The following is a 43,573-nucleotide window of genomic DNA, read 5'->3' as shown; positions in this document are numbered from 1 at the left end:
GTTCGTCATGCAGCTTTCGTGATCCTCATTTAACGTCTCTGCCGCCCTTCCGTTGGCAGAGGTTTTTCAGACCATCCCTAAACATTGAAGTAGTGACCGGCAGCGGTATAGCCGGCGGTGTGGTGACGGGTCAGATCACGTAGCCGCCGTTGGGGCTGATGACCTGGCCTACGAGGTAGTGCTCGTCGGAGGCGAGATAGACCGCCAGCGAGGCGTACTCGGAGGGCTGGCCCAGGCGTCCCAGCGGAACCATCTGGAAAAGGTTCCTTTTTTCCGCCTCGCTGGCATTGGCGAGATAGGCCTCGAACGGCGGTGTCATGACGCCGCCGCAGGCAATGGCGTTGACGAAGATGTTGGCACCCGCGGCATCGAAGGCGGTGGTCTGCGTGAGGCTGATGACCCCGGCCTTGGTCGCCGCATAGCCCGGGCTGTGCATGCTGGCTGCGCCCCAACCCGCGACGGAGGCGATGTTGATGATCTTGCCGCTGCGGCGCGGCTCCATCAGGCGCAGGGCAGCGCGGGTGCAGTAGAACACACCGTGCATATTCACGCCCCACCACTTGAGCCAGTCCTGGTCCGTCAAGGACGAGACAATGCCCAGAGACTGCCTCGGCATCGGCGTGGTGACGTAGGCGTAGTGCCGGCTGCGGCGCTCGGTCTCCTGCGCGGACGATGGCACGATCGCGGCGTTGTTGACCAGGATGTCAACAGTACCGAAGCGCTCGGCCGCCTGTTCAAACATGGCATCGACCGCCGCGCTGTCCGAGACATCGCAGCGCACGGCCAGGCACTGCGCGCCTTCGGCTTCCAGCGTGCTGCGAGTGTGCTCCAGCGCCTGCGTGTCGATATCGCACAGGACCAACTGCGCGCCCTCGCGAGCCATGGCCTGCGCGATGACGCCGCCCAGCCCCCGGCCGGCGCCCGTGACAAGGGCGATTTTTTCTTTCAGTTTCAGCATGCGCTCAGTCCGGCTTGTAGTTCACCGCGCGCAGCAGCGCGCCAACCGACTCGAAGTCTTCCGCCAGGCGCTTGGACAACTGCTCGGGCGTGCGCGGGTTTTTGGTGTCCACACTCAATCCCAGGGACGACAGCCGGGCGCGAACCACCGGATCCGCCAGCGCCTTCAGCGCCTCGTCACGGATACGCGCCTGGATTGCCGCGGGGGCGCTGGGCACGGTCCAAAGCCCCATCCAGGAGGTACGCGTCAGATCCTTGAAGCCCAGTTCCGCGAAAGTCGGAACGTCCGGAAGCGCGTCGGAGCGCTGCGGCGAGGTGATCGCAAAGGGCCTGAGCTTGCCGGCCTTGATCAACGGAATGGATGTGGCCTGCCCGTCGAACATGAACTGGACTGATCCGCCCATGATGTCCTGAAGGGCCGGCGTAGAGCCCTTGTAGCCGATGTGATTCATGTCCAGGCCGGCCAGCTTGTTCAGCTGAAGCCCGAACACATGCGAAAGCGTGCCCGGCGAATACGATGCGAAGTTGGTTTTTCCTGGATGCGCCTTCACATAGGCGATCATTTCCTCGAGCGTTCGGGGCGGCAACCGGGCATCGCCGACGAGGACCAGGCCACCACCGCCCAGTTCCGCCAGCGGCTTGATCGCTTTGAAGAGGTCGTACTTCGGCTTGATGCTGTGCGGAATCTCCGTTACCAGGCTGTTCACGGCTACCAGGTAGGTGTGGCCGTCGTTCGGCGCCGTCATCAGGCTGTCGAGTGCAAAGGCGCCGCCCCCGCCCGGCTTGTTTTCAACGATGACTGGCTGGCGCAGGCTTTTGGCCATGGCATCGCCGAGGAGGCGGGCGACGAGATCTGCCGTCGCGCCAGGCGTTCCGAGGGCAATGATGCGGATGGGCCGATCCGAGAGCGGCTGCGCTCGACCCGGTGCGGCAGTCATCGCCAGACCGGTGGCCAGCATCGCCGCGAGCACCCGGCGGCGGGTGGGGGAGTGAAGGAAGGAAGCCATGCTTGTCTCGCTATGCTATGTAGTGATGCGGGAAGCTCGACCCCGACGCAGGGCTGCCGGGATCGGCAGGCCTGCGTCAGAAATCAGGCCGCCATCCGGGAAGGCACGCCGCGCTGCGCCGGCTTGCGGTTGGGCACCATGCCCAGCTGCTGCAGCGTCTCGTCGGCGTTGCCCCACTGGGTGCCAATCTGGTAGATGCGTCGGGCATCGTCCCCGCTGGCCACTTCGCGGTTGAGTTCACGGGCTATGCGGACCATCTTCTCGATCTGCTGCACCGAGGTGGCGCGCTGGCCGTCGGGGCCGAACAATGTGTCCTCGATACCCACGCGCACGTGCAGACCCAGGGCGATCGCCATGGTGGTCATGGGCACGACGTTGCGATTGAGCGTTTCGATGGTCAGGACCGCACCGTCGGGCGTGCGGCGCACGAATTCGAGCATGTCGGCCGGATGCAGTCCCGACGCGCCGCCGCCGATCGCCACATAGTTGAGGATCAGCGGCCCGCTGTAGTCACCGCGCCGGATCAGGCGCTCGACGCTCTCGAGACCGGTAAGGCTGGCCAGCATGAAGTGCGGCTGGATACCGGCGGCGACCAGGCGCCGGATGTGCTCCGTGTGCCAGGAGGGATTCGAGGGGACCACCATGTCCCGATAGGCCGCTTGAACAGCCGGGTTGGCCAGTGACGTCCCTTCGATGTCGGCAGGCGTCATCAACTCCATCACGTTCATTTGGCCGGTGTTGATCGCTACCGTGACCTGATCCGGGCGCGGATCAAGATCGGCCAGCATGTGTCGCGTGTCGTCGCTCAGCCACTTCGCGGCCTGCCCCTCGTTCTCCGGCGCGAAGGAGATGGAGCCGCCGACCTGCAGGATCATCTTGGGCACCGCATCGCGCAAGCGCGCCAGCAGCTCATTGAACATGGACAGCCGCTTGCTGCCCTTGCCATCCGCCTCGCGCACGTGCACGTGCAGCACCGTGGCACCGGCGTTGTAGCAATCGACAGCCTTCTGGACCTGTTCGTCCATGGTGACCGGAATGTCATCGGAATCGCCAGGCATCCATTGCGGCCCGTAGGGGGCAACCTGGATCACCAGCTTTTCCTGGTTCTCGGGCAAGAGGGAATCGTCTAGGAAATGCATGTCTGTCCGTCCTTTTTCTCAGTAAGTGCGCGAGTGGTGTTCAGGCGGCGGCGCGCTCGCCCTTAGCGTGTTCCCGCTGCAACGCGGCAAGCTCTTCCAGCAAGATTGGTGCGCCAAGGCTGCTCGTGTGGATGCCAAGTACGCTGACGGCCTGCAGCACCGCGGCAATCTCTTCCTTGGTAGCGCCGAGTTCGAGGGCCTTGCGGATGTGACGGCGCGTGCCAGGCGCGTACATATGGGTACAGGACGCATCCACTGCGATGGCGAGAAACTCGAGCACCTTAGGTTCGAGCACACCCGACATCACGGGGTGCATACCCATCACCATGAATTTCTCGGCCCACACCGGGTCGAGTTCGGCAAAGGCATCCCAGGCCGGATTCCAGTTTCCGGTTGCCCGCAACTGATCGCAGAGGGGGGTGGGGCTGAGCTGGAGCTCGCTGTTCGTTTCACTGCTCAAGATTGTCTCCTTCTGATCTGTGCGTTCCCCAAGCACCGCGCGAGGCATACGCGACAAGCGCAGTATCGGCGATTGGCCAACGATCATTTGATCGTTTGGGAGTTTTGTTTTACATTTTGGGAATCTTAGGGAAAACGCCATGTCCTATTTCGTACGCAGCGCGAGCCTCAGCAACTACGTCGAAGTAGCGCGCTCGTTAGGCCTGGAGCCTTACGAGCAGTTGAGTGCGGCCAGCATCAGCGCCTACGCGCTGTTGGACCCGGATACCAGGATTCCGGTCGAGGCCGTGGGTCGTTTGCTGGAAACGTCAGCGCAAGCCGCCGGCGTCCAGGACTTTGGCTTGCGCATGGCCGAGACGCGCCAGCTCGCGAACCTGGGAGCCTTGGCCTTCGCGATGAGCGAAGAGCCAACCCTGCGTGGAGCGCTCGACTCGATGGCCCGCTATATGCGCTTGCACAACGAAGGACTGGCCACCCGAATCGAAGAAGCGGAGGGCCTCGTCATCATCCGGGAAGAAATGCTGGGCTTGCGTGTGCCAGGCTCTGCAAGGCAATCCGCGGAGTTGGTGGTCGGCGTCCTTTATCGAACGTTGCTTCTCTTCCTGGGCACCTCATGGAGACCGCGCAGCATCTGCTTTACGCACGCGGCGCCCACCAGCACGGCCACGCATATGCGTGTCTTTGGCATGCCCGTTCTGTTCAATCAGGATTTTGATGGCATCGTCTGCCGCGCTGCCGACCTGCAGGCACCCTTGCCGACCTACGACCCCATCATGGCGCAACAGGTCAGGCAGTACCTCGATGCCATGCTTGCCCAGAGCAACACGAACATGGTTGACAAGGTCCGGCAACTGGTCTTCGCTATGCTGCCCTCGGGCGACTGCTCCGTTGAGCGCATCGCGCAACAGCTAGGCGTAGACCGCCGCACCATTCACCAGCATTTGAGCGCCCATGGCGAAAACTATTCGACCGTACTCAATGCGGTGCGGGTCGAACTGGTGACGCGCTATGCGGAGAACCGCGAGCGACCACTCTCGGAAGTCGCGACGCTGCTGGGCTTCTCTTCGCTGAGTGCCTTTTCGCGGTGGTTCAGCAACTGTTTCGGCTGCAGCGTCACGAAATGGCGCGCCACCAAAAATGCCGCCCCGCTGTCCAGCATGCAGGCCAAGAGCTGATGCCGGGGCGAGATCCTTCTGCCGGCAAGGCTTAGCCGATGACGAAGCGCTGTCCGTCATCGACCACAAGCGTCGAGCCGGTCACGAATGCGCCGGCCCGCGACGCGAGCATCAACAGCGCCCCGTCGAGGTCGTCGGGTGTGCCGAGACGCCGGCGAGGCGTTTCGTTTTGGGGAGCAACGTTCTGTCGGGGGCGGGCTCAAATCCAAGCGAACGCAGCTTCTCGCGAATGGCCGCTGTGTCCCAGGCAACCTTGACTTCATCATGGATCAGCCTGGTGGTTGCCTCGGCGGTGCGGCGAGGCAACCACACGCCGATCCAGGCGTGGGAGTTCAGCTCGGCATGGCCACGTTCCGCAAATGTCGGCACGTTGGGCAGCAGCGGCGACCGCTTGTCGCCCACTATCGCGACGGCCTTCAGTTTTCCGGCCCGAATGTGCCCCAGCACATTCGGGAATTGGCGGGCTCGAAGTATCTGCTTCATGCATTGCGCACGCCATCCGACACGCGAGCTGCGAGACGCGTGTTCTCGCAGCCAGTCCAGTATGGGGCAGACTTCAATGGCATCGTTTGCATGGCCAGGGAACTGACGCTGACGACCTACTCGCGGCTGGACAAGTACGCGCAGCAGTACGTGGAGTCGGTTGCCGCCAACGCCGGCCAATCGTCGACGGAGAAGGTGCGCCAACTAGTCCTGACGCTACTGCCCTCGGGGAAATGCACGCTTGCCGATATTGCCGGCCATCTCGGTGTGGAGGAGCGTACGGTGCGGCGCCATCTGCTACGAGAGGGCCATTCCTACAACGCATTGCTCAGCGAGGTCCGCCGCGAGCTCGCAATAGGCGCGCCTCGCCTTGCATGATTGGCCTATAGGGTTGCTCCTGACTGGCCTACTGGAACACCAGCGTGCCCAGCGATTGCCCATTGATATGGAACACCGTGGATTTGGACGAAACAAAGCTGATGTTGCCGCTGGTGTCGATGCGAAATGTGGTCTCATCCTCGGCGATGCGGGCATTGCTGTTGTCGAATACCTTGTCGAGCAAGGTCAACAGCAGGCTGTTCCCGGTATCGGTGGCAACGCTATAGGACTCGGTAAGTGTACCCACCTTCGTTGCCCGTGTGCTGTCCGAGTAAATTGTGGCGCTTGTCAGAGGTCCCGAGTCGCCAGCCTTCACTGTCGGCGGAATCGTATGGTCGGCGAACACCACGAAGGCATCGCCCTCGTCGATCACCATCACAGCATAGGTAACTGTATTGCGGAAGATGGTCCTGGTGTTCGAGAACGGCGCCGAATTTCCATTTGTGACAACCGTGCCGCTGACGGTTTCAGTGGTCCTCAATACCGAAGTGTTATTCAGAGAGGTCGCAACGAAAGGGGTGGCGGTTAGTGTTCCGGAGCCTGATACCGGCACATTCTCTACCGTGCCGGAAATCGAGAAATTTGCGGTCAGTCCATTCGCCGCCAGACCTGCCATGGCTGTGCTGAGTGGCACCGTCAGAGGCTGCGCCGGCGTGCTTGCTGCCTCGTTGCTGGCGTTGTCGTCGCCCCCGCCGCCGCAACCGCCGAGAAAGAATGAAATTGCAAGCACAAGAAGGAATCTCTTGGACATCGCAGTCTCCTCGCCGAAGTGTCCCGGATTCGAAACTTGTCTTGGCATGCGACCCGGCGGAACGGGTAGGACATGGCGCAAACCGCAATCTTTCCATACCCGCAACCCATGCAAAATGCCCTGCTGTCGGCAGGCTTGGCGCGCGAGGTCGTCACCTCAATTAAGCTGCAACAAAGATACCAACACTGCCGGATGTGTTGTTTTTATTATGTTCTGGCAGACCTATAGATTCGACGCGCTGGTGAAATCGGTGCAACCTGTTTCGTTCAGGATACAGTCCGGAAGCTGTTGTCGACCCAAAGAGGCATTCGAGGCAACGCGGTAAACGGCGAAAGTCCGGTGCGGATTCAACTGGCGCGCGCGATTCCATCAATACGTTGCAAGCACCGGTTGAATCCGCAGCCGAACTCCTGCCACTCTTCAAGGTAACAAGACAGCCCGTCCCTTGATGCGTCCTTCCCGCAGTCGCTGATATACGTCGACGGCGCTCTCGAGGGGGAAGGTCTCCACATCGGCGTGGATTCTGCCGGTTTCGGCGAGCGCAATCACTTCCATCAGCTCGCTTCGTGATCCCCAATACGGAATGCTCACCTGACAGCCATAAGGCGGGCGGTTGGGAGAATAGTGAAGCGTCCCGCCGGCGAGTCCTACCACGGTGATTCGGCTCGCGCGGCCGACGACGCGGCAGCAAAGATCGATGGTCGACTGTGCGCCGACGAAATCGAGGGCCACGGCTACGCCACGCCCGCCGACCAGGTCGAGAATCTCTTCGGCAGCGCGGTGCCCATCCCGGGTGTTGATCGTGTGTGTGGCTCCCAGCGCGCGCGCATGAGCCAGCCTGGCGTCGTCGATGTCACCGGCAATGATCTTCACTGCTGCCATGGCCCGCAGGATCTGCAATGCCATGTGGCCGAGTCCACCAATGCCGAGGACCAGGATGCTCGCATCTGGTGTCAACAGGGGCAGTGCCGCCTTGATCGCATGATAGGGAGTGAGCGCCGCATCGCTGAGCGGCGCAGCTTCTGCCGGATCGAGCGTGCCCAGCGGCACCAGCAGGCGCGCGGACGGAACGATCATGTATTCGGCCATGCCGCCATCGAGGCCCAGGCCTCCACCTACTGCCGGGCTCCTCGCATGGCCTTCGCAATAGTTTTCGGCCGAGGTCTGGCAGGTGCGGCAAACGCCGCAGCCCCAGGGGCCATAGACAGCGACCGGATCACCTTCCTTCCATCCTGTCACGCCATCGCCCAAGGCTTCCACCCATCCCGCATTCTCGTGGCCCAGTGTGAATGGACCGGTCCTGCCGATGCCGTGGTCCAGGACGTGAAGATCGGAATGGCAGAGGCCCGCGCCGCCGATCTTTACCAACACCTGCCCTGGACCGGGTATAGGCTTGGGCAGATCAACGATTTCCGGGGGACGGCCAGCCTCGATATATCTGACTGCTTTCATGGAAATGACAATTTCATCTGGCGCTGAGGCGCTTGGTGAGCCGAAACGGCATGAATATCAGTCCGCCTTGATATCAAACGATTTGACGATCTTTGCATTGCGGTCGTACTCGAGGCGCAGCTCACTTGCCAGTTGAGCTGTGGGCTGATCCGGCATGGGTTCAAAGCCCACGGAAATCAACCGGTCACGAACCTTTGGCGTTGCTGCGGCCTTGCTCACCGCCGCATGGATCTTCTCTGTCAGTTCAGAAGAAACCTTTGCAGAGACTACAACCCCGGTCCAGTTCCTGAACTCGATATCCGGGTAGCCTTGCTCTGCAAGCGTCGGCACATTCGGCAACTGAGGCCAACGCGTCTTCGACGCCACGCCGAACACCTTGATCTTGCCCGCGGCAATGAGAGGTCCGGATGTCACGACGCCATCGAACATGAGCGGAACCTGTCCTCCCATGACCTGGGTCAGTGCCGGCACGGACCCGGGGAACGGCACATGTGTGAGATCCAGGCCGGCCTCCTTGCTGAACATGGCACCTGCGTACTGGGAAGCGGTGCCGGAGCTATACGAGGCGTAGCTCAGTTTCCCCGGATTCGCCTTTACCCAGGCGACTACGCCCTTCACGTCTTTGGCTGGTACGCCCGGCGATCCCACGAACACCATGACGCCGCGCCCCAGGGCAACCACCGGCTTCACATCCTTCAGCGGATCGAAGCCGACGTTAAGCACCTGTGGCACCTCCGTCAATACGTTGCTGGCCGTCAGAAGGATCGTCCTCCCGTCCGGCGGCGACGAAAGCATCGACTTGACGCCAATGGCGCCGCCCGCACCCGGCTTGTTATCCACCACCACGGGTTGGCCGATCTGGGCAGACAGTTCGTCCGCCACGATTCTGGCCAGCGTATCGATGGTGCCGCCGGGCGGGGCGGGAACGATCATGCGCACCGGCTTGTCGGTCCAGGCCAAGGCGCCATTCGCCCCGAACGCCATGAACGCCATGAAGAGCGTGCAAGTCAAGTACTTGCAGGTTCTGGTGATGATTCTGCGATTCATTTGTTTGTCTCCACCGTGAATCATTAACACATACGTGGCTTTGCAAGAGGATTGCTGAATCCCTCTATCGAATGAGCCAGAGGCTACTCAAGACTCAGGATGGGCAACGGCACCGCCAATGCCTGCATTTCCGGGCACGGCCGATAGGCTCGCAGGCTCAGATGGAAAGGACCGGTCGGAGCCGGTAGCCAGTTGGCCCTGCGTGTCGGCTCCGCGGGCATCTTGTGCTGGATGTAGATGTGGAGTGAATGGTCCGCCTCGTAGTGAAGTTGCGCGGTCCGGTCTCCGATGGAGTAACGGTCTATGGCGTTCTCCACGAAGAACCTTCGGCCATCCGGAGTCGGTTCATAGAGCGCTAGCGACCAGAACGCCTCCACCGGAATGCCCTGGCGAGGTATGGTCAGGCAATAGTTGTTGGAGCCGTTCAGCACCTGTCCGTCGTCACCGGTCGTCCGGCCGATGTAAACAGCCTCGTCCGGCGGCAACGCCCCAAGTCCTGCGAGAGCGAGCGCGGCCCGCCACTCATAGCGTGCCTCGGCGTCTTCCAGCTTATCGAGTACCCACCAGCCCTGGATCTTGCGGCGCCGGCTCATGAAGGCGCTCCGCAGGCGGCCGTGAGCGGCCGCAATGCCCGCTTGCCACGCATTGCTGGTGGCGTCCGGCAAGCTGGCCCACGGATCGCAGGCGCCCGGCACCATCCCGACTGCCGCGATCCTCGACAGCATCGGCGCATCCTCGGCGGGTGGCGGATTGCGTCCCAACTGCTCGGCAACGACAGCAAGAAAGTTGGCCGGATCCATCGAATCCGTCGGCTTGACGGCTGGGCTGCGAACAGGCTTGCAGGGGGTCACAGACAGGCATTCCTGCATCGCATGCGCCGCCGCGAGATCGTCTTCCCCATTGACGATCCACCTCGCAAGCAGCCAGACATCATTGCCGGGCGCTCGAATCACGCGCCCGGCGATCGGCTGGTCGTGATCGTCGGGACCGGCAAGCGTGATCACGACGGGCCCGGTTGCGTCCTGGTGCTGGCCGAGCAGCGCAAAGTTGTTCGTGAACGCATCCATGAACGCAATCGACCAATACCGGTCGGGTGGCAGCGCATCCACGGCGACCCGGACGGGGCCGCCCGACAAGTCAAGCCACGCCCGCGAATACAGCGTGTCGTTGTTCGGCGTCGTGATCCAGCGGCACTGATTGTCGGCCAGCCTGCGGTCATGGCAAATGGTGTTTGGCGCAAGCCCGGCTTGGTCCGTCCAACCCGTCATGTCCTGATAGCGTGTCCTGGCTACCTCATAAAGGGGGAAGCCATAGGCAAACGCATCGTAAATCGCAGCATCAAGATCTTGGCTCATCGCATCTCCTTGCCGGGTGCGGCGTCATGACGTTCCGCGACCAGGAGATCGCGCCGCCGTTCCTGGCTCGATCGGGCGGCATGATTGAAGATGCCCTTTGTCATGGTCGCGGCCTCATTGGCCGAACGTGCCGCGTAGACCCTTGCCCGGGCCCGATGGGCAGCCTCGGATCCGGGCTCGGCCAGAATGCTCAACTCGATCAGATGACACGCCATCCGGAGATCGCCCTCGGCTTCGAGTTCGGCGGCACGCTCGAGAACCCTGGTCACGCCGCCAGACAACGCAATCCATTCACAGGCTTGCTGGAGCCGGGGCGCGGGAAGCAGGTTATCGGGCTCGCCATCCCACCATCCGCCATAGCGACGCCAGACATTGCGCACCAGGAACTGCGGGTGGTCGTAGATCGGCTTCAGATAGGGCTTGTCCGCCAGGTGCGCCGGCGGCGCGACGCGATGGATGACGTCATCCAATGGCAGACCTTGATTCATCAGGGCGAGCGTCTGCCGTTCAATCGACTCCAGGTACTCAGCCGTGTCGAGCAACGCCTCCCTGATGCGCGTCGCGCCGAAGACCGGCATGCCATGGCCGCAAATCATCGTCTCCGGTTGGCATCCCGCCATCTCGCGCAAGGCAGTCGCCCACTCGTCGCAATAACGCTGGACTTTCTGGGGGTTGCCCGCATTGGGAACAGCCCAGATGAACAGGTCCCCAGGAAACAGCCAACGGCGTTCTGGCACCCACACCCAGACATGATCGTCCGTTTCGCCACGGGCGTGCCGCAACTCGAACGTCAGATCGCCGATCTTCAAGGTGAGAGCCCGATCGAACGTCACGTCCGGATAGCGAAAGTCCGTGGGTCCCTTGGCCGGGCCGAGTTGACGGCTGAACTGTCGTGCCTTGACGGCATCGATCCAGCCTGCCGTTTTCCGGTATCGATCCAGGTGCTGGGGCAGCAGCGTGTGTGCATACACGACGGGTGCGGCCCAGCCGCGCAGCGCCGCTTCTTCATCGAAGCGGCGCGTTGACCAGATGTGGTCGAGATGGTGCTGGGAGAAGACAGCCGCAACCAGCGGGGTATCCGGGCGCCACTTCCGGACTGTTTCGTAAACACGATCCATATCGCTGCGGGTACCGGCGTCCAGCATGATGAGTCCCGCCCCGGTGTCGATCACGCTGATCGCCGCCACCCCCTTGAAGTAGAGCAGGCCGGGTGCAAGTTCCTGGGCACCGGGGTATGTCCCGGTAACGGGGTGGTCTGTATCGAGCAGGTCAACCTGACCGTGCCAGTATTGTTCTGCGAGGGAGAGGAAATCTGTCTCAGTCATCGGACTATCCAAGGAATTCCGGTTGATCGGGCCGATCGATTCGCAAGGCTTGCGTTGGCGCGCCTTCGGCGAAGGGATGTGGCCAATCTAGCCGAGGTATCATGCGAGGAATGCCACCTACGTGGCATAGCCACCTGGTACCTTCCCTTAGACTGAGTCGGACATGAAAGTCTCTGCTGGACCACTTTCGGGGCGCCCCTCGCCAAATATCAGCAGCCTTGAGGGTTTGCCTGAGCATTCTCTTCGCGCCTTGCGCGAAGTCGGCGTGCTGCGGCGGTGGAGGCGAGGCCAAGTCTTGCACTGGGCGGGCGATCACGCTGAGTCGATCCTCGCAGTGCAGAAGGGACTATTGCGCGTTTGCAGTCATGACTCCTCCGGTAACGAGAACATCCTTGCCTGGATCGAACCGGGCATGATCGGCGCACTGGCTCCGGTGATCGCCAACCAGCCTTTCAATTTCAACATCGTCGCCGACTGTCAAAGCGAAGTTCTGCACATTCAGCGCGAGCGACTCCTCGAGCATCTCGGGCGCGATCCGACGACGGCATTGGCCATCACCATGATGCTCAGCAGCAGGCTGAATAACGTGCTGGAAATGTTCGGCACGCAGGCCTTCGAATCACTGGCGGACAAGGTATGGGGCCGCCTGGTTCAACTGGCAATGCAGTCCCGGCAAGCCAATACCCCCACAGTCTGCATCGAGGTAACGCAGGCGGACCTGGCAAGATCCGTCGGTGGTTCACGCTACCGCGTGGGTCTTGAATTGAACCGACTAGAGGCAATGGGAGTCATTGCTCTGTCGCGCGGACGAATCAAGATCCAGCGCGCGCATATTGAGCGCCGCTCCAGGGGGCGTTCGTAGTGCCTCGCCCGCTGATAGGGTTGAATATTGAGGGTTCGCTGACGTTCGAGCGTTGTCACCGTGCCCGATTCGCGCAGAAGCCGCCTTATTGCTGAATGGCCGAAGGCCTTATTCCTTCCTAAGCAAATCATCGGAATTCGGCGATGAACCAAAAAAATGCCCGCCGTGATTAACGGCGGGCATTCCTGGCAACGAAAGCGGTGGCGACGCGCCGGGGCTATTCCAGCTTCGCCCCCGAGCGCTCGACGATATCCTTCCACTTCCTGTAGTCAGACTGCACCAGTTCGGAGAACTCCCTGGTCGTCATCAGCTTGGCTTCGGCGCCTTGCTCCTGGATCGCCTGGATCATCGCCGGCGTGGCGAGGACCTTGTTCACTTCGGCATGGATGCGGTTGACCACTTCGGGCGGTGTCCTGGCCGGGGCGAACAGGCCGTACCAGGTGCTGACGTCCACCTGCTTGTAGCCGCTTTCCGCCACGGTGGGCACGTCGGGCAGCGATGTGCTGCGCGTGGCCGAGGTCACGGCCAGCGCGCGCAGCTTGCCCGCCTTGACCTGTGCCAGCGCCGACGGCACCGAGGCCACCATCAGGTCCACGTTGCCGGCCAGCGCGTCCATCATCGCCGCGTTGGAGCCCTTGTAGGGCACGTGCAGCAGCTTGATCCCCGCCGCATGGCTGAAGATCTCGGCGGCCAGGTGGATGGTGGTGCCGTTGCCCGGCGAGCCATACTTGACCGCGCCCGGCGCGCTGCGCGCGGCGGTGACCACGTCGGCCAGCGTCTTGAAGCGCGAATTGGCCGACGTGACGATCACAATCGGCGTGTAGGCGACATGGCTGATCGCGACCAGGTCGCGGTTCGGCACATAGTTGACCGACTTGTACAGCCACGGCGCGACCACCAGGTTGTCCTTCTGGCCCATCACCAGCTCGTAGCCGGTCGGTGCTGCCCGGACCGCCTCGGCGATGCCGAGCGTGCCGCCCGCGCCGGGCTTGTTGTCCGGCACGAAATTCCACTTGGTGGCCTGGCCGACCTGCGTCGCCACCAGGCGGGACAGGATGTCCGTGCCACCGCCGGGCGGGAACGGAATCACCAGCCGGATCGGCTTGGTCGGAAAGGTGGCCGGGGTTTGCGCGTGGGCGCTCGTCAGTCCGCATGCCACCAGCAGGGCGGCAAAGAGGGCCTTCAACATCTTGTTTCTCCTCGATCGAAATCTTGCAGGGCGGACCCTGGCTTGCTGCCTGTGAACCTGTCGGATTGCGGCGGTGTTGGGCACTGGAACGGCCCGGAGCGGATGGCGGGGAACGTCTGGATCGTGCGGTGGCGAGGCAAGCGCAGGGTGTCGGCCCTGGTCGCGAAGGCACATTTTCGCATATTAGGTATGCGTTGGCCCGATATCGCCTGCCGGGAGCAGGGCTGTCGCGTCGGCGCGCTCAGCCGGCCAGCGCGCGGCAGAGCGATTGCAGGTCGCTGAGGATCAGGTGAGGGCGTGCGCCGCCGCGTTGCCATTGCGCGGTGTGGGGGCTGTCCGGGCGTACCAGCCAGGCGGCCTGCAGTCCCGCATCGAGTGCGCCAACGACGTCGAGATCGGGATCGTCGCCCACATGCAGCATTTCTTCCGGCGGTGTATCGACCGCCGCGGCCGCCGCATGGAAGATCGCCGCCGCGGGCTTGGCCGTGCCGAACGTCCCGGCGCTGAGCGCCGCGCGGAAGAAGTGATGGCCGCCGGTGACCTTCAGGTCGGCGTTGCCATTTGACACAGCCACCAGCGGGAAGCGTGCGCTGAGCCATTCCAGCGCGGGCAGCGCATCCTCGAAAAATTCGACCTGCTGCCGCGCGGCAAAGAAGGCGTCGTACGCGTCTTCGGCCAGGCTGGCATCTTCTCCGGCCATCTCCAGTGCCAGCAGGATCGAGCCGATGCGCAGCGCGCGGTAGTCATGCGCAAGATGCGGGTTCCCGCCTTCATAGCTCGCGCGCAGGTCGCGCAGCACCGCGGGCGAGGTCAGCACCCCGGCCGTCTTCGGCGCGTGCTGCAGCAGCCAGGCCAGCAGCGTCGCCTCGGCGCGGGCCACGGCGGGGCCGAACGGCCACAGGGTGTCGTCGAGATCGAAGGAGATGGCGGAGACCTTGGACAGGTGCATGGGGCGGAACGCTGCGGATTGGCGCGGGGGACGGGTCTGGTAGCTTACCACCGCGCAGGCCCGGTTTCGGATCCGCCAGCGGTCCATGTGCCGGCCGGCGCGCGCCCGCCATGGCCGTGCGCGCATGCGTGGCTGCCTTCCAGGCAAGCGCTGGCTACTTGCCCTGCCGCTGATCCGGCTTGCGGCTTGCATCGCCCTGGTGTTGCCTGCGCGGGTCCTGGTTCTTGAAGCCGCCGTAGCTGCTCTGGCCCGGATCGTCGCTGCGGCTATTGATGTCGCTCGCATCGCGGTCGGTCCTGACGCCCGGGTTGGGCTGGGCCCCAGGCGCATTCCGCTGTTCCTTTTGCGTTGCCATATCGATCTCCAGTGGGTTGGCCGGAACCGTAGGAGCTGCAACATCCATGCCGTGACGGGCAGGGCGCGCCGCGGACTCTGGCGGCGCTGTGCCGGAGGGCGTTGCGCCCAGCGTTTCGTGCTTTCATCTGAACATCTTGCCGCCCGTTGTAGAAATGGACGATCAGGTAAAAGGCGTGTTCTAACATCTCTTTTCCCCGCGCTCCCACGGAGTGGCGCGAGGCGAACTTCCGCACGGACAGGGTGTCGTTAGCTACATAGCTGCAACCCGCAACGAACAGGACGACGCATGAATCTTGACCTCCTCCTCGAACATCCCTGGTTCGGCACGTGGACCGCCGCGCTGGTCGCCGTTATTGTCGCGCTGATCGCGCATCGCCTTGGCGGCCTGCTGCTGTTGCGCATTGCCCGCGCCACGCCGGTGCTGCATGCCATCGTGATCAAGGCGCGCGCGCCGGCCAAGGCGGTGCTGCCGCTGCTGGCATTGCAGACGGTGTGGCAGGCGGCGCCGGACGACCTGCGCTGGATCGACAACGTGCGGCATCTCAACGGACTGCTGATGATCATTGCCACGACCTGGCTGGCGGCGCGCATCATCGCGGGCTTTGCGCAAGGCGTGCTGGAACGGCACCCGGTCGACGTGGAGGACAACATGGGTGCGCGGCGCATCCACACGCAAACGCGGGTGCTGTCGCGCATCGCCATGTCGCTGGTGATCGTGATTGGCGCGTCGATGGTGCTGATGACCTTCCCGGGTGCGCGGCAGGTCGGCGCCAGCCTGCTGGCCTCGGCGGGCGTGGTCGGCCTGATCGCGGGCTTTGCCGCCAAGCCGGTGTTCAGCAACATGATTGCCGGCTTGCAGCTGGCGCTGACCCAGCCGATCCGGCTGGACGATGTGCTGATCGTCGAGGGCGAGTGGGGCCGCGTGGAGGAGATCACCGGCACTTACGTGGTTCTGCGGATCTGGGATGAGCGCCGCCTCATCATCCCGCTGCAGTATTTCATTGAGAAGCCGTTCCAGAACTGGACCCGCAGCAGCGCGCAGCTGATGGGCTCGGTGTTCTTCCACGTGGACTACGGCATGCCGCTGGCACCGCTGCGCAAGGAGCTGGAGCGCATCGTCCATGCGGCGCCCGAATGGGACCGGCGCTTCTTCAACCTGGTGGTGACCGACGCCACCGAACGCACCATGCAGCTGCGCGTGCTGTGCACCGCGGCGTCGTCCGGACTGGCGTGGGACCTGCGCTGTGTGGTGCGCGAGGGACTGATCGACTTCATGCAGCGCGAGTATCCGCAGTTCTTGCCTCGCCTTCGCATTGAAGGGGAGGGTGAGGGCAAGGGCGATGCCGCGGTTCGCGGCGCCGCCGTGCACATGGCGTGAAGCGGTGTGCCCGGCATCGCCCCTTGCCGCGCGGATCAGAAGTCCACCTTCTCTCCCGGCTGCGGCACGATCACGCGCGTGGCCGCGCCCGCGCCCAGCGCGGTGGTGAATTCTTCCGGCGTGCCGCGCAGCTGCGGTGAAGTCAGGTAGTGGATGGGGATCGCAAAGCGCGGCCTGACCATGTCGCGCATCGCGATCGCCGCGTCCTGCGGCCCCATGGTGAAGTGGCCGCCGATCGGGATCAGCACCAGGTCGGGCTTGTAGCGGTCACCGATCAGCCGCATGTCGCCGAACAGGCCGGTATCGCCCATGTGCCAGACGCGGAAGCCGTTCTCCATCTCGACGATGTAGCCGACCGGTTCTCCGCCATAGTGTGTCTCGTCCTTGCCGGTGGCCGGGTTCTTCATCACCAGTTCCGACGAGTGCTCGGCATGTACCGCGGTGATCCTGGGTCCGGTCGGGCCGAATGGCATCACGGTGCCGCTCTTGCCAAAGCGCTGCACCAGCGTGGCCGGGACCATGCCGAGGCTGATCAGTGCCTGGCCCATGCCGCCTGCGTTGTAGATCGGCGCGTTATTGAGCTGCGCCAGTGCCGGGGCGTCGCCGAGGTGGTCGCTATGTGCGTGGGTCACCAGGATCAGGTCGACCTTGCCCAGCGAGGACAGCTGCTTGAAGCCTGCAGGCGTCTTCGGGTTGGTGGTCAGCCACGGATCGATGACGATGACCTTGCCACCCGGCGAGGTGATGCGGATCGCGGCCTGGCCGAGCCACAGGACTTCGGTCTTGCCGGCGGCGGCAGGGGTGGTGGCGGTGGGCGCCTGCGTGACCGCGGTGGGTGTCGGCGTGGACGTGCCGCAGGCAGCGAGCGTGGCGACGGCGGCGGTGAGTGCGACTGCGCGGAATCTGATCATGGTCATTCCTTCCGTGGCTGAGTCATGGGTCGAACCGTTCCACCCTGAGGTGTGCAGTGCGGCAGCGTCGGTGCCGCAAGCGCGGCGCGTGACAGGCGAGGGCGGGGTGCCTGTCGCAGTATCGGCACGAGGGTGGTGAGTGTCAATGCGGCACGGCCCAGCCTCTGCCGCTGCGGCGCGGCTTAGCGGGCGAAGACGCCAAGCCCTTCATGATCGTAGTACTCCAGCCATACCCGGTCGCTGGCAAATGCCGCCCGGGAGATCGTGCCGGGGGTGGCGTTCTCGTTATGGAGCGTGAATGTAAAGACATCTCCATCCCAGTGCGTCAGCGGCAAGACCAGCGGCTTCGCGCCGAGCGTCATCACCAGCGCGCCACCCTGTTCGGCGACCAGAAGCGGGCCGTAGTAGTCGTTGTTGTAGGTGCCGGCATAGGTGGACAACGCCCGCGCTGGCAAGGCGTTTGCCGGCGGCGACTGGCCGACCAGCCTGCCTTCGGGCAGCAGCAAGGGCGCGAGGGCATCGGCAAAGATCGCGCCCCAGTCGCGGCGGAAGGCGCCGTACTGGACCAGGTCGAAGAACTGCGCATTCATCGTTTCCGGGATGCCGATGGGATAGCCGTTGGTCAGGGTGACGATGGCCAGGTTCAGCGACGGCACCGCTGTAAAGCTGGTGGCCGCGCCGACCGCGAACGCGCCGGAATGGTTGTAGTTGGTCAGCCCCAGCTCGGTCGTGCCGACATTGAAGCCGTAGCCGTAGTAGCTCGCCGGGCGGCCCTGGACAGGCGGGCTGCTTTGCATCTGCTGGGACAGCGCGGGCGCGAGCGCCGCGGCGTCGACGATGCGCTGGCCGGCAAACTCGCCTTTGGCCAGCACCATGATCAGCCATTTCGCCAGGTCGTTGGCCGAGGCGCTGACCCCGCCGGCGGGCGACTGCGCATCGGGCATGGTGCCCATGCCTTGCACCCAGCTGCCATTGACCTTGACATGGCCGAGTGCGCGGTTGTCGCGCGCGGCAAAGTCGGCGTAGCGCGAGCTGGTGCGGGTCATGCCCAGCGGCTGGTAGATGGCCTGCTCGGACAGCGTGGCCCAGTCGATGCCGGCGGCGTTCGCCACCGCCTCGGCGGCGGCGGTCATGCCGAAGTTGGTGTACTCATAGACCGCGCGCAACGGATGCAACGGCAGGAAGCGCAGTCGCGTCAGCACCTCGCGGCGATCGTAGCCCATGTCTTCGAGCCGGTCGCCGGCGTGGTCGGGCAGGCCGGACCGATGCGCGTAGAGGTCGCCGATGGTGACGGCTTCGGTCGCTTCCGCATCGGACAGCGCGAACCATGGCAGGTGCTGGATCACCGGGGTGTCCCAGCCGATGCTGCCGCGCCCCACCTGCCGCGCTACCACCGTGGCGCCGATGGACTTTGAAACCGAGGCAAGCTGGAACACGGTATCGGCGTCGACCGGTGCGGGATCAGTCACCAGCCGGCGGCCGAAGCCCCTGGCGTAAGCGGTTTGATTGCCACGCACCACGGCGATGGCCATGCCGGGCACTCCGGAGCTTGCCATCAGGTTGGTGGCCAGCGTGTCAACCTGGGCGATGGCGGCGGTGATCTGCGCTTCGGACACCGGGTTCGGCGGCGGCTCCGGATCGTCATCGCCGCCGCAGGCGGGCAGGGTCGGAACGAGGAGGCCGCTCAGCGCGGCTCCAAGGAAACGGCGACGCTCTTGCAGTTTGCCCACGACAGGTCTCCCGACGGCGGCGCTACGGCGCCTTTGGGATTTACTGTAGGCGATGGGCACGGGCAATGAATGCGAAGCGTCTCATGTACGCCCTGGCATCGGGGCGGGAGACTTGAGGCCTCACCGAGGGGTTCGGTGAGCGGGCGTGACAACCCGAACGAATTGATGGAGTTTGGTATGAATCGCGCGAGCAAGCCTTCTCCACGGCGGGCCGGGCGGGGCAGCCACATGGCTGGCCGGTTTTTCCATCGATTCACCGGTTGTCACCCCCGCTGTCAGGCCCGCCACCTTCATTGCAGACCTCAGGGTTGGCGGGCAGTCTCTAGTCGGAGAAAAGCAAAATGCAAATGCGCACCTATCACGCGGAAGTGCTGAACATCGTCCCGCCTGGCGCGGTGGAAACGCTTGAGCGAATCAGCGCCGGGCGGAGCGCGATCCTTTCGTTGCTTGAAATCGAAAGCGAGCGCTCCGAGTCCTGTCATGCCATGCATTCCCTGCTTGCGATGGTCAAGCAGCAGCTGGATGAAACAACGGGAGAGTTCTGTCCGGCGGATTGATTGGCCGGTTTGGAAACAAAAAGCCCGCACTGTCGTGCGGGCTTCTCGCTTGAAACTTTGGTGCCCAGGAGAGGACTCGGTCACGCCGGCGCGACCCCGGCTGCGCTGGCAAGCGCAGCCCTTCTCGTCCTCACGAAAAGCGCTCAAGCGCTTTTCTTCCTGGGCGGAAAATGAAGAAGGCCTGCTCGCGCAGGCCTTCTTTGAATGCTGGTGCCCAGGAGAGGACTCGAACCTCCACAGTGTTGCCACCGCTAGGACCTGAACCTAGTGCGTCTACCAATTCCGCCACCTGGGCAAGGTAAGCGCCGCATTCTACATAAGGCGGCGGAATTTGCAAGCACGAATTGGCAGGAAAGCGGGTCCGATCAGAACGACGGCACCATCGCGCCCTTGAACTGCGCCTTCATGAACTGGCGCACGTCTTCCGACTGGTACGCGGCGACCAGCTTCTTGACCCATGGCTTGTCCTTGTCCTGCGTGCGCACCACGATGATGTTGGCGTACGGGCTGTGGATGTCTTCCAGTGCGATCGCATCCCTGGTCGGCTGCAGGCCGGCGGCCAGCGCGTAGTTGGTGTTGATCACGGCGGCGCCGACATCGGGCAGGGCGCGCGCCAGTTGCGCGGCGTCCAGTTCCACGATCTTCAGCTTCCTGGGGTTCTCGGCCACGTCCAGCGGCGTGGCGTTGTTGCCATTGGTGCCGGCCCCGGCCTTGAGCTTGATCACGCCCTGCGACTGCAGCAAGAGCAGCGCGCGGTTCTCATTGGACGGGTCGTTGGGCACGGCCACCTTGGCGCCCTGCGGCAGGTCCTTGGGCGACTTCAGGTTTTTCGAGTAGATGCCCAGCGGCGAGATATAGGTGTAGCCGACGCTCTGCATCTTGTAGCCACGCTGCTTGACCTGGCTGTCCAGGTAGGGCTGGTGCTGGAAGCTGTTGGCATCCAGGTCGCCGGCATCCAGCGCGGCGTTGGGCTGCACGTAGTCGTTGAATTCCACGACCTTGACGTTCAGGCCGTTGCGCTTGGCAACCTTCTGGACGACTTGCCAGACTTCGGCGTCCGGACCGCTGACGGTGCCGACGCGGATGGTCTGTTCCTGGGCCGAGGCGCTGCCGGCGGCGATAAAGCCGATTGCGGAGACGGCTACCGCCAGGCGTTTGATAAGGGACATGCTGCGCATGGGAGTTCTGTAGTGTTTTTTGGTTATGTGGCGAGTGAGACAGTTGCGCCCTGGCAGGGATCGCCTGCGGTGCGAGGTCACAGATTAACGCAATTGCGTCCAAACTGCGCAATATGGGCAGATCTGGCGTCTACTTCTTTTTCATATGCTTATGAATCCGAGCCTAAGAGAAATATCGGCATTAAATGTCGTGAGTCGAGGGTGAGGTCCAGCTGCATTAGGGCCGGCGCGCGGCCCAGTGTTGCTGGCGCTCATCGGGGTGCCGTTGGCAAACTCCCCCTGTCTACAACAAAGATCCGCTCCGGCATCTTCAAGTCACGCAGCGCAAGCATCTCCAGCGGCCCCTGGCCCACCTCCGTACGAAGCTGGTAGCGGATCGGATAGCTCATGTCAGCGGGTGCCGGCACGCTTGCCTCGCGCGCCGTCAGGCTGTCGGGGTTGCCGGAACGCGAGGGCTGTCTGGCTTCGGGCTCGTTCTCGGTCAAGCCTGCCCTAGGCGCCGCAGTGTCGGGGGCGCCCTGCCACGTAAGCTGGAAGGTCGCGCTGTCGAGCGGCACGACGTGGGCACGCTCCAGCATGCGAACCCAGCCCCAGCGTCCATCAAATTCATAGTTTTTGCTGGTGCCCGCTTTTTCTGTCTGCCATTGCAGCAGGGTGCGCGGTTCCTGCAGGTTGTTCGCGGGCCAGGTCATGGACTGCCAGGACTCGCGCTGGTTGAAGTAGTGCAGCTTCTGGTTGTCCACGGTCAGCAGCGTGTCGGTCAGCCCGGGTGTGGGAATGGGCTTGAGCTGGAAGCGGTACATCGGATCGCCTTGCGCCAGCAGGTGGACGCCAATGCGCTGCAAGGTATTGATGACCTTGAGGAAACCTGCGTCCAACGATAGCGCTTGCGCGCTGCTCGCCACCGGCACCCATTGATCTCCCTTTCGTTCGAGGACGCCGGCAAGCTGGGAGCCGAGGAAGGCATTGATCAACCCTCCCTGCGGATGCAGGAATCGCGCCAGTTCCGCCAACGAGGCGTCATTGGCGGTATCGGCAAACGGATAGCGCCCCGCGAACGACCGGTTCCATTCCATCGCAATGCCTTGCTGCCAGTCGTCGTTCAGGCTGGCCTGGGCGGGTGCCATCACAGTCTGCATGGCCAGCGCTATCGGGCGCACGAACAAGGTTTCTCCCATGCCGGCCCATTCGGCGCCGAGGCTGGCGGCCATCAATTGTGCGTAGCTCTGGGTGTCCGCCAGTTCCGAGCCCTTGCCCTGGAACAGGGCTTGGGCCATTTGGCGGGCCTGCGCATCGGCATCGGCACTGTTGCCGATCTGCTGCAAGCGCAGCCGCAGGGCCGTGGCCCGGTCCAGATAGCGCTGCAGGCTCAATTCGCCGCCCCCTTGCGTGCCTTGTCCGGCCTGATGACCCACCAGTCGCAGCACCGGCCCGAACGCCGCGCCGAGCGGGCCGGCCGGGTCGGCCTTGGCGACTTCGGGTGCGTCGCTCTTCTTGCCGAGCAAGTCCTTGGCCTTGTTCACCAGCCTGTCCGACAGCGAGTCCTTGCGCGCACCGGCGCCGCCCTGGTATTCCAGCGACTTCATCAGCGCGATCACTGGCGACTGGCGTGCGTCGGCCAACAGCTTGAGCTGGTCGATGACGGCAGGCAGCGTCGAGGCCGGCTCCCATTGCATACCGTTCATGAACTGCTGCCAGTGCTCGGCGTACTCGGCGAAATACTGCTCGGTCAAGGCGAACTGGAGATCCCTGCCGGAACCTTCGTCAGGCGCGGGCTGCTGCGGCCTGCCGCCCGTGAGCACCCAGTCGTTGTCCACCTGCTTGCGCCTGGCCGCTTCCTCGATGGCGGCCGCCACATAGCCCTCATAGGCCTGGTGCGTAAAGACGCCGGGCACGATGGCCGAAGCGCGCAGCAGACCGCGAGGGTCGGTCCCGGCGGTCAGCGATGCCAGGGTCTGGTCAGGGTACTTGCTGCCCGCACCGTCGAGGATGCCCTGGAAAACCGTGTCCTGCGCATTGCGCTCCCCGATCACCGCCAGCAGGGTCTGCCGCGCGCCCGCGACCAGTTCCGGGCGCGGCTCGATGCGCCAGTCTGGCCTGGCCTTCAGGTGCGTGGCGTAGAACCGGAACAGGCGCTCGGCCAGGTCCTGTTTCTCTCCGGGGGAGACGCGGGCCTCGGTCGTCCAGTACTGCGCCAGTTGCGGGGCGAGGAAGGTGGCATCTGCCTTCTCCGGATTGGCCAGCATCAGGTAGGCCTTGAGCGCGCCATGCCCGGCCAACGCCCAGCGCGCGGTCTGTTCATTCAGGTCCGCAGTGCGCATCTGCGCAAGATCAACCAGCGAGGCCTCCAGGTCCTGCTGCACCGGCGTGACGAGGAGATCGCGGCTGGCTTGGGCGTAGGGCTTCCACAGCGCGGCGAGCACCTCCGCGTCACGGTTCAGTCCGAAGCGGGTCAGCAGCGGCGCGTGATGCTGGGTGCGGTACTCATAGCGCTCGATCTGCTGCTGCAGGGCCAGCAGCGCTTTCAGCCTTGCCGCCGCGTTGGGCGCTGCCCGGAAGTCGTGCGCCGCTTGTCGCGCGGCGTGGATGTCGCGTTGATTCAGCACACCGGACACCAGCATGCCGGCGGACCATAGCGCGACGCTGGTCAGGACGAGAGCCGCAAGGATAGTAATCGGATGCCACACTGTCCGGCGCCCGGGCACGCGTTTCACTGCCTCTGCTACGTAATGCCATAGCGGCAGGTCTGCGGCAGAAGCGGCATTCGATTGGCCGTGCCAGGGAGCAAAAAGAATGCCTCGAATCGCGGCGCGTCTGCGTTGACCGGCAATGAGCCTGGCAAGCCAAGCCGCCAGTGCCTCGCTACGAGTCTCGAGTTGTCGGGACAGTTGCCCCAGATACTGTTCGCGGCCTTGTTGCGGCAGCCGCGCCAGGCTGTGTTGCGCGAGGTGGTTACGCAAGGTTAACAACTGCGCCCCAATCCCTGCCGTGTCTGCCTGTCGGGCGACTTCACAGGCGATCACCGGCGTATCGCTACCGGAAACCTGGTCCGATTGCGCAACGTCAAGCGCATAAACGGGGGCGGACCACCGCAAGATATCCGAAATGCGCGTGAGCTGGCTACCCTCATGGAAGCCACTACGGTCTGCCGTCAGGCCCGTGGCGCCGTCGATGACAAGAAGCGCCGCATCCACCGGGCGGCGGCGCCGTAGCTGGTAGATTTGCCTGAGCCATCCCGCATCGAGCTGGCCGCCGGCACTGGACTTGCCCCATAGCAGGACGGCATCGGGCGTTATCTGCCAGCCGGATTCGGCAATCTCGGGCAGCAGCCGGCCGATCACATTGTCATTCCCCGTCAGCAGCAGCCAGGGTTGCCGATCGCGCCAGCGCCAGCCATGCAGTGTGCGCAGGGCATCGCGCAAAGCCTGCCCCCGGACACGGGCATGCTCCCGGGATTCTGCGCTTTGCGTTGCACCACCTTGCGCCGCCTTGTTCTTGTCGTAAAACAACGTCCACCGGTCGGCTTTCATCGAGGCGATCTTAAGCAAAACGGCCTCGAAGAACCGCACGAAGAGAAGCAGTAGCAGGCAGGTAGACAACAGGCCTAACTCGATGGCCAACAACTGATAGCCTGTCCATCCTAATTCCGGCCCCTTGGCGAAAGCGGCCATCATCAGACCGATGAAAATAGTGCTGATGCCTACGCCGAACCAGAGTGCGACGGGCCGGGACTTGTATTCGTTCATGTTGATGTCTTGCACATAAGGGCGATCAGCTCATTGCCTTGCTCGGCGAGGACAAGCTGGGGGCTGCCGGTATGCCGCGCATGTTCCAAGGCGAGTGCGGTGGCGAGCCAGGCGCCCGCACCATCGCAATTGCCGACGGATGTGCCGACATCCACCCAGCGCACGTCCTGGCTGAACTGGGACGAGGATTTGACCGAGTGCGTCAGTTCCTCGGACAGGGCATGGATCACGATCGTGCGGACCTGCGATGCATCGGCCCCGCACCAGCGCACGGCCAACTCGAAAGCCTCGTGCTTGCCGTCTGCCTTACCCTTCGCCGGACGATGGAGGTGCAATGCTGGCGCATTGCGCAGGCTGCCAGGCTGCGCGACCAGCAGGGCCACGCCGGTTTCGGCAACGCCATCCTGCAGCAGCTCGCTGATGGCCTTGCGTAGCTGAATTGCGAGCAGCAGGTGGGCCTCTCGAGGCTTGGTCTGGTCATGCCAATCATCCGCTCGGAACAGCAAGAAGTGATTTCTGCTCGCGTTGATCCGAACCTGAAGGGTGGGGGCCTTCGCCATAAGGACTTCCTGCAGGCGGGCCTGCATCTCGGCAGATTCCGCCAGGGAATGGACACACACATCCACGTGCAGGACCGTATGTGCGGGCAGTGCCGCCAGACCGCCGCCGACGCGCTCGACCAAACGGGTCAGGAGCCAGTTGCCTATGGCGCGATGCCGCTTGTGCTCAATCAGCTCATTGCCAGGATAGAACGGCATGCCGGGAATCTCGAGCCAGCGTGCACTGACATCGGTACCGGGTTCTGCGGCGCTTGGGCGGGCGTCCAACTGCAGACTGCCATTAACAACGCCTTCGGCATCGTTCTCGGTGTCCTGGGAAGAAAAGCACCATGCATGCCCGAGCACAGCAAGCGGTTCACTGGCGAGCGCATGACATTCTTGCTCAATCTTGTCGCTGACGTGATTGATGGTCATGGCCTCGCTGCATCTCGCATACGCAATACCGCGTGAGCAGCACAGTAGAAATGCCCAGGCGAGGATCGGGTAGACAATGGCGCAGCACCAGAACCAGAGCGTGTTCGATGGCTGGCCGGTCGGCCACAGCAGGACGGTCAGCCCGGCGCCGGTTCCCATCATCACGGCGAGCAGGGTGGCCCATAGCACGACCAACGGGCGCGGCGGTGCTGGCACTGGCACCCGTGGCGGTACCCGTTCAAAGTCGATGGGCATTTAGCGAACCGTCGCGCCGGGCGAAGTGGCAATCAGGACGCTGCCGCATTCGGTCTCGTGGCCACCGCATGCCAGCGGCACGCTGCCGTCCGTCAGCCTGGTGCTGCCGCCGATGATGCGGTTTTCGCCGTGGATCGGACACGACACGAGGTCGCCCTGTCGGGCAGCGCGGCGGCCGTTGACCTTGATGCGGTCGGAACCTGTCAGGATCGTGCCACCGTGACTGGTTTTGTCGCCTTCGTAGGCTAAATTTGGCATTTTATTAAGGTTGTGAGCTAATTTTTAGATTCTGCAATACGGCTCTTTACCCGGGGCGGTATCTTTGATTTGAGGCCACCGCACCGCTGTTGCATTATTTTGCAAGAGGTGGATTGAGGCTGTTGTCGCAATCCAATGGCGCGAAGGTATTTCATGGTTAAATTATTTTTAATAAACTATTTCTTTCTTAAATATCTTATGATTGCAGTTGCGGTTTTGTAATTGAATGTAGCCTCTTTTCCATCTTCATACCCATCCATTCCCGTCATCATGCCGTCCTCTGTAATTGACTTGTTTTCAACAAGCAAATCAAATTCTGTCCCTTTCTTGTATGCGTACACTTGATATAGATTGCCGAAAGTGCCTGCGCCACGATGATTAATTTCCCAATGAACGATGGTGAACAGGTTGATTTGGCCGTCTGTTTTTTCAAAAAACACAGCATCCACAATCGGATGGGATCCATTATGCGGATATTTTGCAACAATGGTTTTCTTGCAATTTTCGCGATCTGGTCGATACAGCACAAGATTAATTGGGTAAGCATCATCACCTTTCTCGATGGCAATAATCGATTTTTTGTAAATTTTCTCAGCAGAGAAGATTTCATTATTAGGTGACAGGCCCGGGCATGCGACAGTATTCTCAGTGTCTGCGTAAGCCGATGTAACTAGTAACATCAGTAAATAGCATGGCAGCTTGACGAAAAGCCAATCAAACGGTCTCTGTTGAAATTCCCAAGAGGGTGGCAACTCTGTTATATGCAGCCCGCCTTTCACGAAGACCATGCGTTCCTCCATTAACTTTTAGCGTTACAGACAAAACATCACCATTATCTGCTGTGCTGTTTACATTTCTGGTTACAGTCCAGTACACAAACGCAGACTCTACTCCATATTCGAGATTGCTTAGTAAGAGCTCTGGCTCGGCAACAAAATCACGTTGATCCTGCGGGAATCTTGAGTTGTGCTCCTTCTTGAATGTTTCGTAATTATCCCTAAATGTTGTCTGAATGAGTCCTCTCCCCCTGTATTTATAACCATCACCAGTAGCCTCTGGACCATTTCCATACCTTCCTTCGTAGACGTAACTGCCAAGGTGCTCTGCATTGTTTGCATAGTAATCGGTGTCGGTCCACAACTTCGAGCGAAGCTGGCAGAAATTGCACACAATCTCATTGCCAACCACGCCAAATTTTGGCGTGTGACTTCCATGAGGCGCAGGCTTGCAGCCGAATATCTCTTTCATTCTTTTGGGTGAGTACTTGAGATCTTCCTCTATGTTCTTGAAGCCACTTTCAACGGCGATCTGCGATAGAAAATGAGCAATTCTTTTGGGGGTTATTACAGCGTAGCCTTTGGCATATTTATTTAAGGATGGGAGAATTTCTTCGTGATAAGCCTTCGTGCCGTGTGGATCAACTGCCGCAAGCATTTCAAGGGTTATTGATTGCGGCTCACCACAGAAATTCCCCAGCAACCCAATTGGATGAACATGAAAAACATCCGACCCCGGCAGATCGCTCACGCCAGCCTTCACGTCATCCCACCACACGAGCTTCTCGATCCGCTTCTGCTCTTCCTCATGCTGGGGTTTCGGCCCTGTCTCCCTTTCAATTGCCTCGATGAGCTGCTTCCACTTCGCCGGGTTAGCCCATTCGCTGTCATGCTTGATGATCAGCCGGGACAGCCGCAGCGCCCGCCACGGGTCGTCGTCCGCGACACGCATTTGGTCGGCTGCCTGGCTGCCATCCCCTCTTGGATAGATCGCGCGGTAGACCTTTCCCATCAACGGGCTGAGTTTGGCAAGGGCTTCGTGTTCAGGGACATCTGCCCCAATGTGGTAGTCGACGTATGCCTTCGTGGTGGCGAACATCGAATGCGCCGGGTCGTGCGCGTCCTCGAACGATGCGTCGAAGTCGATCCAGGACTGCGCGAACTCGCGCGTTACCCGGCCTCCGGCAAAGTTTTCCTGCCGCACCCAGCCGCTGATGTCGTGGCCGTGTACGTCCGCGCTGTCGATACGCCACCAGGGCAGCTTCTCGCCGTCGCCGCTACCAGGAGTGGTTTCAATACGCTTGTTTTCGGGATGCTTTGCCAGCTCGGCAAACGAAAGGACTTGTATTACGTCGGTGACTGGCGCATCCCGCCCTTCGTGGAATGCTTCCTTGTACAGCCTGGTGTTCTTGCCGATGCGCAAGATCGTGGGTTCGCTTGGTAGCCCCAGTTGCTCCCACGATTTCTGCTTGTGGCCGTTCCCCCTGACCCACGACCGGCCAGTCTCGATGAATGCCTTGATGCCGTCGCTGCAGAACATCTCGATATGCACCATCCGGTTCTCGGCTGCCGTGCTCAAGGAGTCGTAGCGGCCGAGATGGCCAATCAGATCGCCTGCCTTGATCGGGAAGGGCCTGGCTGGCACAACCACCCGGTCGAGCAAAGCATCCGGCATGATTTCCTCGACAACGGCATGGCCGCTCTCCTTGCCGAGGAAGACCCAGCCATTGATCGCGGCGGTTGCCTCAACGAAGCCGCCCGTCCTTGCGGGAATCAATTGCGCGCCGTGCGTGTCCGCGATCTGACCCCAGTTGCCTTCGCGCTTGCTGATGGTGACCTGTGCGCCGTGCGGCAGGATGCACAGTGGGGTGCCATGCGGATGGGTGGCGCGTACCCGCAGTCCGACCTGACCCGGTAATGAAGGGCCTGGGCCAGCGGTGGGCTTGTCCTGCGGAAACTGGGTGACCTTGAAGTCCGGCGACCAGTAGGGCGGCCTGGGCAGCGTTAAGTCGCGCTCGTAACTTGCGAGGTCCTGCAGGTGCATGTACAGGCTGAAGAACGTCAGCTTGTTGTCCTTGGGGAATTCCATCGAATGGCGCACCAGGGCAAAGCCGGTGCTGTATGACGCCTGGATGGCGGGCCTGTCGCCGTGCGCGGGCAGTTCGCTGACCAGGTACTTGCGATTTACGCGCCAGGCCACCACTTCGCCATCGGCCATGCACCGCACGCCGTGCTTCAGGTCGAGCGCGGAACCCGCGCCGGCTGCGGATATATGAAAGCCGCCGTGCCACAGGCCATTGCCGCTGGCAGCGTAGGAGCCCGACGGTTCCTTCTTCAGCAGCTTGTGGAATTCGTGCTCGTCGGTAAAGTTGGCGGGCGCTCCATTGCCTTGCGCCTTCTTGCAAAAGGGATACGCGTAGCCCAGTTGCTTCACAGGGGTCTTGGGCGGATTCGTCGGTGTCGAAGTGGCCATGATTGCGCTTAATCAGAGAACCCAAAGTTCAGGTCGCCCTTGATGTCCTTGACGGGCAGATTGGACCAGTCGGGAAATGTGAAACTGCCACCAGCCGGACCTTCCACATTCAGGTTGCCCTTGACGTCGATCTTGCCGCTCGGGCTTGCCAACCCGATCGTGCCGTTGGCGATCTTGATGTAGGCGCCTGATCCGTCGCCGAGGGTGATGCCCTTCGAAGCGGTGATGAGGGTTTCACCCGAGGATGAGCTGATCACGATGTTTTTCAGCGCCAGGAGTTCCAGCCCGCCGCCCTGGGCCTGGACTTCGACCTTGCCTTTCGCGGCGAAGATGCGGATGCCGAGCTTCGCGGCAAAGAGCGATATCGCTTCGCCGGCCGCTGCGGTCAAGCGCTTGAACACCCCGATGTCCAGGCCGCCGCCTGCGGTCACGAACATCTGCTGGCGCGCGGCCAGCTGCATATCCTTGCCGCTTGCAATGCCTACGCCATCCGGCGCAGTGGCGAGAACGGCTGGCTTCTTCAGCCCCACGAGACACTGCTCGACCAGCGCACGTTGCTGGTTGATTTCCGCCAGCCAGGCCTTTGCCGCATTGGCCGAAGCATTGAGCGAATGCAGCAGATCCACTGCTTGCCGCAGCGTGGCTTCTGCATCCTGCATGTCGAGTTGCTGGCCGCTGGCATTCGGCTGGTCTTGCGCCGAAATGAGCATGCCCTTGCCGCCACGCATCGCGCCATGGCCGGACGTCCGCAACTCGAACCCCTCACCACGCTTCTGCCTTTTGCTATCGACGAGGTAACCCAGGTTGAGCTGGGTCTTGCCGCCATAGTCGGTGGACAGCTTGATACCTTCCTGTCCCTCCCAGTCCTCCATGCGCAGCTTGTTGTTCGCCTGCGTGCGGATCACGTTGCGCGAGATCCAGCGGTCCTGGCTGGTGATATGGTCGGCTTGCTGGCTGTTGTGGTGGGCGTGCGCGATATACGGCTTGTTCGGATTGCCGTCGGTGAAGGCAATCGCCACCTCGGTGCCATCGAGCAGCGGGAAGTGGAAGCCGGTCTGCAGGCCGCCCGCGAACGGCTTGGCCAGGCGTAGCGGCACGCTCTCGCCGCCAGCTGGCCATTCATCGAAATCCAGGTCGAAGCGGACCGTGTAATGCCCGTCCTGCGTCAGGTAGGCATACTTGTAGCGGCTCGGCGAGGAGACCCGGGCACTGAGCGTGCCGGCGATGCGCGGCCAGTTTGCCTCGTCCAGTGGCAGGCGGAAGCGACGGTCCGCCGGAATCGCCTTGTAGCGGTTGCGATAGGCCTGGTCGCGCGCGCCGCTGTGCGTGACTTCGGTGATGACCTGGCCGTTGGGCGCATCGGGCAGCGCCAGGTCCATGCGCAGGATGCGCGCCGGGCGCAGCTCCAGGACGTTGCTCTCGCCCTCGTAGACCACCTGCGCGGCGATGGCCGCCTCGTGGCGCAGTTGCGCCTCCCACCTGGCGCCGTCCTGGTCCGGATGGTGCGTGCCGTAGACGTAGGACTGGCCGTAGGTCGTCCGGTCCTTGCGCGCGATATTGGCCTCGGCGCGGAAGCGCTCGTAGGCCTGCTCCGGGTTGCGCTCGGCGGCCAGGAACGATGCCGCCACCGTCTTCGCAACGGTCCTGATGGCGAAGACCGTCTCGATGCCCGATTCCAGGCCCGCCGTCTCGCGGTACGGCACCAACCGCTGCGGCAGGTATAGGTAGTGGTCGATATCGTCGCAGAAGGTCAGGAGGTCATGGCCGAACTTCCCCGGGCCGAAGTAGCAGTACAGGCCTTCCTGCTGCATCAGCAGCCGGATGTAGTCCCAGTCGGACATCTGGTACTGGAAGCGGAATTTGTGCTGGGGGTATTGCCGGCGCGTCTTGAAGGCGAAATGGTGGCCCGTCATGCCGTGCCGGCGCAGGATGGCCTCGATGATTTGCGGGACGGTCTTGTGCTGGTAGATGCGGCTGGCATGCGTGAGCCGCAGGCGTGCGACATGCGGTTCAACCACCATCTCGTAGGCATGGAAGTCGTGGGTTTGCCCGGTCTTGGTGAAGCGGGTGATACAGCCGGCGAACCGGCGCGGCTCGCTGCCATCGGGGGGATCGATCACGAACACCGCGTCGCGGCCAAGGTAGCGGGTCCGATCCAGTTCCAGCGGATGCGTGAGCTGAACCGTCACTTCATAGGGTTCGCCCAGGCGCTCCGCGGCTTCGAACGACACCACCGAAAGCGCGGCGGCAGTGGCCGCGCCAGGTACCTCCAGGAAGCACGACTGCCTTCCCGTTGCCGCCTTCGCGGCGACATCCCATCCTTCCGCCATCGTGGATCTTCCTCGTTGCTGGCGCGCCGCATGAACGGCGCGCCGGTATCAATGAGCCCCAGGCGGATGGCATCGCGGCGCATGGCGTAACCGCCAATCGGCCCCCGAGAACCCATCCGTCTAGCTTTGAAGAAGCATCGCAAACGTGGCTACGGAAAACATAGGACAAATCGGAATCAAATTTCGATTTATCGAAAATACGATCTAGAAAATGTTTAATACAAGGGGGTGCCGGGCGAGGTTGCCCGGCATGCCGTCAATGCAAACGGCACTCCGAGAGGCGGCTCAGGACATCCCCAATAGTCCAAGCTTGCGCGGGGGCCGTGAGCATGCCAATGCCAGCGATGGCACGCCACCGTCAGCACTCACTGCCGGGAATTGGACTTGGGCGAAATCGCGCGCATGCCTGGCCGTTGGACCGCCGGCCCAGATGGCCCCAGCAGGTTATCGCCAACCCGTCACCAACGCATACCCCTGACCCTTCCACTCAATAAAACAAAGCCCATGCCCGAACGGATCCGACAACGTGGCCTGCCTGCCCCAGTCGAAATCCTGCGGCCAGTCCTCGATCTCGGCCCCGGCTTCCAGCGCCCGTTCAATCGCGGCCTCGAGGTCGGCGACGACAAAATCGAGGTGTACCGGCGTCCAGTGCCGACGGTAATCGCGCCGGGTATCGGAACGGCTGGTGGGGCGGGTGCCAGCGGGCTTGGCGAGCAGATAGATCGGTGTATTGCCGCCCAGCATTTCGGCGACGGTGCCGTCGAACAGGCGGCGCTGCAGCTTCAGCCCCAGGCCTTGCTCGTAGAAGGCGATGCCGCGCGCGAGGTCGTCGACATCGATATTGATCAGCAACTCCATGACAGCCTCCTTGCGGCGTTCTGTGTGAGAGCGACCGCATTGTGCGCCGGCCCTCCTGACAACTGCTGTCAGGAGTGATGTTTCAGCCAGCGGCCGGAGGCGTGCCGATACGCGTGTGTCAGCGTGGCAGCAGTTCGCGAACCACCGGGCGCAACGCATCGCCAAGCGTCACATGGGCGTCCGCGTCAAGATGCACGCCGTCGACGGCGCTGCTCTGGATGACTGCGCCGGCGTCGAACATCGGGCAGTCCAGCTGCGCGCAGACCTCGGCAACGGCCTGCGGCAGGCCGGTCCATTTATGTTCGCCACCGGCAAACTTGGGCGCCAGCGGCCCCCGCGGCGTGCGAATCGGCGGCGGCGTCACCACCAGCACCGGCGGCACCGGCATGCCCGGTTCGATCGGCGCAATGCGGATCGCCTGCACCAGGGTGCCGATGCCCTGGGCGGCGTGCCAGGCATTGTGAAGATGCATCGACTGGAAATCGTTGTTGCCGAGCATCAAGACCACCAGTGCCAGCGGCGAGTGGATCTCGATACGCTGCGCCAGGCCCTGCAGCCCGTTGCGCCCCGGCTTGAAGGGATCGTCCCAGACCGTTCGGCGGCCGTTCAGGCAGTCTTCGATGAGGCGCACCGGCGTGCCGCCGTCGGCATTCAGTGCCAGTTCCAGGCGGCCCGGCCAGCGCACCGGGAACGGCAGCCGTTGACGCGTGCCGGGGACGATCCCCCAGGACAGTGAATCGGAGTAGACAAGAACTTGCAGCGGATCGGCTTCGGCCAGCAGCGCGGCGGGCATGCGCGGAACTCCAGTCAACGTAATGGTTGGTCGATATCCGACGGGAGGCTGTCACAGCAATGTTGCACCGCGCAGACAAAAACGTCTTCCGAACACGCGGAGACTTCATAATATCGACTTATTGAAGATAGGGAGAAAGAAGTTGCGTTTCGAGCACTTGGTGGAGATCAATGATCCCGGCAATCCCCAGCTGGATCCGCTGACACCCGACCAGCTTTGGCAAGGCCTGGTGTTGCGCGCCGAGTCGCCAGAGTTGTTCGTGCTGGGCCTGGACAGCGCCGAAGTGGTCGCGCGAGGCGACAACTGGATCGACCGCGTGCTGCATTTCGGCGAGGCGTCCATCCATGACCGCGTGGTGTTCGCGCCGCGCCGCCAGGTGCGCTATGAAACCGCCGCCACCGCCGAGCACGCCGGCGGTACGCTGACCATGGTGATCGAGACGCCCGGCCCGGATGCGCTGCTGCTGCGCTTCACCTACGACACTACCATGCCAGCCGTCGATGCCAGCGGCGACGACCGCTACGCCGAGATCGTCAAGTCCGCGTACCACGAGGCCGACATCGACACCGTCCGCAAGATCCGCGAGATCGCCGACACCGGGCGGCTGGGGTGAGCGAGGGCCCCGTCGCGCCGGAGACTTCCGGCAAGCTGCCGGGCGGGCCGACCCGGGCAACGCTGCGTGCCCGCTACGGCGACCGCCTGCGCTGGATGGTGCTGATGACGCTGATGCTGGGCACGGTCTCGTCGATCGTCTCGTCCACCATCATCAACGTTGCCATCCCCGACCTGAGCCGGCATTTCCTGCTGGGGCAGGAGCGCGCGCAATGGGTCGCGGCCAGCTTCATGATCGCGATGACGCTGTCGATGCTGCTGACGCCGTGGCTGCTCAACCGCTACGGGCTGCGCCGTACTTTCCTGGGGTCGCTGCTGCTGCTGGGCGCCGGCGGGCTGTTCGGCGGGTTCTCGCCGACTTATGGCGTGATGATCGCCATGCGCGTGGCCGAAGGCGCCGCCGCCGGCATCATGCAGCCGCTGCCCAATATCCTGATCCTGCGCGTGTTCGAGGAGCGCGAGCAGGGCAAGGCCATCAGCATGTTCGGCTTCGGCGTGGTGCTCGCACCGGCGCTGGGGCCCAGCCTTGGCGGCTTCCTGGTCGAGGCGTTCGGCTGGCGCTCGATCTTCTTCGTGGTGGTGCCGCTGACGCTGCTAGGCGCGTTCATGGCGCGGCGTTTCATGGCGGTGGATTCGATCATGATGGGCGAGCGCGAGCCGCTGGACTGGCGCGGCCTGGCACTCGCCGGCGTGGCCACCGTGAGCCTGCTCAATGGCGTGGTCGAAATGCGCGAAAGCGTTGGCGCGGGCATGGCGCTGGCCGGCTTCGGCGTGCTGATGCTGGCGGCGTTCGTGCTGTGGCAGCTGCGCGCGCCGCATCCGCTGATGAACATGCGGCTGTACAGCTACCGGCAGTTCTCCGCGGGCGCGGTGGTGGCATTTATCTACGGTGCGGGCCTGTTCGGCTCGACCTACCTGCTGCCGGTCTACATGCAGATGGCGCTGGAGTACACGCCCTCGCGCGCGGGCCTGGTGCTGCTGCCGGCGGGCGTGATGCTGGGACTGACGATCGCCGTGGCGGGCCGCTTCACACACCGGATCGCGCCACATGTCCAGGTGTCGTTCGGGCTGGCGCTGCTGGCGCTGTCGTTCGTGCTGATGGCGTTGGGGTCGCCCTCCACGCCGTACCTGCTGCTGGTCGCGCTGGCGGTGCTGGGACGGATCGGGCTCGGCTGCATTCTGCCGTCGCTGACGCTGGGGTCGATGCGGGGCGTGGATTTTTCGCTGATCGCGCAGGGATCGAGCTGCATCAACTTTATCCGCCAGCTGGGTGGCGCGATCGGCGTGAGCCTGGCCGGGGTGGGGCTGCAGTGGCGGCTGACGCAGCACGGCGCGGTGCTGGGCCAGGCGGGCGACGCCGCGCTGCAGGCGGCGCGCATCCGCGCCTTCGATGAGACCTTCCTGGCGGTCGGGGTGTTGATCGCCAGTGCCATCTTCGCGGCCTGGCGCATCCGGCCAAGGCCGCTGCCGGCGGGCTGATGCCGCCGGCTGGCGTGGCGGCGGGGTTTAGCTGGCCGCGCCGCTGCGCAGTTCTGCCACCAGCGCGATGTACTGCTCCATCGCCTGCTCGCGCGCGGTGCCGCGCAGCGCTTCCCAGGCTTCGAACTTGTAGCGGCCGACAAAGTCGGTCATGCCCGGCTTGTCGCCGTGGGCGTCGCCTTCGCTGCCTTGCTTGAACAGCGCGTACAGGCGCAGCAGGGTCATATTGCTGGGACGCTCGCTCAGTTGCTTGACGTCGATCTGGGCCTGGTCGAAGCGTGCCTGCAGGTCGCTCATGGGTTCCTCCGTGGGAATTTGTGAAAGTGCAGCCGATGATAGCCGCGCCAGTGCGCCAGACCGCGCGTCTAAAACCGAAGAAGCCCTCGGTTCCGGGCGCCAGCGGCTACAATCGCGCCATGTCCTGGATTCTTGCTGTTGAAACTTCTACGGAGTGGTGCTCGGTCGCGCTCGGACGTGCGGCGGCCGGCGCCGGCATCGAGTGCCTGGTGCGCCATGAGCACACCGGTGCGCGCTCCTCTGCGCGCGTGCTGCCCGCCGCCGGCGAGTTGCTGGCCGAGGCCGGCATCGCACTGGCCGATTGCGCCGCGATCGCCTTCGGCGCCGGTCCCGGTTCGTTTACCGGCCTGCGTACCGCCTGTGGCGTGGCCCAGGGGCTGGCCTTCGGTGCCGGACTGCCGGTGGTGCCGGTCAATACCCTGGCAGCTTGCGCCGAGCGCGTACGCGCCGCCAAGCCAGAGCTGCCCGCGGACACCGCGGTGCTGGTCGCGCTCGACGCGCGCATGGACGAAGCCTATGCGGGAGCCTTCGGCTGGGATACCGCCGCGCAGGAATGGGTGGAGCGCACGCCGATGCACGTCGGCGCGCCGGAAACCGTGCAGCTTCCCGGCGGCGAATTCTGGCTGGCGGGCAATGCCGCTACGGTCTTCGGTGAACGCCTCGCCGGCCTGGCGCGCGCGCAACGCGTGCTGCCGGAGGCGATGCCCCATGCGCAGCCGATGGTCGCCATCGCACTGCGCGCGCTGGCGCGTGGCGAGGCCATCGACGCCGACCGCGCCATGCCGATCTACCTGCGCGACAAGGTGGCGCAAACCATCGCCGAACGCGAAGCCGCCGCCGCCGCGCGCGCCGCGGCCACGGCCGGGAGCGCATCGTGAGCGCAGCCTATCCGCTGGAAGAGCGCGCCGACTGGCCGGCCGTGCCCGCCATGCCGCCGCTGCCCCCGGGCTTTGCGCTGGGCAGGATGAGCGCGCTCGACCTGGAAGCGGTAGCCGGCATCGAGGCACGCGCATACAGCCATCCGTGGACGCGCGGCAATTTCGAGAACTCTGTCAAGGCAGGGCATCTCGGCCTGACCCTGCGTGATTCCGCCGGCACGCTGGTGGCCTATGCCGTGCTGATGCCGGTGGTCGACGAGATGCACCTGCTCAATATCACCGTCGACCCGCCGCGCCAGCGCCAGGGACTGGGGCGGCTGATGCTGTCGATCGTGCTGGCGACCTCGCACGCGCATCGCATCCATACCATGCTGCTGGAGGTGCGTCCGTCCAATACCGGCGCGATCGCGCTGTACCAGGCCGCCGGGTTTGCCGAGATCGGCCGCCGCAAGGGCTATTATCCGGCGGCGGGCCGACTCCGCGAAGACGCGCTGGTGTTGCGCCGGAGCTGGCCTGACGATGTCGCCCGGGAAAGAATGGAAAGCAGGGAAGGCGGGGAGGGCCGGGCATGAGCCGCCGCGCGCGATTCCTCGAGGCGCTGGGCATCACGGCCGAATGGGTGCCGCGGGCACGCGATGACGCGCCGCAGGCGGAGGTGGTGTCCGAAGCCGTTGCTGTTGCCGCGCCCGTTGCTACGCCCGTTGCCGGGCCCGTCACGGTGGCCGCGCAGGCCGCTGCGCCAGTCGTGGAAGCCGCGCCGGCGATCGAAACGGCGATCCCGCTGGTGCCTGTCGCCCCGGTGGCGGCGCCTGTCTCGCGTGCGCCAGCCGAGCCCTCGCTGGTACCGGCCGGCCCCGAACCCGACTCGGCGCAGGCCGGGCGCGAGGCTGCCATCGCCGCCATGGCATGGCCCGCGCTGGATGCCGCCGTGGCCGGATGCACCGCTTGCGGACTGTGCCAGACACGCACCAATGCCGTCTTCGGCGTCGGCGACCGGCAGGCGGAATGGATGCTGGTCGGCGAGGCCCCGGGCGAGAACGAAGACCTGCAGGGCGAGCCCTTCGTCGGCCAGGCCGGCAAGCTGCTCGACAACATGCTGGGCGCGCTCGGCCTGGCGCGCGGGCGCAACGTCTTTATCGCCAACGTGCTCAAGTGCCGCCCGCCGGGCAACCGCAATCCCGAGCCGGCCGAGGTGGCGCAGTGCGAGCCGTTCCTGCGCCGCCAGATCGCGCTGGTGCGCCCCAGGGTGATCGTGGTGCTGGGCCGCTTCGCCGCGCAGTCGCTGCTGCGCACCACCACGCCGATCGGCAAGCTGCGCGGCACCGTGCATGCTTATGAAGGCATCCCCGTGGTGGTGACCTACCACCCGGCCTACCTGCTGCGCACGCTGACCGACAAGGCGCGCGCATGGGAAGACCTGTGCCTGGCCCGCGAGGTACATGACCGTGCGGGAGCTGGGGCCTGACCTCTCGCTGCATCGCGGCGGCGACGGCAACCTGCCGCCGGAGCCGCCGCTGTGGCGCCGCGCCTTGTCGCCGCGCACGCGCGACCTGGCCTGGGCCACGCTGTCGCCGCCGCTGCTGTCCGCGGTAGCGGGTGCCGCGCCGGCGCACTGGCCCGCCGGTACGCTGGCGGCGTGGCGGCACTGGCTGGAAGCCGCCGACCCGGCGGCATTGCCAGCCACCATCGACGAGCTGGCCGGTGGCCATGTCGCCTTTCCCCCCGATCCCGTTCCCGGCCCGGGCGCGCCGCATGCGCAGGATCCCGCCAGCCGCAGCCTGCGGCTGGGACGCCATGCCGAACGGCTGCTGCATTTCGCTCTGCGCCATATGGAGGGGCTGACGCTGCTGGCGGCCAACGTCCCGGTGCGGCGCGCCGGCGCGCATGGCATCCGCACGCTGGGCGAGCTGGACTTCGTCTGGCGCGAGCAGGCCTCCGGCGACGTGGTCCACTGGGAAATGGCCGCCAAGTTCTACCTGATGCCCGGCGCCGTTGCGGCGCCGACCCTGCATGATTTCGTCGGGCCAAACATGGTCGACCGGCTGGGTGACAAGCTCGGGCATGTGGTTGGGCGCCAGCTGCCGCTGGGGCGCACGCCGGAAGCGCGCACGCTGCTCGGCCATGTCGTCGACCGCAGCGAGGTTTACCTGCTGGGTTGGCTGTTCTACCGGGACGGGCAAGTGCCGGCGGGACTCGACGGGCTGGGCATCGCCCCGGACCACCTGCAAGGCTGGTGGTCGACGCTGGACGGCTGGCGCGCGCGCGCGGCGGCGCGGCCGGGCCTGCGCTGGTGCCGGCTGCCGCGTTCGGGATGGTTGTCGGGGGCGCTGGTGCCTGCCAGCGGCACGGAGGAGGTCGATGCCCTGTACGCCGCGCTGGCGCTGCGCTTTGCCGATCCGCGCCACGACCACGGCTGGCGCCGCGAAGCGCCGGTGATGCTGTGCGAGCTGGAGCCGGCCGGCCACGGCTGGTGGCGCGAATGCTCGCGCGGTTTCGTGGTGCCGCCGGGATGGGAGGCGCGGGCCATGGCGCGGGCGGCGGAGCCGGCGCGGCAGGGTGTGCAGACGCTGGCCGACGGCCCCTGAGCGGGGCGCCGGCCAGGGGGAGGTCAGTGGTGCTTGTCCTCGCCGATCATCGCCAGCGAGTTGAAGGTGTTCATGTTGTACTTGTGCAGCTTGATCACCAGCATCATGGTCAGGCAGATGAACAGGCCCAGCGCGATGATGACGATGCCGATCGGCACGTTGAGCTTGATCAGCAGCGCGTACAGGCACAACATCAGCAGCACCGATACGTTTTCATTGAAATTCTGTACCGCGATCGAGTGGCCAGCCGACAGCAGCACGTGCCCGCGGTGCTGCAGCAGTGCGTTCATCGGCACCACGAAGTAGCCCGACATCGCGCCCACCAGCATCAGGAACACGTAGGCGATGGCCATGTACAGCGGCATGTGCAGCCCCAGGATGTGCAGCGTCACCTGGGGCATGGCGTCCTTGGTATAGAAGGCCATGATCATCACGGTCGCGCCCATCGCCACGCCGAAGGGCAGCACCGACAGCGACTTGCGCAGCGGAATGCGCGCGGCGGCGGCGATTGCGCCCACGGCCACGCCCACGGCCACTACCGCCTGCAGCAGCGCACCCTGCGACAGGTTCAGGCCGAGGGACTTCTCCGCCCACTTCAGCACGATGAACTGCAGCGTCGCGCCCACGCCCCAGAACAGCGTCGTCACCGCCAGCGAGATCTGGCCCAGCTTGTCGCGCCACAGCGCCAGGAAGCAGTCGCCGAACTCGGCGATCAGCTTGATCGGGTTCTTTTCCTGCTGCGGGTAGCGGGCGCCGGTATCGGGAATGAACAGGTTGAACACCGACGCGATCACGTAGAACAGCATGATCACGACCATCGCGGCCTCGGCCGGCGTGTCGATGCCGGTGTTGATCCAGGGCAGGTCGAGCCGCATCAGGATGTCCGACACGTGCACCGAAATCAGCGCGCCCCCCACCACGGTGCCCAGGATGATCGAGCCCACCGTCAGCCCCTCGATCCAGCCGTTGGCCAGCACCAGCTTCTCCGGCGGCAGCAGCTCGGTCAGGATGCCGTACTTGGCCGGCGAGTACGCCGCCGCGCCGAAGCCCACCACGCCATAGGCCAGCAGCGGGTGCAAGCCGAACATCATGATCGCGCAGCCGACCACCTTGATGGCATTGGTGATGAGCATCACCCGCCCCTTGGGCATCGAGTCGGCAAAGGCACCGACGAAGGCGGCGAGGATGACGTAGGAGAGAACGAAGAACAGCTTGAGCAGCGGGGTCATCCACTGCGGGGAATGCAATTCGGTGAGAAGGGCGATGGCGGCGATCAGTAACGCATTGTCGGCCAGCGACGAAAAAAATTGCGCGGCCATGATGGTGTAAAAACCCTTCTTCATGCTTTCGACTTTGTCTCCATCGCGGACTTCCGTCACGTCGGTCAGGGCGGCACCGGCTGGGGAGGCTATGGTTTGCAGGGAACCTTGCGCGGCGGCCGTGTCGAATTGTCTCGGTTGCACTGCGCTGCGGCGTCGTGAGGCTTGCCTGACAGTCATTGACATAATGCTTCGCTTTTAGAACATGGCCGGAGCGTCCGGCTTTATATCACGAAAACATGGCATTTCCGAACCCCGGCAAGGTGCCTTTTTGACTGCAAATTGCCGCGCCGATTCCCCGATGACCCCCGGCAGCGGCTTCCGGATGTGTTCAAATAACGGCTGCGATCCCGGCCAGACGACCGGATCTACCCTGACTGGCCTGACTGGTGCAGTGGCAAGACGATATCGCAGCCGGACGCCCCAAGTGACCAGGCAAACGCAAATTTCCCATGGCCGCTCACCTTAGCGCGACATGCCCGCAATATGAAGCACTTCGCATGCATCCACACACCGTCGCCCGCTGACAGGTGACGCTCGCGCCATTGAAACTGAGACAGAGCCGTCCTTCCAGTTCCCGCAGTGACGTGCGCGATGCGCCACGGCGCTGCCTGATTTCCGAGATGTGACTCCATGCCAAGACCCATTCACGCCGTCATCCACCAACCCGCCCTGGCCAACAACCTCGACGTGGTCCGCCGCAGCGCCCCTGCTTCGCGCATCTGGGCCGTCGTCAAGGCCAATGCCTACGGCCACGGCATCCGCCGCGTCTTTGCCGCGCTGCGCGGCACCGACGGCTTTGGCCTGCTGGACCTGAATGAAGCCGTGCTGCTGCGCGACCTGGGCTGGCAGGGCCCGATCCTGCTGCTGGAGGGTTTTTTCCAGCCGCAGGACGTTGCCCTGATCGAACAGTATCGGCTCACCACCGCAATCCACTGCGACGAACAGTTGCGCATGCTGGAAAGCGCGCGTCCCAAGGGGCCGCTGGCGATCCAGCTCAAGCTGAACACCGGCATGAACCGGCTGGGCTTCCACCCCGCCCAGTACCGCGCCGCCTGGGAGCGCGCCCGCGCCATGCCCTGTGTGGGGAGTATCGTCCATATGACGCATTTTTCCGATGCGGATAGTCCCCGAGGCATTGCCCACCAGATCAAGGCCTTCGACGCCGCCACCGCCAACCTGCCGGGCGAGGCCAGCCTGTCGAACTCGGCCGCGGTGCTGTGGCATCCGCAGGCGCACCGCGCGTGGGTGCGTCCCGGCATCATCCTGTACGGCGCCTCGCCGACCGGGCGCGATGCCGATATCGCGGGCAGCGGCCTGCAGCCGGCCATGTCGCTGCACAGCGAGCTGATCTCGGTGCAGGACCTGCGGCCGGGCGAGACGGTGGGTTATGGCTCCTTGTTTACCGCCGAGCGCCCGATGCGCATCGGCGTGGTTGCCTGCGGCTATGCCGACGGCTACCCGCGCCATGCCGCCGGCTGGGGCGAGCAGCGCGCGCCGGTGCTGGTCGACGGCGTGCGTACCGAGCTGGTCGGCCGTGTCTCGATGGACATGCTGTGCGTGGACCTGACGCCGTGCCCGAAGGCGCGGGTCGGCAGCCCGGTGACGCTGTGGGGCCAGGGCCTGCCGATCGACGAGGTGGCACAGGCCAGCGGCACGGTCGGCTACGAGCTGATGTGCGCGCTGGCGCCGCGCGTGCCGACCACGGTGGCGACCATCACGGCGTCGGACAGCGCCGCGCCGGCCGTGGTGTAAAAGGTTGCAAGCGAGACGTGGCGGCAGCGAATGCCGCCGGTTAGCGTGATGTAGTGTGATGGCCGGGCCGCATTTGCGCCCGGCTCGTTCTTTCCCGCAAGGATTTTCCGTTGGCCAAGACCAAGACCGTCTACACCTGTACCGAATGCGGCGGCACCGCGCCGCGCTGGGCCGGCCAGTGCCCGCATTGCCAGCAATGGAACACGCTGGTGGAAACGGTGGCCGAGACGGCCGCGTCCAAGCGCTTCCAGCCGCTGGCGGCATCGGCCATGGTGCGCAAGCTGTCCGAGATCGAGGCCGCCGACGTGCCGCGCTTTTCCAGCGGCATCGACGAGTTCGACCGCGTGCTGGGCGGCGGGCTGGTGTCGGGCGGCGTGGTGCTGATCGGCGGCGATCCCGGCATCGGCAAATCCACGCTGCTGCTGCAGGCGCTGGCCAACCTGGCCGGGCAGCGCCGCGTGCTCTATGTCAGCGGCGAAGAATCGGGCGCGCAGATCGCCCTGCGCGCGCAGCGGCTGGGCGTGGAAAGCCCGGCGCTGGGCCTGCTGGCCGAAATCCAGCTCGAAAAGATCCAGGCCACGCTCGAGGCCGAGAAGCCGGAAGTGGCGGTGATCGACTCGATCCAGACGCTGTACTCGGAGGCGCTGACCTCGGCGCCGGGCTCGGTCGCGCAGGTGCGCGAGTGCGCGGCGCAGCTGACGCGCATCGCCAAGAGCAGCGGCATCACCATCATCCTGGTCGGCCACGTGACCAAGGAAGGCAGCCTGGCCGGGCCGCGCGTGCTGGAGCATATTGTCGACACGGTGCTGTACTTCGAGGGCGATACGCATTCTTCGCACCGGCTGATCCGCGCCTTCAAGAACCGCTTCGGCGCGGTCAACGAGCTGGGCGTGTTCGCCATGACCGAGCGCGGGCTGCGCGGCATCAGCAACCCGTCGGCGCTGTTCCTGTCGCAGCATGAAGAGACCGTGCCAGGCTCGTGCGTGCTGGTGACGCAGGAGGGCACGCGCCCGCTGCTGGTGGAGATCCAGGCGCTGGTCGACACCGCGCACGTGCCCAACCCGCGCCGGCTGGCGGTGGGCCTGGAGCAGAACCGGCTGGCGCTGCTGCTGGCGGTGCTGCACCGGCACGCGGGCATTGCCTGCTTCGACCAGGATGTGTTCCTGAACGCGGTGGGCGGGGTCAAGATCACCGAGCCGGCCGCCGACCTGGCGGTGCTGCTGTCGATCCATTCGTCGATGCGCAACAAGCCGCTGCCGCGCGGGCTGGTCGTGTTTGGCGAAGTCGGCCTGGCCGGCGAGATCCGGCCCAGCCCGCGGGGCCAGGAGCGCCTGAAGGAAGCCGCCAAGCTGGGTTTCACGCTGGCCGTGATCCCCAAGGCCAATGCGCCCAAGCAGAAGATCGACGGCCTTGAAGTGATCGCGGTGGAGCGCATCGAGCAGGCGATCGATCGCGTGCGCCACCTGGACTGAGGCATGGACGACGGCAGCTTGCGCATCGAAACCCCGCGGCTGCGGCTGCGCCAGTGGCGCGATGCCGACTATGC

At 64.1% G+C, this 43,573-nt stretch carries 41 protein-coding genes and 1 tRNA gene (1 of these 42 running past the window's edge); 14 read left to right on the top strand and 28 right to left on the bottom strand.

What is annotated here, in order from left to right; all coding sequences use genetic code 11:
• Positions 1-130: 130 nt before the first annotated feature.
• The 4 genes from J8I34_RS02415 to J8I34_RS02400 all read right to left on the bottom strand — a co-directional run bounded on the left by J8I34_RS02415 (position 131) and on the right by J8I34_RS02400 (position 3,563).
• Complete coding sequence (locus J8I34_RS02415) at positions 131-958, bottom strand: SDR family NAD(P)-dependent oxidoreductase (protein WP_209775182.1); 828 nt, start codon at positions 956-958, stop codon at positions 131-133.
• Positions 959-962: 4 nt separating this feature from the next.
• Positions 963-1,964: a Bug family tripartite tricarboxylate transporter substrate binding protein gene (locus J8I34_RS02410; protein WP_029049956.1), complete on the bottom strand. Its 1,002-nt coding sequence runs from the start codon at positions 1,962-1,964 to the stop codon at positions 963-965.
• An 83-nt stretch (positions 1,965-2,047) separates the two neighbouring features.
• On the bottom strand, positions 2,048-3,103 hold the full coding sequence (locus J8I34_RS02405) for a beta-keto acid cleavage family enzyme (protein WP_209805248.1): 1,056 nt from the start codon (positions 3,101-3,103) through the stop codon (positions 2,048-2,050).
• 40 nt (positions 3,104-3,143) lie between these two features.
• Positions 3,144-3,563 carry a carboxymuconolactone decarboxylase family protein gene (locus tag J8I34_RS02400; protein WP_209805247.1) on the bottom strand — a complete coding sequence of 140 codons (420 nt, stop codon included), beginning with the start codon at positions 3,561-3,563 and terminating at the stop codon, positions 3,144-3,146.
• Between the two features lie 139 nt (positions 3,564-3,702).
• Here J8I34_RS02400 and J8I34_RS02395 point away from each other — a divergent pair, with 139 nt between their 5' ends.
• Entirely contained in the window at positions 3,703-4,737 is a 1,035-nt protein-coding gene (locus J8I34_RS02395; protein ID WP_209805246.1) for an AraC family transcriptional regulator, read from the top strand.
• Between the two features lie 31 nt (positions 4,738-4,768).
• Here the strand turns inward: J8I34_RS02395 and J8I34_RS02390 are convergent, their stop codons facing one another.
• Together J8I34_RS02390 and J8I34_RS02385 are read right to left on the bottom strand one after the other, a co-directional pair.
• Positions 4,769-4,852 (bottom strand): hypothetical protein, encoded by an 84-nt coding sequence (locus tag J8I34_RS02390; protein WP_371748032.1) that lies wholly within the window; start codon positions 4,850-4,852, stop codon positions 4,769-4,771.
• On the bottom strand, positions 4,849-5,220 hold the full coding sequence (locus tag J8I34_RS02385) for a tripartite tricarboxylate transporter substrate-binding protein (protein WP_209805245.1): 372 nt from the start codon (positions 5,218-5,220) through the stop codon (positions 4,849-4,851). The genes J8I34_RS02390 and J8I34_RS02385 overlap by 4 nt, the downstream gene beginning before the upstream one ends.
• Before the next feature lie 90 nt (positions 5,221-5,310).
• Between J8I34_RS02385 and J8I34_RS02380 the strand changes: the two genes are divergently transcribed.
• Positions 5,311-5,598 carry a helix-turn-helix transcriptional regulator gene (locus J8I34_RS02380; protein WP_209805244.1) on the top strand — a complete coding sequence of 96 codons (288 nt, stop codon included), beginning with the start codon at positions 5,311-5,313 and terminating at the stop codon, positions 5,596-5,598.
• 28 nt (positions 5,599-5,626) lie between these two features.
• Here J8I34_RS02380 and J8I34_RS02375 read toward each other — a convergent pair whose 3' ends face one another.
• The 5 genes from J8I34_RS02375 to J8I34_RS02355 form a co-directional block, all read right to left on the bottom strand.
• Positions 5,627-6,349 (bottom strand): hypothetical protein, encoded by a 723-nt coding sequence (locus tag J8I34_RS02375; RefSeq protein WP_209805243.1) that lies wholly within the window; start codon positions 6,347-6,349, stop codon positions 5,627-5,629.
• 420 nt (positions 6,350-6,769) lie between these two features.
• Positions 6,770-7,801 (bottom strand): NAD(P)-dependent alcohol dehydrogenase, encoded by a 1,032-nt coding sequence (locus tag J8I34_RS02370; protein ID WP_209805242.1) that lies wholly within the window; start codon positions 7,799-7,801, stop codon positions 6,770-6,772.
• A 57-nt stretch (positions 7,802-7,858) separates the two neighbouring features.
• On the bottom strand, positions 7,859-8,848 hold the full coding sequence (locus J8I34_RS02365; RefSeq protein WP_209805241.1) for a Bug family tripartite tricarboxylate transporter substrate binding protein: 990 nt from the start codon (positions 8,846-8,848) through the stop codon (positions 7,859-7,861).
• 83 nt (positions 8,849-8,931) lie between these two features.
• Positions 8,932-10,203: a DUF1254 domain-containing protein gene (locus tag J8I34_RS02360; protein WP_209805240.1), complete on the bottom strand. Its 1,272-nt coding sequence runs from the start codon at positions 10,201-10,203 to the stop codon at positions 8,932-8,934.
• The gene (locus J8I34_RS02355; RefSeq protein WP_209805239.1) at positions 10,200-11,528 is read right to left on the bottom strand and encodes an alkyl sulfatase dimerization domain-containing protein; all 1,329 of its coding nucleotides are present in this window, start codon (positions 11,526-11,528) and stop codon (positions 10,200-10,202) included. The genes J8I34_RS02360 and J8I34_RS02355 overlap by 4 nt, the downstream gene beginning before the upstream one ends.
• Positions 11,529-11,691: 163 nt before the next feature.
• Here J8I34_RS02355 and J8I34_RS02350 point away from each other — a divergent pair, with 163 nt between their 5' ends.
• On the top strand, positions 11,692-12,390 hold the full coding sequence (locus J8I34_RS02350; protein WP_209775204.1) for a Crp/Fnr family transcriptional regulator: 699 nt from the start codon (positions 11,692-11,694) through the stop codon (positions 12,388-12,390).
• Between the two features lie 217 nt (positions 12,391-12,607).
• On the opposite strand, the gene J8I34_RS02345 is transcribed toward J8I34_RS02350, so the two are convergent.
• The 3 genes from J8I34_RS02345 to J8I34_RS02335 all read right to left on the bottom strand — a co-directional run bounded on the left by J8I34_RS02345 (position 12,608) and on the right by J8I34_RS02335 (position 14,883).
• Positions 12,608-13,579: a Bug family tripartite tricarboxylate transporter substrate binding protein gene (locus J8I34_RS02345; protein WP_209805238.1), complete on the bottom strand. Its 972-nt coding sequence runs from the start codon at positions 13,577-13,579 to the stop codon at positions 12,608-12,610.
• A 241-nt stretch (positions 13,580-13,820) separates the two neighbouring features.
• A complete protein-coding gene (locus tag J8I34_RS02340) occupies positions 13,821-14,528 on the bottom strand; it encodes an HAD-IA family hydrolase (protein ID WP_029045788.1) in 708 nt (235 codons plus the stop codon).
• Between the two features lie 154 nt (positions 14,529-14,682).
• Positions 14,683-14,883: a hypothetical protein gene (locus tag J8I34_RS02335; protein WP_209805237.1), complete on the bottom strand. Its 201-nt coding sequence runs from the start codon at positions 14,881-14,883 to the stop codon at positions 14,683-14,685.
• A 288-nt stretch (positions 14,884-15,171) separates the two neighbouring features.
• Between J8I34_RS02335 and J8I34_RS02330 the strand changes: the two genes are divergently transcribed.
• Positions 15,172-16,263 carry a mechanosensitive ion channel family protein gene (locus J8I34_RS02330; RefSeq protein WP_209805236.1) on the top strand — a complete coding sequence of 364 codons (1,092 nt, stop codon included), beginning with the start codon at positions 15,172-15,174 and terminating at the stop codon, positions 16,261-16,263.
• Positions 16,264-16,298: 35 nt separating this feature from the next.
• Here the strand turns inward: J8I34_RS02330 and J8I34_RS02325 are convergent, their stop codons facing one another.
• Both J8I34_RS02325 and J8I34_RS02320 read right to left on the bottom strand, forming a co-directional pair.
• On the bottom strand, positions 16,299-17,174 hold the full coding sequence (locus J8I34_RS02325) for a metal-dependent hydrolase (RefSeq protein ID WP_029045790.1): 876 nt from the start codon (positions 17,172-17,174) through the stop codon (positions 16,299-16,301).
• A gap of 182 nt (positions 17,175-17,356) precedes the next feature.
• Positions 17,357-18,904, bottom strand: a complete 1,548-nt coding sequence (locus J8I34_RS02320) for a serine hydrolase (protein WP_209805235.1) — start codon at positions 18,902-18,904, stop codon at positions 17,357-17,359.
• Positions 18,905-19,245: 341 nt separating this feature from the next.
• Here J8I34_RS02320 and J8I34_RS02315 point away from each other — a divergent pair, with 341 nt between their 5' ends.
• The gene (locus tag J8I34_RS02315) at positions 19,246-19,461 is read left to right on the top strand and encodes a DUF1484 family protein (protein WP_209775214.1); all 216 of its coding nucleotides are present in this window, start codon (positions 19,246-19,248) and stop codon (positions 19,459-19,461) included.
• A 208-nt stretch (positions 19,462-19,669) separates the two neighbouring features.
• On the opposite strand, the gene J8I34_RS02310 is transcribed toward J8I34_RS02315, so the two are convergent.
• From J8I34_RS02310 to J8I34_RS02265, 10 genes are all read right to left on the bottom strand, one after another.
• Positions 19,670-19,756, bottom strand: a tRNA-Leu gene (locus J8I34_RS02310).
• Between the two features lie 70 nt (positions 19,757-19,826).
• Positions 19,827-20,639 carry a MetQ/NlpA family ABC transporter substrate-binding protein gene (locus J8I34_RS02305; protein ID WP_209775216.1) on the bottom strand — a complete coding sequence of 271 codons (813 nt, stop codon included), beginning with the start codon at positions 20,637-20,639 and terminating at the stop codon, positions 19,827-19,829.
• Positions 20,640-20,890: 251 nt separating this feature from the next.
• Positions 20,891-24,385 (bottom strand): ImcF-related family protein, encoded by a 3,495-nt coding sequence (locus J8I34_RS02300; protein ID WP_245175721.1) that lies wholly within the window; start codon positions 24,383-24,385, stop codon positions 20,891-20,893.
• Positions 24,382-25,614, bottom strand: coding sequence for a KPHS_23130 family T6SS system protein (locus J8I34_RS02295; protein ID WP_209805234.1), 1,233 nt, complete (start codon positions 25,612-25,614; stop codon positions 24,382-24,384). The genes J8I34_RS02300 and J8I34_RS02295 overlap by 4 nt, the downstream gene beginning before the upstream one ends.
• Complete coding sequence (locus J8I34_RS02290; RefSeq protein WP_209805233.1) at positions 25,615-25,872, bottom strand: PAAR domain-containing protein; 258 nt, start codon at positions 25,870-25,872, stop codon at positions 25,615-25,617.
• Positions 25,873-26,048: 176 nt separating this feature from the next.
• Positions 26,049-26,660, bottom strand: coding sequence for a hypothetical protein (locus J8I34_RS02285; RefSeq protein ID WP_209805232.1), 612 nt, complete (start codon positions 26,658-26,660; stop codon positions 26,049-26,051).
• Entirely contained in the window at positions 26,587-29,121 is a 2,535-nt protein-coding gene (locus J8I34_RS02280) for a glycoside hydrolase family 19 protein (RefSeq protein ID WP_209805231.1), read from the bottom strand. Before J8I34_RS02280 ends, J8I34_RS02285 begins: the two co-directional genes overlap by 74 nt.
• 8 nt (positions 29,122-29,129) lie before the next feature.
• Complete coding sequence (locus J8I34_RS02275) at positions 29,130-31,451, bottom strand: type VI secretion system Vgr family protein (RefSeq protein ID WP_209805230.1); 2,322 nt, start codon at positions 31,449-31,451, stop codon at positions 29,130-29,132.
• 444 nt (positions 31,452-31,895) lie between these two features.
• On the bottom strand, positions 31,896-32,309 hold the full coding sequence (locus J8I34_RS02270) for a VOC family protein (RefSeq protein WP_029045796.1): 414 nt from the start codon (positions 32,307-32,309) through the stop codon (positions 31,896-31,898).
• Between the two features lie 118 nt (positions 32,310-32,427).
• Positions 32,428-33,102 carry an SGNH/GDSL hydrolase family protein gene (locus J8I34_RS02265; protein ID WP_209805229.1) on the bottom strand — a complete coding sequence of 225 codons (675 nt, stop codon included), beginning with the start codon at positions 33,100-33,102 and terminating at the stop codon, positions 32,428-32,430.
• A 142-nt stretch (positions 33,103-33,244) separates the two neighbouring features.
• Here J8I34_RS02265 and J8I34_RS02260 point away from each other — a divergent pair, with 142 nt between their 5' ends.
• Together J8I34_RS02260 and J8I34_RS02255 are read left to right on the top strand one after the other, a co-directional pair.
• Positions 33,245-33,715, top strand: coding sequence for an SRPBCC family protein (locus J8I34_RS02260; protein WP_029045798.1), 471 nt, complete (start codon positions 33,245-33,247; stop codon positions 33,713-33,715).
• The gene (locus J8I34_RS02255; protein WP_209805228.1) at positions 33,712-35,193 is read left to right on the top strand and encodes a DHA2 family efflux MFS transporter permease subunit; all 1,482 of its coding nucleotides are present in this window, start codon (positions 33,712-33,714) and stop codon (positions 35,191-35,193) included. The genes J8I34_RS02260 and J8I34_RS02255 overlap by 4 nt, the downstream gene beginning before the upstream one ends.
• 27 nt (positions 35,194-35,220) lie before the next feature.
• On the opposite strand, the gene J8I34_RS02250 is transcribed toward J8I34_RS02255, so the two are convergent.
• The gene (locus J8I34_RS02250; RefSeq protein WP_029045800.1) at positions 35,221-35,490 is read right to left on the bottom strand and encodes an acyl-CoA-binding protein; all 270 of its coding nucleotides are present in this window, start codon (positions 35,488-35,490) and stop codon (positions 35,221-35,223) included.
• A gap of 119 nt (positions 35,491-35,609) precedes the next feature.
• Here J8I34_RS02250 and tsaB point away from each other — a divergent pair, with 119 nt between their 5' ends.
• The 4 genes from tsaB to J8I34_RS02230 are packed head-to-tail and all read left to right on the top strand — an operon-like array spanning position 35,610 to position 38,953.
• Positions 35,610-36,368 (top strand): tRNA (adenosine(37)-N6)-threonylcarbamoyltransferase complex dimerization subunit type 1 TsaB, encoded by a 759-nt coding sequence (tsaB, locus tag J8I34_RS02245; protein ID WP_209775235.1) that lies wholly within the window; start codon positions 35,610-35,612, stop codon positions 36,366-36,368.
• Positions 36,365-36,940 (top strand): ribosomal protein S18-alanine N-acetyltransferase, encoded by a 576-nt coding sequence (gene rimI / locus J8I34_RS02240; RefSeq protein WP_029045802.1) that lies wholly within the window; start codon positions 36,365-36,367, stop codon positions 36,938-36,940. Before tsaB ends, rimI begins: the two co-directional genes overlap by 4 nt.
• Positions 36,937-37,833: a uracil-DNA glycosylase gene (locus tag J8I34_RS02235; RefSeq protein WP_029045803.1), complete on the top strand. Its 897-nt coding sequence runs from the start codon at positions 36,937-36,939 to the stop codon at positions 37,831-37,833. The genes rimI and J8I34_RS02235 overlap by 4 nt, the downstream gene beginning before the upstream one ends.
• Positions 37,808-38,953 carry a DUF1853 family protein gene (locus J8I34_RS02230; protein WP_029045804.1) on the top strand — a complete coding sequence of 382 codons (1,146 nt, stop codon included), beginning with the start codon at positions 37,808-37,810 and terminating at the stop codon, positions 38,951-38,953. Before J8I34_RS02235 ends, J8I34_RS02230 begins: the two co-directional genes overlap by 26 nt.
• Positions 38,954-38,976: 23 nt before the next feature.
• On the opposite strand, the gene lplT is transcribed toward J8I34_RS02230, so the two are convergent.
• Positions 38,977-40,296, bottom strand: a complete 1,320-nt coding sequence (gene lplT / locus J8I34_RS02225; protein ID WP_029045805.1) for a lysophospholipid transporter LplT — start codon at positions 40,294-40,296, stop codon at positions 38,977-38,979.
• Between the two features lie 609 nt (positions 40,297-40,905).
• Between lplT and alr the strand changes: the two genes are divergently transcribed.
• The 3 genes from alr to J8I34_RS02210 form a co-directional block, all read left to right on the top strand.
• Positions 40,906-42,027, top strand: a complete 1,122-nt coding sequence (gene alr / locus J8I34_RS02220) for an alanine racemase (protein ID WP_029045806.1) — start codon at positions 40,906-40,908, stop codon at positions 42,025-42,027.
• A 110-nt stretch (positions 42,028-42,137) separates the two neighbouring features.
• Positions 42,138-43,499 carry a DNA repair protein RadA gene (gene radA, locus J8I34_RS02215; RefSeq protein WP_029045807.1) on the top strand — a complete coding sequence of 454 codons (1,362 nt, stop codon included), beginning with the start codon at positions 42,138-42,140 and terminating at the stop codon, positions 43,497-43,499.
• Between the two features lie 3 nt (positions 43,500-43,502).
• Positions 43,503-43,573, top strand: the 5' portion of a protein-coding gene (locus tag J8I34_RS02210) for a GNAT family N-acetyltransferase (protein WP_029045808.1). It continues 496 nt past the right edge of the window; 71 of the gene's 567 nt are visible here — the first part of the coding sequence; its start codon is at positions 43,503-43,505; its stop codon lies off the right edge, out of view.

The organism is Cupriavidus phytohabitans (assembly GCF_017815025.1).
Lineage (GTDB): Bacteria > Pseudomonadota > Gammaproteobacteria > Burkholderiales > Burkholderiaceae > Cupriavidus.
This window is presented reverse-complemented; position numbering and strand designations above follow the sequence as displayed.

What these genes read in the sequence shown, in the direction of transcription:
- J8I34_RS02330 (WP_209805236.1), top strand. Translation starts at nt 15,172, where the DNA reads ATGAATCTTGACCTCCTCCTCGAACATCCCTGGTTCGGCACGTGGACC.
- J8I34_RS02385 (WP_209805245.1), bottom strand. Translation starts at nt 5,220, where the DNA reads ATGAAGCAGATACTTCGAGCCCGCCAATTCCCGAATGTGCTGGGGCAC.
- J8I34_RS02395 (WP_209805246.1), top strand. Translation starts at nt 3,703, where the DNA reads ATGTCCTATTTCGTACGCAGCGCGAGCCTCAGCAACTACGTCGAAGTA.
- J8I34_RS02325 (WP_029045790.1), bottom strand. Translation starts at nt 17,174, where the DNA reads ATGATCAGATTCCGCGCAGTCGCACTCACCGCCGCCGTCGCCACGCTC.
- J8I34_RS02305 (WP_209775216.1), bottom strand. Translation starts at nt 20,639, where the DNA reads ATGCGCAGCATGTCCCTTATCAAACGCCTGGCGGTAGCCGTCTCCGCA.
- J8I34_RS02415 (WP_209775182.1), bottom strand. Translation starts at nt 958, where the DNA reads ATGCTGAAACTGAAAGAAAAAATCGCCCTTGTCACGGGCGCCGGCCGG.
- J8I34_RS02265 (WP_209805229.1), bottom strand. Translation starts at nt 33,102, where the DNA reads ATGCCCGCCGCGCTGCTGGCCGAAGCCGATCCGCTGCAAGTTCTTGTC.
- J8I34_RS02405 (WP_209805248.1), bottom strand. Translation starts at nt 3,103, where the DNA reads ATGCATTTCCTAGACGATTCCCTCTTGCCCGAGAACCAGGAAAAGCTG.
- J8I34_RS02230 (WP_029045804.1), top strand. Translation starts at nt 37,808, where the DNA reads ATGACCGTGCGGGAGCTGGGGCCTGACCTCTCGCTGCATCGCGGCGGC.
- J8I34_RS02280 (WP_209805231.1), bottom strand. Translation starts at nt 29,121, where the DNA reads ATGGCCACTTCGACACCGACGAATCCGCCCAAGACCCCTGTGAAGCAA.
- tsaB (WP_209775235.1), top strand. Translation starts at nt 35,610, where the DNA reads ATGTCCTGGATTCTTGCTGTTGAAACTTCTACGGAGTGGTGCTCGGTC.
- J8I34_RS02315 (WP_209775214.1), top strand. Translation starts at nt 19,246, where the DNA reads ATGCAAATGCGCACCTATCACGCGGAAGTGCTGAACATCGTCCCGCCT.
- J8I34_RS02275 (WP_209805230.1), bottom strand. Translation starts at nt 31,451, where the DNA reads ATGGCGGAAGGATGGGATGTCGCCGCGAAGGCGGCAACGGGAAGGCAG.
- J8I34_RS02340 (WP_029045788.1), bottom strand. Translation starts at nt 14,528, where the DNA reads ATGCACCTGTCCAAGGTCTCCGCCATCTCCTTCGATCTCGACGACACC.
- J8I34_RS02300 (WP_245175721.1), bottom strand. Translation starts at nt 24,385, where the DNA reads ATGAACGAATACAAGTCCCGGCCCGTCGCACTCTGGTTCGGCGTAGGC.
- J8I34_RS02295 (WP_209805234.1), bottom strand. Translation starts at nt 25,614, where the DNA reads ATGCCCATCGACTTTGAACGGGTACCGCCACGGGTGCCAGTGCCAGCA.
- J8I34_RS02410 (WP_029049956.1), bottom strand. Translation starts at nt 1,964, where the DNA reads ATGGCTTCCTTCCTTCACTCCCCCACCCGCCGCCGGGTGCTCGCGGCG.
- alr (WP_029045806.1), top strand. Translation starts at nt 40,906, where the DNA reads ATGCCAAGACCCATTCACGCCGTCATCCACCAACCCGCCCTGGCCAAC.
- J8I34_RS02250 (WP_029045800.1), bottom strand. Translation starts at nt 35,490, where the DNA reads ATGAGCGACCTGCAGGCACGCTTCGACCAGGCCCAGATCGACGTCAAG.
- J8I34_RS02355 (WP_209805239.1), bottom strand. Translation starts at nt 11,528, where the DNA reads ATGACTGAGACAGATTTCCTCTCCCTCGCAGAACAATACTGGCACGGT.
- J8I34_RS02335 (WP_209805237.1), bottom strand. Translation starts at nt 14,883, where the DNA reads ATGGCAACGCAAAAGGAACAGCGGAATGCGCCTGGGGCCCAGCCCAAC.
- J8I34_RS02365 (WP_209805241.1), bottom strand. Translation starts at nt 8,848, where the DNA reads ATGAATCGCAGAATCATCACCAGAACCTGCAAGTACTTGACTTGCACG.
- J8I34_RS02345 (WP_209805238.1), bottom strand. Translation starts at nt 13,579, where the DNA reads ATGTTGAAGGCCCTCTTTGCCGCCCTGCTGGTGGCATGCGGACTGACG.
- J8I34_RS02360 (WP_209805240.1), bottom strand. Translation starts at nt 10,203, where the DNA reads ATGAGCCAAGATCTTGATGCTGCGATTTACGATGCGTTTGCCTATGGC.
- J8I34_RS02235 (WP_029045803.1), top strand. Translation starts at nt 36,937, where the DNA reads ATGAGCCGCCGCGCGCGATTCCTCGAGGCGCTGGGCATCACGGCCGAA.
- J8I34_RS02290 (WP_209805233.1), bottom strand. Translation starts at nt 25,872, where the DNA reads ATGCCAAATTTAGCCTACGAAGGCGACAAAACCAGTCACGGTGGCACG.
- J8I34_RS02375 (WP_209805243.1), bottom strand. Translation starts at nt 6,349, where the DNA reads ATGTCCAAGAGATTCCTTCTTGTGCTTGCAATTTCATTCTTTCTCGGC.
- J8I34_RS02270 (WP_029045796.1), bottom strand. Translation starts at nt 32,309, where the DNA reads ATGGAGTTGCTGATCAATATCGATGTCGACGACCTCGCGCGCGGCATC.
- lplT (WP_029045805.1), bottom strand. Translation starts at nt 40,296, where the DNA reads ATGAAGAAGGGTTTTTACACCATCATGGCCGCGCAATTTTTTTCGTCG.
- J8I34_RS02350 (WP_209775204.1), top strand. Translation starts at nt 11,692, where the DNA reads ATGAAAGTCTCTGCTGGACCACTTTCGGGGCGCCCCTCGCCAAATATC.
- J8I34_RS02370 (WP_209805242.1), bottom strand. Translation starts at nt 7,801, where the DNA reads ATGAAAGCAGTCAGATATATCGAGGCTGGCCGTCCCCCGGAAATCGTT.
- J8I34_RS02380 (WP_209805244.1), top strand. Translation starts at nt 5,311, where the DNA reads ATGGCCAGGGAACTGACGCTGACGACCTACTCGCGGCTGGACAAGTAC.
- J8I34_RS02285 (WP_209805232.1), bottom strand. Translation starts at nt 26,660, where the DNA reads ATGGTCTTCGTGAAAGGCGGGCTGCATATAACAGAGTTGCCACCCTCT.